Origin of the sequence: Amycolatopsis oliviviridis, from assembly GCF_014654365.1 — a bacterium.
Lineage (GTDB): Bacteria > Actinomycetota > Actinomycetes > Mycobacteriales > Pseudonocardiaceae > Amycolatopsis > Amycolatopsis oliviviridis.
In genome coordinates, this window is the sequence record NZ_BNAY01000001.1 from 968,658 (window position 1) to 1,023,730 (window position 55,073).

General features: G+C 69.6%; 57 protein-coding genes (2 of these 57 cut by a window edge). 38 read left to right on the plus strand and 19 right to left on the minus strand.

The genetic code is table 11. The features are described 5' to 3' along the window. A protein-coding gene (locus IE302_RS04075; protein WP_191251836.1) for a GlxA family transcriptional regulator crosses the window boundary here: on the minus strand, positions 1-163 show its start. The gene continues 806 nt to the left of window position 1, outside the view; 163 of the gene's 969 nt are visible here — the first part of the coding sequence; the start codon lies at positions 161-163; its stop codon lies beyond the left edge, outside the window. A gap of 120 nt (positions 164-283) precedes the next feature. Between IE302_RS04075 and IE302_RS04080 the strand changes: the two genes are divergently transcribed. The 3 genes from IE302_RS04080 to IE302_RS04090 all read left to right on the plus strand — a co-directional run bounded on the left by IE302_RS04080 (position 284) and on the right by IE302_RS04090 (position 3,928). Beyond that, on the plus strand, positions 284-874 hold the full coding sequence (locus tag IE302_RS04080; RefSeq protein ID WP_191251839.1) for an isochorismatase family protein: 591 nt from the start codon (positions 284-286) through the stop codon (positions 872-874). A gap of 81 nt (positions 875-955) precedes the next feature. Further along, positions 956-3,115: a DUF6461 domain-containing protein gene (locus IE302_RS04085; protein ID WP_191251841.1), complete on the plus strand. Its 2,160-nt coding sequence runs from the start codon at positions 956-958 to the stop codon at positions 3,113-3,115. A 63-nt stretch (positions 3,116-3,178) separates the two neighbouring features. After that, positions 3,179-3,928 carry an oxidoreductase gene (locus IE302_RS04090; RefSeq protein WP_308436837.1) on the plus strand — a complete coding sequence of 250 codons (750 nt, stop codon included), beginning with the start codon at positions 3,179-3,181 and terminating at the stop codon, positions 3,926-3,928. Between the two features lie 34 nt (positions 3,929-3,962). Here the strand turns inward: IE302_RS04090 and IE302_RS04095 are convergent, their stop codons facing one another. Together IE302_RS04095 and IE302_RS04100 are read right to left on the minus strand one after the other, a co-directional pair. Beyond that, positions 3,963-5,180 (minus strand): epoxide hydrolase family protein, encoded by a 1,218-nt coding sequence (locus IE302_RS04095; RefSeq protein ID WP_191251843.1) that lies wholly within the window; start codon positions 5,178-5,180, stop codon positions 3,963-3,965. Positions 5,181-5,198: 18 nt separating this feature from the next. After that, complete coding sequence (locus IE302_RS04100) at positions 5,199-5,657, minus strand: nuclear transport factor 2 family protein (RefSeq protein WP_191251845.1); 459 nt, start codon at positions 5,655-5,657, stop codon at positions 5,199-5,201. A gap of 159 nt (positions 5,658-5,816) precedes the next feature. On the opposite strand from IE302_RS04100, the gene IE302_RS04105 reads away from it, so the two are divergent. Next, entirely contained in the window at positions 5,817-6,410 is a 594-nt protein-coding gene (locus IE302_RS04105; RefSeq protein WP_191251847.1) for a TetR/AcrR family transcriptional regulator, read from the plus strand. Position 6,411: 1 nt separating this feature from the next. Here IE302_RS04105 and IE302_RS04110 read toward each other — a convergent pair whose 3' ends face one another. Further along, on the minus strand, positions 6,412-6,987 hold the full coding sequence (locus tag IE302_RS04110; protein ID WP_191251849.1) for a TetR/AcrR family transcriptional regulator: 576 nt from the start codon (positions 6,985-6,987) through the stop codon (positions 6,412-6,414). A 224-nt stretch (positions 6,988-7,211) separates the two neighbouring features. Here IE302_RS04110 and IE302_RS04115 point away from each other — a divergent pair, with 224 nt between their 5' ends. The 3 genes from IE302_RS04115 to IE302_RS04125 are packed head-to-tail and all read left to right on the plus strand — an operon-like array spanning position 7,212 to position 10,784. Further along, positions 7,212-7,664, plus strand: coding sequence for a (2Fe-2S)-binding protein (locus IE302_RS04115; protein WP_191251851.1), 453 nt, complete (start codon positions 7,212-7,214; stop codon positions 7,662-7,664). Beyond that, a complete protein-coding gene (locus tag IE302_RS04120; RefSeq protein ID WP_191251853.1) occupies positions 7,651-8,613 on the plus strand; it encodes an FAD binding domain-containing protein in 963 nt (320 codons plus the stop codon). The genes IE302_RS04115 and IE302_RS04120 overlap by 14 nt, the downstream gene beginning before the upstream one ends. Then, complete coding sequence (locus tag IE302_RS04125; protein WP_191251855.1) at positions 8,610-10,784, plus strand: xanthine dehydrogenase family protein molybdopterin-binding subunit; 2,175 nt, start codon at positions 8,610-8,612, stop codon at positions 10,782-10,784. The genes IE302_RS04120 and IE302_RS04125 overlap by 4 nt, the downstream gene beginning before the upstream one ends. Positions 10,785-10,869: 85 nt before the next feature. On the opposite strand, the gene IE302_RS04130 is transcribed toward IE302_RS04125, so the two are convergent. Continuing rightward, a complete protein-coding gene (locus tag IE302_RS04130) occupies positions 10,870-11,595 on the minus strand; it encodes an AfsR/SARP family transcriptional regulator (protein WP_191251857.1) in 726 nt (241 codons plus the stop codon). A gap of 114 nt (positions 11,596-11,709) precedes the next feature. Then, positions 11,710-11,916 carry a hypothetical protein gene (locus IE302_RS04135; protein WP_191251859.1) on the minus strand — a complete coding sequence of 69 codons (207 nt, stop codon included), beginning with the start codon at positions 11,914-11,916 and terminating at the stop codon, positions 11,710-11,712. A 179-nt stretch (positions 11,917-12,095) separates the two neighbouring features. Here IE302_RS04135 and IE302_RS04140 point away from each other — a divergent pair, with 179 nt between their 5' ends. Genes IE302_RS04140 through IE302_RS04240 form a run of 21 tightly spaced genes read left to right on the plus strand, consistent with a single transcriptional unit; the run spans position 12,096 to position 35,997 of the window. Next, the gene (locus tag IE302_RS04140) at positions 12,096-12,668 is read left to right on the plus strand and encodes a Pvc16 family protein (protein ID WP_191251861.1); all 573 of its coding nucleotides are present in this window, start codon (positions 12,096-12,098) and stop codon (positions 12,666-12,668) included. Beyond that, the gene (locus tag IE302_RS04145; RefSeq protein WP_191251862.1) at positions 12,665-13,393 is read left to right on the plus strand and encodes a carboxypeptidase regulatory-like domain-containing protein; all 729 of its coding nucleotides are present in this window, start codon (positions 12,665-12,667) and stop codon (positions 13,391-13,393) included. Before IE302_RS04140 ends, IE302_RS04145 begins: the two co-directional genes overlap by 4 nt. A 15-nt stretch (positions 13,394-13,408) precedes the next feature. Continuing rightward, positions 13,409-15,676: a phage tail sheath family protein gene (locus IE302_RS04150; RefSeq protein WP_191251863.1), complete on the plus strand. Its 2,268-nt coding sequence runs from the start codon at positions 13,409-13,411 to the stop codon at positions 15,674-15,676. A 16-nt stretch (positions 15,677-15,692) separates the two neighbouring features. Then, positions 15,693-16,151: a phage tail protein gene (locus IE302_RS04155; protein WP_191251864.1), complete on the plus strand. Its 459-nt coding sequence runs from the start codon at positions 15,693-15,695 to the stop codon at positions 16,149-16,151. Between the two features lie 10 nt (positions 16,152-16,161). Further along, entirely contained in the window at positions 16,162-17,634 is a 1,473-nt protein-coding gene (locus IE302_RS04160) for a phage tail sheath family protein (RefSeq protein WP_191251865.1), read from the plus strand. After that, positions 17,631-18,131 (plus strand): phage tail protein, encoded by a 501-nt coding sequence (locus IE302_RS04165; RefSeq protein ID WP_191251866.1) that lies wholly within the window; start codon positions 17,631-17,633, stop codon positions 18,129-18,131. The genes IE302_RS04160 and IE302_RS04165 overlap by 4 nt, the downstream gene beginning before the upstream one ends. Positions 18,132-18,142: 11 nt before the next feature. Next, on the plus strand, positions 18,143-18,331 hold the full coding sequence (locus IE302_RS04170; RefSeq protein ID WP_191251867.1) for a putative phage tail protein: 189 nt from the start codon (positions 18,143-18,145) through the stop codon (positions 18,329-18,331). Then, on the plus strand, positions 18,328-18,990 hold the full coding sequence (locus IE302_RS04175) for a CIS tube protein (RefSeq protein WP_191251868.1): 663 nt from the start codon (positions 18,328-18,330) through the stop codon (positions 18,988-18,990). The genes IE302_RS04170 and IE302_RS04175 overlap by 4 nt, the downstream gene beginning before the upstream one ends. Before the next feature lie 13 nt (positions 18,991-19,003). Further along, a complete protein-coding gene (locus IE302_RS04180; RefSeq protein ID WP_191251869.1) occupies positions 19,004-20,197 on the plus strand; it encodes a phage late control D family protein in 1,194 nt (397 codons plus the stop codon). After that, the gene (locus IE302_RS04185) at positions 20,194-20,826 is read left to right on the plus strand and encodes a phage baseplate assembly protein V (protein ID WP_191251871.1); all 633 of its coding nucleotides are present in this window, start codon (positions 20,194-20,196) and stop codon (positions 20,824-20,826) included. Before IE302_RS04180 ends, IE302_RS04185 begins: the two co-directional genes overlap by 4 nt. Next, a complete protein-coding gene (locus tag IE302_RS04190) occupies positions 20,823-21,227 on the plus strand; it encodes a GPW/gp25 family protein (protein ID WP_191251872.1) in 405 nt (134 codons plus the stop codon). Before IE302_RS04185 ends, IE302_RS04190 begins: the two co-directional genes overlap by 4 nt. After that, positions 21,224-23,137: a baseplate J/gp47 family protein gene (locus IE302_RS04195; protein WP_191251874.1), complete on the plus strand. Its 1,914-nt coding sequence runs from the start codon at positions 21,224-21,226 to the stop codon at positions 23,135-23,137. The genes IE302_RS04190 and IE302_RS04195 overlap by 4 nt, the downstream gene beginning before the upstream one ends. A 41-nt stretch (positions 23,138-23,178) precedes the next feature. Continuing rightward, complete coding sequence (locus tag IE302_RS04200) at positions 23,179-25,167, plus strand: putative baseplate assembly protein (protein WP_229907582.1); 1,989 nt, start codon at positions 23,179-23,181, stop codon at positions 25,165-25,167. Further along, a complete protein-coding gene (locus IE302_RS04205) occupies positions 25,164-27,089 on the plus strand; it encodes a phage tail protein (RefSeq protein ID WP_191251878.1) in 1,926 nt (641 codons plus the stop codon). Before IE302_RS04200 ends, IE302_RS04205 begins: the two co-directional genes overlap by 4 nt. A 15-nt stretch (positions 27,090-27,104) precedes the next feature. After that, entirely contained in the window at positions 27,105-28,337 is a 1,233-nt protein-coding gene (locus IE302_RS04210; protein ID WP_191251880.1) for a hypothetical protein, read from the plus strand. After that, positions 28,334-30,310, plus strand: coding sequence for a coiled-coil domain-containing protein (locus IE302_RS04215; protein ID WP_191251881.1), 1,977 nt, complete (start codon positions 28,334-28,336; stop codon positions 30,308-30,310). The genes IE302_RS04210 and IE302_RS04215 overlap by 4 nt, the downstream gene beginning before the upstream one ends. Next, on the plus strand, positions 30,307-31,434 hold the full coding sequence (locus IE302_RS04220) for a hypothetical protein (RefSeq protein ID WP_191251883.1): 1,128 nt from the start codon (positions 30,307-30,309) through the stop codon (positions 31,432-31,434). The genes IE302_RS04215 and IE302_RS04220 overlap by 4 nt, the downstream gene beginning before the upstream one ends. A 2-nt stretch (positions 31,435-31,436) precedes the next feature. Then, positions 31,437-31,961 (plus strand): hypothetical protein, encoded by a 525-nt coding sequence (locus IE302_RS04225; protein ID WP_191253180.1) that lies wholly within the window; start codon positions 31,437-31,439, stop codon positions 31,959-31,961. Continuing rightward, positions 31,958-33,628, plus strand: a complete 1,671-nt coding sequence (locus IE302_RS04230; RefSeq protein ID WP_229907583.1) for a hypothetical protein — start codon at positions 31,958-31,960, stop codon at positions 33,626-33,628. Before IE302_RS04225 ends, IE302_RS04230 begins: the two co-directional genes overlap by 4 nt. Further along, on the plus strand, positions 33,621-35,708 hold the full coding sequence (locus IE302_RS04235; protein ID WP_229907584.1) for an ATP-binding protein: 2,088 nt from the start codon (positions 33,621-33,623) through the stop codon (positions 35,706-35,708). The genes IE302_RS04230 and IE302_RS04235 overlap by 8 nt, the downstream gene beginning before the upstream one ends. Beyond that, positions 35,701-35,997: a hypothetical protein gene (locus tag IE302_RS04240; protein ID WP_191251885.1), complete on the plus strand. Its 297-nt coding sequence runs from the start codon at positions 35,701-35,703 to the stop codon at positions 35,995-35,997. The genes IE302_RS04235 and IE302_RS04240 overlap by 8 nt, the downstream gene beginning before the upstream one ends. 167 nt (positions 35,998-36,164) lie before the next feature. On the opposite strand, the gene IE302_RS04245 is transcribed toward IE302_RS04240, so the two are convergent. The 7 genes from IE302_RS04245 to IE302_RS04270 form a co-directional block, all read right to left on the minus strand. Then, on the minus strand, positions 36,165-36,599 hold the full coding sequence (locus IE302_RS04245) for a DUF6389 family protein (protein WP_191251886.1): 435 nt from the start codon (positions 36,597-36,599) through the stop codon (positions 36,165-36,167). A gap of 68 nt (positions 36,600-36,667) precedes the next feature. Beyond that, complete coding sequence (locus IE302_RS04250; protein WP_191251889.1) at positions 36,668-37,402, minus strand: phosphotransferase family protein; 735 nt, start codon at positions 37,400-37,402, stop codon at positions 36,668-36,670. A 95-nt stretch (positions 37,403-37,497) separates the two neighbouring features. Continuing rightward, on the minus strand, positions 37,498-37,950 hold the full coding sequence (locus tag IE302_RS04255) for a GreA/GreB family elongation factor (RefSeq protein ID WP_191251891.1): 453 nt from the start codon (positions 37,948-37,950) through the stop codon (positions 37,498-37,500). Positions 37,951-38,040: 90 nt separating this feature from the next. Continuing rightward, a complete protein-coding gene (locus IE302_RS43030) occupies positions 38,041-38,169 on the minus strand; it encodes a hypothetical protein (protein ID WP_268246725.1) in 129 nt (42 codons plus the stop codon). Between the two features lie 50 nt (positions 38,170-38,219). After that, positions 38,220-39,482, minus strand: a complete 1,263-nt coding sequence (locus tag IE302_RS04260; protein WP_191251893.1) for an NAD(P)/FAD-dependent oxidoreductase — start codon at positions 39,480-39,482, stop codon at positions 38,220-38,222. 109 nt (positions 39,483-39,591) lie between these two features. Further along, complete coding sequence (locus IE302_RS04265; protein ID WP_191251895.1) at positions 39,592-41,130, minus strand: PucR family transcriptional regulator; 1,539 nt, start codon at positions 41,128-41,130, stop codon at positions 39,592-39,594. A 783-nt stretch (positions 41,131-41,913) separates the two neighbouring features. Further along, on the minus strand, positions 41,914-42,843 hold the full coding sequence (locus IE302_RS04270) for an NADP-dependent oxidoreductase (protein ID WP_191251897.1): 930 nt from the start codon (positions 42,841-42,843) through the stop codon (positions 41,914-41,916). A gap of 77 nt (positions 42,844-42,920) precedes the next feature. On the opposite strand from IE302_RS04270, the gene IE302_RS04275 reads away from it, so the two are divergent. Both IE302_RS04275 and IE302_RS04280 read left to right on the plus strand, forming a co-directional pair. Beyond that, positions 42,921-43,301 (plus strand): winged helix-turn-helix transcriptional regulator, encoded by a 381-nt coding sequence (locus tag IE302_RS04275; RefSeq protein WP_191251899.1) that lies wholly within the window; start codon positions 42,921-42,923, stop codon positions 43,299-43,301. A 96-nt stretch (positions 43,302-43,397) separates the two neighbouring features. Next, the gene (locus IE302_RS04280) at positions 43,398-44,357 is read left to right on the plus strand and encodes a YncE family protein (RefSeq protein WP_191251900.1); all 960 of its coding nucleotides are present in this window, start codon (positions 43,398-43,400) and stop codon (positions 44,355-44,357) included. A gap of 82 nt (positions 44,358-44,439) precedes the next feature. Here the strand turns inward: IE302_RS04280 and IE302_RS04285 are convergent, their stop codons facing one another. Both IE302_RS04285 and IE302_RS04290 read right to left on the minus strand, forming a co-directional pair. Beyond that, complete coding sequence (locus IE302_RS04285; RefSeq protein WP_191251902.1) at positions 44,440-44,727, minus strand: hypothetical protein; 288 nt, start codon at positions 44,725-44,727, stop codon at positions 44,440-44,442. Between the two features lie 38 nt (positions 44,728-44,765). Further along, positions 44,766-45,032 (minus strand): hypothetical protein, encoded by a 267-nt coding sequence (locus tag IE302_RS04290; protein WP_191251904.1) that lies wholly within the window; start codon positions 45,030-45,032, stop codon positions 44,766-44,768. A 144-nt stretch (positions 45,033-45,176) separates the two neighbouring features. On the opposite strand from IE302_RS04290, the gene IE302_RS04295 reads away from it, so the two are divergent. From IE302_RS04295 to IE302_RS04305, 3 genes are read left to right on the plus strand one after another with little or no spacing between them, the layout of a single operon-like run. Beyond that, complete coding sequence (locus IE302_RS04295; RefSeq protein ID WP_191251906.1) at positions 45,177-45,611, plus strand: helix-turn-helix domain-containing protein; 435 nt, start codon at positions 45,177-45,179, stop codon at positions 45,609-45,611. A 2-nt stretch (positions 45,612-45,613) separates the two neighbouring features. Next, complete coding sequence (locus tag IE302_RS04300; RefSeq protein ID WP_191251915.1) at positions 45,614-46,096, plus strand: ImmA/IrrE family metallo-endopeptidase; 483 nt, start codon at positions 45,614-45,616, stop codon at positions 46,094-46,096. Next, a complete protein-coding gene (locus IE302_RS04305; protein WP_191251917.1) occupies positions 46,093-47,172 on the plus strand; it encodes an MAB_1171c family putative transporter in 1,080 nt (359 codons plus the stop codon). The genes IE302_RS04300 and IE302_RS04305 overlap by 4 nt, the downstream gene beginning before the upstream one ends. A gap of 23 nt (positions 47,173-47,195) precedes the next feature. Here IE302_RS04305 and IE302_RS04310 read toward each other — a convergent pair whose 3' ends face one another. Then, positions 47,196-49,094, minus strand: coding sequence for an enoyl-CoA hydratase (locus IE302_RS04310; RefSeq protein ID WP_191251919.1), 1,899 nt, complete (start codon positions 49,092-49,094; stop codon positions 47,196-47,198). Between the two features lie 215 nt (positions 49,095-49,309). On the opposite strand from IE302_RS04310, the gene IE302_RS04315 reads away from it, so the two are divergent. Then, entirely contained in the window at positions 49,310-49,834 is a 525-nt protein-coding gene (locus IE302_RS04315) for a YceI family protein (protein WP_191251921.1), read from the plus strand. Positions 49,835-50,020: 186 nt separating this feature from the next. Here IE302_RS04315 and IE302_RS04320 read toward each other — a convergent pair whose 3' ends face one another. Both IE302_RS04320 and IE302_RS04325 read right to left on the minus strand, forming a co-directional pair. Beyond that, positions 50,021-50,251 (minus strand): hypothetical protein, encoded by a 231-nt coding sequence (locus tag IE302_RS04320; protein WP_191251923.1) that lies wholly within the window; start codon positions 50,249-50,251, stop codon positions 50,021-50,023. Positions 50,252-50,374: 123 nt separating this feature from the next. Then, positions 50,375-52,024, minus strand: coding sequence for a helix-turn-helix domain-containing protein (locus tag IE302_RS04325; RefSeq protein WP_191251925.1), 1,650 nt, complete (start codon positions 52,022-52,024; stop codon positions 50,375-50,377). A gap of 218 nt (positions 52,025-52,242) precedes the next feature. Here IE302_RS04325 and IE302_RS04330 point away from each other — a divergent pair, with 218 nt between their 5' ends. The 3 genes from IE302_RS04330 (at position 52,243) to IE302_RS04340 (ending at position 54,177) form a co-directional block, all read left to right on the plus strand. Beyond that, the gene (locus tag IE302_RS04330; protein WP_229907585.1) at positions 52,243-52,596 is read left to right on the plus strand and encodes a hypothetical protein; all 354 of its coding nucleotides are present in this window, start codon (positions 52,243-52,245) and stop codon (positions 52,594-52,596) included. 111 nt (positions 52,597-52,707) lie between these two features. Beyond that, positions 52,708-53,529 carry a helix-turn-helix domain-containing protein gene (locus IE302_RS04335; RefSeq protein ID WP_191253092.1) on the plus strand — a complete coding sequence of 274 codons (822 nt, stop codon included), beginning with the start codon at positions 52,708-52,710 and terminating at the stop codon, positions 53,527-53,529. A 66-nt stretch (positions 53,530-53,595) separates the two neighbouring features. Next, positions 53,596-54,177, plus strand: coding sequence for a dihydrofolate reductase family protein (locus tag IE302_RS04340; RefSeq protein WP_191251927.1), 582 nt, complete (start codon positions 53,596-53,598; stop codon positions 54,175-54,177). Between the two features lie 22 nt (positions 54,178-54,199). Here the strand turns inward: IE302_RS04340 and IE302_RS04345 are convergent, their stop codons facing one another. Continuing rightward, positions 54,200-54,799 (minus strand): hypothetical protein, encoded by a 600-nt coding sequence (locus IE302_RS04345; protein WP_191251929.1) that lies wholly within the window; start codon positions 54,797-54,799, stop codon positions 54,200-54,202. 89 nt (positions 54,800-54,888) lie between these two features. On the opposite strand from IE302_RS04345, the gene IE302_RS04350 reads away from it, so the two are divergent. Then, positions 54,889-55,073: the 5' portion of a hypothetical protein gene (locus IE302_RS04350; protein ID WP_191251931.1), read on the plus strand. The gene runs 100 nt beyond the window's last position; only the first 185 of its 285 coding nucleotides appear in the window; it begins with the start codon at positions 54,889-54,891; the stop codon falls past the right edge of the window.

Genomic DNA, 55,073 nt, shown 5'->3' on the forward strand with positions numbered 1-55,073 from the left:
CGGCGCTCGTGGTCAGGCGGCCCGGCTCCAGGGCGACGACCGTGATCGGCCACGGCTCCATGTCGCCGGCCGGGGATTCCGGGCCCCATACCAGTGACGGCACGGCGAGATGGAACGGGCTGATCCCCTCGAACGCCAGGACGGCCACATGCGGAGCGCTCATCGATCTCTCTTCTCGCGGATGTCGGCCGATCTCGACCACGGCTGACCCGAATCCGTATCTCAGTATCGGATCGGGTCAGCCATCATGGTAGCCGTACCTACGGAAAGCGAAGGAAACACGATGACCAGCACCACTCTCCGCGAAATCAGCACCCTGCCGACGACTCCAGCGGCGCTCTCGGACGCGACGGTGATCCTCGTCGACTACCAGAACACCTACACCCGCGGCGTGATGGAACTCGACGGCTGGGAAGCCGCGCTCGACGAGGCCGCCACCTTGCTGGCGCGCGCACGGGCCGAGGGCGCGACGGTCATCCATGTGATGCACGACGGTGGCGAGGGCAGCCCGTACGACCTCAAGGAGGACGTCGGCCGCATCCACGAACGCGTCGCCCCCGCCCCGGGTGAAGAGGTCGTGGTGAAGACCGCGCCGAACTCGTTCGTCGGCACCCGGCTGGGCGAACTGGTCGACGCCGCCGGACACCAGGACGTCGTCGTGGCCGGATTCATGACCCACATGTGCGTCACCTTCACCGCCGAAGGCGCGTTTCTGCGCGGAAACGCGCCGACGGTGGTGGCCGGCGCCTGCGCCACACGCGCACTCCCGTCCGTAGCCGGGCCGGTGGCCGCCGCGGAGCAGCACCGTGCCGCCCTTGCCACCATCGGTGATCTCTACGCCGTCGTCGTCCCGTCCACGGCGGAACTCGGCTAGGCGCTGTCCTGTCGAAGAATCCTGAAATCTGTCGGAGGGACCCGCTAGCGTGCCCGCGTCGTCGAAACGTGGGGAGGACCGATGGAGGGACAAGGGAAGGCACCGACGGGTCTGGTGGACGCGCTCGTGCCGGTGGCCGAGGACCTGATTCCGTTGCTGCGCGGACGAATTCCGCGTGGCCCGGCGATAGCGCTCGGCAGACTGGGCGCGCCGGAAGCGAGACCGGACATGTTCGGTCTCGTCGCCGGCAAGCACTCGGTGATGGACGCTGCCGAGTCGGTGGTGTTCAGCCGGTTGCGGTCGCTCGGTGACGGCCTTTCCGAACGTCTGCTCGGCGCCCTCGAACTGACCTTGGACGGGCTGACGGTGGCCATTCCCGATGAGGTCAAGGCTGCGGTTCCGGGACCCGACGCGACGCCGGAGAGCTTCGGCTTCGCGATGGTGGGCGGGCAGAACGCCGAGACCGTCACCGCGGTGCGTCTGCTCGATCAGCTGCGGCCTGGTGTCTCCGAACTGGTCATGAGGTTGGTCGCGGACGTCGCCGAGCGGGAGACCCTGGCTCCGTTGCTGGCGGTGGCGCCGGAATCCACCGGTGAGGCGGAACTGGCTGCGGAGCACGGAGCCGCGCATCTCGCCTTGGCGGTCGCGGTCGCCGTACTGGTTCTGCGGCGAGTGGAAGCTCCGTTGCTCGCGGGTACCTCCGCGGCGGTCGTCGGTGTCGCACTGGGCGCGGTTTCGGCTCTGTTGAGCGAGATTCCGATGCCGGCCGGGTACGCGGCCGCCCTGCTGGAAAAACGCCGGGCCGAGTACGTCCTGCCGGCTTCGGCGTCGTGTTCGGTGGAGGTACGCGAGCACCGATTCACCCTGGTCGAGGGTGCCGCTCTCGGCGAGACCGACTTCAGCGGGAACGGCCTGGCCGTCGCGGTCCCGGGTGGCATCGCCGTGCGGACCGGCCTCGGCGAAGGTCAGCTGGGAGTTTCGATACTGATCCTCGAAGAGCCGCCGGACGAGGTGAACCTCGGCTGGTGGGACGAGGTCGTCGAGATCTCCTGGCGGGCCGAGCGAGGCGACGCCACTTTCGGCGAAGGCAGCCCGCACGGTTCGAGAACACCGCCGTGGCCGGGCGATTTCCGGGTCCGGGTGCATGCGATCGGCAGAGACGGCGAGGCGGGCGAGCGCTACGAACTCGTGCTGTGGCAGGCACCTCATGGCCCGGACGTCGTCCACAAACGCGGTGACAGGCTCGGTTACGCCGTCCGAGGTGAGCCGGTTCCCGACATCGAGCCGCCGCCGGAAGCCGGCTACCGGTGGATCGACGAGAGCGCGCTCGGCGATGCGGCGACGGTCACGATGGTCAGGGGAGCCAGCCCCGAGGAGGTGCTCCGCGCGTTCGGCGCGGACCCCGCCGAGCCGGAAGTCGCCGAGGAGCTCTCGCAGGATCTCGACCTCGACCCGTGGGTTTCCGTGCTGGCGGTCGAGGGCGGGGTGCTCGCCGTCGAGTTCAACGGCTTCCAGGGGTCGTGCCCTCCGGTGCTGAAGTCGTTGTCGGAGGTGGGCCGGACGGCGAGCCTGTTCTGGAGTATCGACGCGTTGACCGCGCTTTCCTTCGCCGACAACGGGAAGGTCCTCGCGTCGTTCGAACTCGGCTGCGCGGGCGAGATCGAGGACGGCGAAGTGAACGAAGCCTTGTCCGGCCTCGATTTCGACGGCTACCGCGACAGGCTGGAGAAAGGTCTCGTCGCCATCGAGCGCTACGGCGGATACCGGTTGCGAGAGGAGGACGTTCAGCGGATGAGCGAGGAGGCCGTCGGCTATCGGATTCTCCCGCACCTGCCCGAGCTGTATCCGGAGGCGCGGAACCCCGATGGTTCGCGTGCGTTCCCCGGGAACGGCCCGTTGGACGCCGACACCGATCGGCTGGCCTTCGTTCCCGGGGAAACGTTGCGGGACCTGGCCTGGCGGGCGGCGTCCGCGGTGGCCGAGAACACCGGTGTCGCCGCGGACGCCGTCGTCGCCGCCGCGCTGGCGGAGCGCCGCCTGAGCCCGGCGGCCGAGCTCCTGGCCCGGCGTTCTCAACTGCGAGCGGATCGGGAACACGCCTGGCTCTGGGAGGCGATCCGCGGCGCCACCAATCCGGACCCGCTGGCCGCCGCGATCAACGCGCTGTCGGCGGCGCGGTACGCGGCCGGGCCGGCGGGGGAGAGCCTGCTGGATCACGCCCGGCGAGTGTGCCGCGAGTAGTCGCCTGCCTTGCGACACGGATCACCGTCGCCCGATGTTTACAGTGCACACATCGCCCGATCCTTGCTGGAGCTGTACCGGCGCTGGGGCCAGGGCGGCACCGGGCTGCTGACCACGGGGAACGTCATGGTGCGCGCCGAGGCGCTGACCGGTCCCGCCGGCGTGGAGATCCACGCCGCGCACGGTTACCTGCTCTCGCAGTTCCTCTCGCCGCTGGTCAACCGGCGTGAGGACCAGTGGGGCGGCTCGCTGCCGAACCGTGCCCGGATGCTGCTGGACGTGGTGCGTGCCGTTCGCGAGACCGTCTCGCCGTCGTTCGCTGTCGCGGTGAAGCTCAACTCCGCCGACTTCCAGCGCGGTGGATTCGACACGGACGACGCCCGCGAGGTGATCGCGATGCTGGAGCCGCTCGGTGTCGACCTGGTCGAGCTTTCCGGCGGCAGCTACGAGAGCCTGGCGATGTCCGGTCGCCCCGCGGACGCGCGCACCCAGGCCCGTGAAGCCTACTTTCTCGATCTGGCCAGGGATCTGGTGAAGACGAGCCCGCTGCCGTTGATGCTGACCGGTGGCATCACCCGCCGCGACACCGCCGAACGAGTCCTCGACGGCGGCGTCGCCATGGCGGGGATGGGGACCGCGCTCGCCGTCACCCCGGATCTGCCGGACCGCTGGCGGCGTGGCGGTGAGGCCGCGCGAAACCCGCGCCTGGTGACCTGGTCGCACCCGGCTTGGTCGCTCCTCTGTGAGCGACGTCAGCAGCGGAACGCGTTGCGCGGCTACCGTGCTTGGCTGTCCACGAGGAGCGCCGCGTGAGTGCCAGGACGACGGGCGGCCGGACCGGCTTCCCTCAGCGAAGGGGGCGGAACGTGGCGCGCAGGTCGTCGATCCACGCTTCCGGGTTCTCCCACGGACCGAAGTGGCCGCCCTTCTCATGGACGTTCACCTGGCGGACGTCGGCGTAGAAGTGGCCGGCCGCTTCCTTGAAGGCGGCGACCCGCTGCTCGCGGTCGTGGGCTCCCGGAGGCGCCGCGTCGCCGAGATGGAAGGTGAAACCGGTGGGGGCCTCCACTGCCGGCGTCCGGTCGTGCGACGGTTGCCACGGGTGGCGGTTGACGTTCTTGTAGGCGCGGATCGACGAGCCGATGGCTTGGTTGACCCAGTAGATCGTCGCGTTGGTGAGGATGTGGTCCACCGGATAGGAGTCCTCGAACACCCCGTTCTGGTCGCTCCACTTCTTCCAGCGCTTCAGGACCCAGGCGAGCATCCCGATCGGGGAATCGTTGAGCCCGTGCGTGATCGTCTGGCCGTCGAGCATGTGCACCGCGACATGGGACACGTAGGTGTTCACGAAGTTGACCATGTCCGCACGCGCCCCGGCGGGCAGGTCGTCGATCGGCGCGCCGCCGGTCAGGTCCCAAGGGCGGTCGCCCTGGAAGATCGTCAGCAGCATCTCGTTGCCGAGGTGAATGCCATGGAGCGAGTCGGCGTACTTGTGGCCGAGCTGCGCCCCGACCAGTGCGCCGTAGTCGGCCGCGCCGACTCCGAAACGCCGATGGCCGAGTACGTCGGTCATCAGGGTGTGGAACCGGTCGGCCATGCTGACGAAGTTCTCCTTGCCGTTGGTCAGCGGGGTGGAGAACGCGAATCCGGGCAGCGAGGGGACGATGACGTCGAAGGCGTCCGCCGGGTCGCCGCCGTACGCGCCGGGATCGGCGAGCGGACGGATCACCTTGCTCCAGTCCCAGAAGGTCCACGGCCAGCCGTGCATGAGCAGCAACGGGATGGGCGCGGGCCCCTTGCCTGGCTCGCGGATGAAGTGCACCGGGGTCCCGTCGACGTCGACACGGTGGTGTGAGTAGCTGTTCAAGCGGGCTTCGACGGCCCGCCAGTCGAAGCCGTCGGCCCAGTACTCGACGATGGGCTTGAGGTAGGCCGTACTCAGCCCGAAGGCCTCGTCTTCGTTGTCGAGATCGGGTGCGAACCGGGTCGCCTTCAGCCGGGATCGGAGGTCGTCGAGGACGTCCTGTTCGACGTTGATGGTGAACGGTTCGAGAGTGCCTGTCATGGTCGTTTCTCCTTGGTGTCAGTAGGTCCAGTCCAGGCGGAGCCTGGTGATGCGGAGTTCCGCGATGAGCCAGCGACCGTCCAGCCGGGTGAACCGCACCCGGTAATGGCCGTACCCGTGCATACCGCCGGGTTCGCCCTCGGCGCCGGAACGCGTGCTCGCGGGCCTGGCGATGATGTCCTCCATCGCCCAGACGCCGACCGCCGAATCGTCCGACTCGATGTCGATCTCGCTGGAGTACAGGTGATGCACCAGGACGGAATCCGGATGGTTGCGTGATTTGAGCTGTGCGGCGATGTCGTCGCGACCCGTCATCCGCGCTTGAACGGATCCGTCCACTGTGGAGGCCACGAACGGGGCGTCGGCGGTGAACAGGGCCGCGAGATCGTCCCATCGATGATGATCCGCGCGGTAGACGTAGCGGGCCATCACGCGTCGCACGTCCTCGGTCGCCACCAGTCTGGCGAGGTCCTGCATCGGTTTTCCTTCGGTAGTCGGAACTTGCTCGGCTCAGCCGAGGATGCAGAGAATAAAATGTACCGGCAAGTACAATCTGCGTCCCGCTTTTCTGTACTTGCCGGTACATTTTTCCGGGCCTATCGTGACTGGACCGGCAAGGACATTCGGGAGGTCTTGGTGCTCACGAGGAAGGGTGCCGCGACGCGGCAGCGGATCATCGACGCCGCGGCGGAGGAGATCCGCGAACGCGGTGTCGGCGCGGCGACCCTCGACGACATCTGCCGCCGCAGCGGAACGGGCAAAAGCCAGCTCTTCCACTACTTCCCGGACGGCAAGGAGCAGCTGCTGATGGCCGTGGCCGAGTGGGAGGCAGGCCAGGTGATCGAGGATCAGCAGCCGTATCTCGGGCAGCTGACCTCGTGGCAGGCGTGGCACGACTGGCGTGACGTGGTGGTCGAGCGATACCGGCGACAGGGTGTGCACTGTCCACTCGGGGTGCTGATCACCGAAATCGGCAGGCACACACCGGCCGCGCAGGCGGTGACGAGGCAACTGCTGGAACAGTGGCAGCGGCAGGTCCAGGCGGGCATCGAAGAGATGCGGGCGAACGGGTCGATCGGCCCCGGCATCGACCCGGTCCGTGCCTCGGCCGCGGTGATCGCCGCGATCCAGGGCGGGGTCACGATCCTGATGTCCACCGGATCCGCGGATCATCTCGAAGCCGCGCTGGACCTGTACCTGGACTACTTGGGCGCCGGCGCGCCGGTGTGAATCAGGACCGCTCGGTGCCCATCCCGCGCCACAGCAGGTCGAGCAGGCTCGCGACGTCGCGTCGCCACTCGCCGTCCGGGTCGAGGTACAGCAGGCCGCCGAGACCGCGCAGGACGGTCGCGGGTTCCAGGTCCGCGCGGACGGTGCCGGCGTCGACGTTGGCTTTCAGCAACGTGGAGACCGCGCCCACCATTGCCTCGTAGGCTCCTGCGGGCAGTTCGCCGCGGGAGCTCGTCACGGCGCGCAGGGCGTCGGCCAGGCCGCGTTTGGTCATCATGTAGTGCGCCAGGTGGTCGGTCGTCCACGTCCGGAAAGCCTGCTCGGGCGAGTGCTTGCCGAGCAGGATCGGCACGATCTCGACGAGCTGGCGGACCTCGCGCTCGTAGACCGCCAGGATGAGGGCCTCCGGGGTCGGGAAATGCCGGTACACCGTGCCGACGCCGACTTCGGCCTGTTTCGCGATGGCGTTGAACGAGACCTCGCCCGACCTGGCCAAGAACTTCGCCGCGGTGGCGAGGATACGCTCGTGGTTGCGCCGGGTGTCCGCACGCCGGGGATTCACCGATCCCGTCTTCATCGTCCCTCCTGTCCACCGATCCCGCTCTCCGGTGAATGTAACCGAGGAACCCGCGGAACCTGGAGTGACTCTAGGGGTGGGCACCGACATTGCGGAGCGCATTGCGTTCCGCTAGCTTGAAAAATGAAGCGGATGAATATCCGGTTCAACCTCCGAACGGACTCCCACCACATCGACCCACGCCGTCGGGCCCTCGGCCCGGATGACCGGCGGAAAGAGATTCTGTGGACATCTCACTCGAAGTCAACGGCAGGACGGAACGGCTGAGTGTCGATCCCGGGGTGACACTGCTGGACACGCTGCGGGAGCGGCTCGCCGTCACCGGCCCGAAGAAGGGCTGTGACCGGGGGCAGTGCGGCGCCTGCACGGTGCACGTCGGCGGACGCCCGGTCCTCTCCTGTCTCACCTTGGCCGCCACCGTGAAACAGCCGGTGACCACCGTCGAAGCCTTATCCACAGTGGACGGACTACATCCGGTCCAACAGGCCTTCGTCGATCAGGACGCCCTTCAGTGCGGATTCTGCACTTCCGGGCAGATCATGTCGGCGGTCGCCGCCGTCGAACAGGACGTCGAGGACGTCCGTGAGTTCATGTCCGGCAACCTCTGCCGATGTGCGGCCTATCCGAACATCGTCGCGGCGGTCGAGCAGGCGAGGCGGGCCGATGCGTCCCTTTGAGCTGCTCGCACCCGAGACCGTCGAAGCCGCGGTCACCTCTCCAGGCACGTTCCTGGCGGGCGGGACCACGCTCGTCGACCTGATGAAACTCAACGTTCTCACCCCGCAGCAGGTCTTGGACATCAACGCGGTGCCGTTGCGGGGGATCGACACCGCCGACGGGCTGCGGTTCGGTGCGCTGGAGCGGATGAGCGACATCGCCGGACACCCCGGCGTGTACCCGGCGATCTCCCGGGCGCTGCTGCTCAGCGCCTCCCAGCAGATCAGGAACATGGCCAGCATCGGCGGGAACCTGATGCAGCGCACGCGCTGCTCGTACTTCCGCGACGTCGCCATGCCGTGCAACCGGCGAGTGCCCGGCAGCGGCTGCCCGGCGATTTCGGGCACCAACCGAATGCACGCCGTGCTGGGCACGAGTGATGCGTGCGTGGCGACCCACGCCAGTGACGTGGCCGTCGCGCTGGTCGCGCTCGACGCCCGGCTGCGGCTGGTCAGCGAGACCGGGTCCAGGACAGTCGAGCTGGCCTCCTTCTACCGTCAGCCCGGCGACACCCCCGACGTGGAGAACGACCTGCGCCCCGGTGAACTCATCGCCGAGGTCGTCGTTCCCCGGCTGGATTGGGCGTCGAACTCCACTTACGTCAAGGTGCGGGACAGGCAGTCCTACGAGTTCGCGCTGTGCTCCGCCGCGGTCGCGCTGCGCGTCGAGGACTCGCGCGTCGTCGACGCCCGCGTCGCGGCCGGTGGCGTCGCGACCGTGCCGTGGCGGCTGCCCGCGGTCGAGGAGGCCTTGCGCGGCGCGCCCGCGACCGTCTCCGCTTTCGAAGAGGCCGCGGCGCTGGCCACCGAGGGCGCGCGTCCGTTGTCCGCGAACGGATTCAAACCGTCGCTGCTGCGCCGGACCATCGTCCGCGCGCTGCTGGAACTGACCGAGGGGAGCCGCCGATGACCAGCCGGGTGGACGGGCCGCTGAAGGTCACCGGCCGGGCCGAGTACGGGGCGGACCACACCTTCCCCGGATTGGTCCACGGCTACGTCGTGCTCAGTACGATCGCGCACGGCGAGATCGAGGCGATGGACGTCACGGAGGCGAAAGGCGCGCCGGGTGTTCTCGGGGTGTACTCGCCGTTCGATCCGCTGGAACTGCGCACCCCGGCCACGGCGTTCCTGGGCGAGACCTGGGTTCCTCTGCAGGACAAGGAAGTCGCCTACTACGGCCAGCCGATCGGCTTCGTCGTGGCCGAGACCTACGAGCAGGCACGCGACGCGGCGATGCTGGTCGAGGTCACCTATCGGACCAGGCCCGCGCTGACGTCGTTGGAGGACGGCCTCGCCACGGCCGAAGAAGCACCGGCATCGAGGGGCGTGCCGGCGTCGCTCGCGGTGCTCGCCCCCGGCGTCGAGTCCATCGAGGACGCGCTGGCCGCGAGCCCGGTGGTCGTCGAAGCCACCTACGGCACCGCGACCCAGCACCACGCCGCGATGGAACCGCATTCCGCGGTCGCGGTGTGGGGGCCCGACGGTCTGACGATTCACAGCGGCAACCAGGGATCCGATATCCAAGCGGCGGAGCTGGCCACGGCGCTGGACGTGAAAACGTCCGAGGTGCACGCGGTGAACCCCTTCGTAGGCGGGGCGTTCGGGGGCAAGGGCCGTACTTCCGTGCCCGCGTTCCTGGCCGCGGCGGCGGCGAGGGCCCTTGACCGGCCGGTCAAGGCCGCGCTCAGCCGGGAGCAGGTCTTCACCGCCACGGCGGGCCGTGCCGCGACAGTGCAGAAGATCGCGCTGGGCGCGGAGCACGACGGCACCCTCAACGCCCTGCGCCACGATTCCTGGTGCAGCACGGCGGCGGACCGCTCGTTCGTCGAGCCGACGTCGCATGGCACCTCACGCGAGTGGTACGCGACCCGGAACCTGGCCATCAGCCAGAAGATGGTGCCGCTGAACGTGCCGCCGACGACGTTCATGCGGGCGCCGGGCGAGGCACCCGGCTCCTTCGCGCTGGAAAGCGCGATCGACGAACTCGCCGTGGCGCTGAAGATGGACCCGATCGAGCTGCGGCAGCGGAACAACTCGAACGCGCCGCCCGGCAACGATCTTCAGTGGTCGAGCAAGCACCTCGACGAATGCTTCCGCATCGGTGCGGCCCGCTTCGGCTGGGCGGACCGTTCACCGCAAGGGAAGACCGACGGGGACTGGCTCGTGGGCATCGGCACGGCCACCGCCATGTTCCCCGCGCTGCGGTTCCCGGCCACGATCGAGATCACCCTGCTGCCCGACGACACGGCCGTCGTCGGGACCAGCGGGGCCGACCCGGGAACCGGCCTGCTGACCGTCCTTTCGTTGGTGGGCGGGGAATCGCTCGACATCTCACCCGATCGCGTGGTGCCGAAGCTCGGTGACTCGACGCTTCCGCCCGGTGGCATGTCCGGTGGTTCGACGGCGACCGCGAGCGCGGGATCGGCCATCATGATCGCCGCCGCCAAGGCGATCGACGACCTGCTGAAGCTGGCATCCGCTCCAGGCGCGCCGTTCGAAGGCATGGACGTCTCCTACGCGGACGGCAAGGTGTTCGCCGAAGGCCGGACGATGACCTTCGGCGAACTGCTGCGGACGCTGAACCGCCCGTCGCTGTCGGTGGCCGGTTCGTCGGCGCCGGGCGAAGAGCTGTCGAAGCATTCGTTCAGCTCGTTCGGTGCCCAGTTCTGCGAAGTACGCGTGCACAAGTGGACCCGGGAGATCCGGGTGTCCCGCATGCTCGGGGTGTTCGACGCGGGCCGGATCATCAACCCGACGGCGGCGCGCAGCCAGATCGTCGGCGGCATGATCTGGGGTGTGTCGGCCGCCCTGCACGAGGGGCTGGAGATCGAGGGCAACGGCAGGCTCGCCAACGGTGACTTCGCGAGCTACCTGATCCCGGTGAACGCGGACATCCCCGAGGTCGACGTCCACTTCGTCGAGTACCCGGACACGCTGCACAACCCGGTCGGCGCGAAGGGCATCGGCGAGATCGGCACCGTCGGGATGGCGGCCGCCGTCGCGAACGCCGTCCACAACGCCACCGGTATCCGGGTGCGGCACATCCCCATCATGATCGAGGATCTGCTCGAAGACTCGTAGTCGTTCGCGCCCTGTCGAAGTACATGATGGCCCCCTTCCTTGCGCCTATCGCAAGGAAGGGGGCCATCATGTACTTACGGGCAGGTTAGCGCGAAGTCATGTGCGGCAGCAGGTGACGAAGCGCCTCGGACGGTTCGAGACCCAGTTCCTCCAGCAAGGTCCGCCGGCACTGCAGGTACTGGTGCTGTGCCGCCGCGCGGTTGCCGGCGGCGAGGTGCGCGTCGATGAGCGCCTGATGTGCGCTTTCCCGCAACGGCTCGGCGCGCACGGCGGCCAGCCCGGCGGCGACGGCCTCGCCGTAGCGGCCCGCGGTCGTGAGCCGTTTCGCCATGGCCTCCAAGGCGTACAGCCGCAACTGGTGGTACTGCTCCTGCTCGATGAGCACCCATTCGTTGTCCGACCATTCGGGCAACAGGTCGGCGGAAAGGTCGTCGCGCGTCTGCCGGGTCAGGATGTCGTCGCACCGGCAGGACTCGTCGAGGAGGCGGTGCGCGTGGGCGACCGCGTCGTGAATGTCGACGATGATGTTGTCCACCAACGCCATTTCGTGGACTGACGCGTCGATGACGTGGTGTCCGGTGCGCGAAGCGCGCCACAGGGAAGAACGCAGGTTCGCGTTGGCGCGCGTCGTCGGCGCTTCCGGCCACAACGTACGCGCCACAAAGGTCCGGGGCTGGGGCCGATCCTGTAAAGCGAGGAAGGCGAGTAATCGCTGCGCGCTGGAGGACAGCGTCACCCGATCATCCCCGACGATCAACGCGAAACCTTTGAGCAGGCGCAATGTCACGATCTGTTCTGCTTCTGTGCGCATCGGTTCCCCAACCTCTGCCCGGCGCCGGTCGGATCGTTCCCGCTGTTGGGACAATTCGCCCCAGGAACGCGGAACGTTACGGGGAAATTATCGGACCGCGGCGTCAACAGGGCGTTACGAGAACGTCATCGTGCCTGCTCCGAGGTCTTCCAGCCAGTTCTGCACCGCCGCGTGCACCGCTTCCGGTGAGGTGACCACCAGCGATCTGGCCTCGTCGGTGCCGATCGTGAAGATGACCCGGACCCGTAGCGCTTCGGGCTTTCCGCCTTCCAGCCACGCTCGGAGAACCATGCTGCCGGAACGTTCCTCGGGTGGCTTCACGAGAGCAGGATGCGCGCAGACACGTCACCGCCGCGTTGACGCCGTGTGTGCGGGCACGTCAACCGTCGTCTCCGCGACGCCTCGGTGACGTCGGCGCGACGTGCGGATCGCGGACCTGCCACGGCACCCCTGCGATGCTGCGCCCTGGCACGTCGCAGGTGCGCCAGGGGAGGATCGGTATGGGCGATTTCGGTGTCATCGCCGACGTTTCGACGATCATCGTGGACCGGTTGAACGACGCGCTGCGCAGCCTGGACCCGACCAATCCGCCGACAGCGATTCTGAGCGACCTCGAGAACCAGCCGACCACGGCGACACTCACGGTCTTCCTGTACGAGATCGCGGAAGACCCGACCTCGCGCAATCGCCCACCGGTCCGGTCGCTGCCACCGTCCGCGCCCACGAGCCGCAAACCGCCGATGGCACTTCTGCTGCGCTACCTGATCACCCCGTGGGGCGGCAGCCAGGAAACCCAGCATCAGATGATCGGACGAGCGCTCCAGGTCTTCTACGACGACGCGATCTGGTCCGGCGAGGAACTGTCGGGCAGCATGGCGGGCACCACGGAAGCGCTGCAGTTCACGTTGACACCGCTGACCCTCGATCAGAAGTCGTGGATCTGGTACGCGATTCAGAAGCCGTACCGGCTGTCCCTCAACTACGAGGTCCGGGTCGTCAACCTCGACTCCCTCGACGTCTCGGATCTGCGGCTCGTGCAGAGCCGGAAACTCACGGGGGCGCCGGTGCCATGACCCGCTTCCGCCCCGTCGAGACCTCCGTCCTGTACAGCCCGGCCTGGTTCGTGCCGTTCGACGAGTTCGCCCAGCGCATGCGGTCCGCCGACGTGGCCACCGAACTGGACCGCTTCGATCCGGTCGAGAACGTCTGGGTCCTCCAGGACACGCCGTCGATCCGGACCCCGAGCGCCGCGATCGCCTACCCGCAGCTGGGCCGCCGTCGGGGGCCGGGCGCCAGGCCGGAGCGGTTCCGGGTGCGGTTTTCCGCCATCGGGCTCGCGCCGCTGTATCCGGCGGACGGGGAGAACTTCGACGCCGCCGTGGTCGGGGTCGGCTTCACCGCGTACCCGTACGACGACGTCACCCCGCCCGCCGTCCAGAGCGAACCGCGGCTGGTCCGGTTGCTGCCGAGCGTCGCGTTCCCGTACGGGCCGGGCACCCGCACGGTGTACGGCGTCGTCGTCGACAAGGTCACCCGGGTGCCGGTGGCGAACGCGCTGGTGGAGGCGAGAGGCCTCACGAGCAGGGACAGGACGCCGTGGCTGGAGCGGACCCTGACCGACCCGACGGGCTCGTTCCGGCTCTCCCTGCGGTGGGAAGGCGAGCCGGTCGCGGGACCGCCTCCGGAGCAGATCTTCCACCTCAAGGCCACCGAACGGCCGGGTCGGATCGGGGTGCTGGACGTCCGGCTGCCCTCCGGACGCGACCGGCGGCACGTCATCGAGATCGTCGAGCAGTAGAGAAGGAGCCAAGCCATGCCCGAGTACCTGAGCCCCGGCGTCTACGTCGAAGAGGTCGACGCGGGGCCGCGGCCGATCGCGGGGGTGAGCACCAGCACGGCGGGCATGGTCGGGGTCACCCAGCGCGGCCCGACCACCGGGAAACCGAAGCTGGTCACGAACTTCCTCGAATTCCAGACCACTTTCGGCGGTTTCCTGCCCGAGCCGCCACCGGCGATCCGGGACGCCTGGGCCGAGAACCCGACCGAAGGGGGCCGCTGGTGGCTGTTCCCGTTGGCGGTCAAGGGCTTCTTCGACAACGGCGGTCAGCGTCTCTACGTCAAGCGGGTCTTCAGCCGCGGCGCGCAGGCCGCCTCCGGCACCCTCGGCTCGGGCCTGGTCAGCCCGATCACCCAGGACGCCGCGGCCGGGGCCACCACCCTGCAGCTGGGCCACCTGGTCGGATTCACCGGCACGGACGACATCACCGTCTTCCGCGGCAGCGACAACGTCCCCATCGGCCCGGCCAAGATCACCGCTTACGACGTCACCACCGGGCGGGTCGTACTCAACACCGGCCTGCAAGCCGAGGTGAAGACGGCGCGCGGGGACTACGTCCAGAAGGGTGCCCGGGACGCCACGCCGAGCCTGCGTTTCTCCGCGTCGAGTCCCGGTTCGTGGGGCAAGGGGGCGCAGGTCCGGATCTCGCCGGCGGTCAGCGCCTCGCTCCCGGTCCTGCCCGACCCGAACGAGGGTCCGTTGTTCGTCACCGCGCTCGCCGCCGACGCGGCCAAGGACGCCGTGTCGATCGAGGTCAACGAGGTGACCGGGCTCGACCCGGATCCGCTGCCGGACGACGTGTGGGTCCTGATCAACGAGCGGCGGTTCAAGGTCACCGTCGCGCAGCCCGCCAACGGCCGGGTGACGCTCACCTTCCCGGCCGGTACCGCGCACGCGCCGTGGAAGACCGGTCTCACCGTGCGCCGGGTCCGCCGGGCCGGCGCCGGTGCCGGCCGCGAGCTGCGGATCAGCGGCTCCAGCCGGCTCTACGCCGGTGCGGTCACCCAGCTCGACACGGGCGACAAGCTGACCCCTCTGCACGTCGTGAGCATCGGGTCCGACGACGTCGTCACCTTCGACGCGAACACGCCGGACCTGGTCTTCGAAACGGCGAGGCTCCAGCTGATCGAGTCCACTGTGGACACGCGATTCGCCGACCCCGGCGGTGGTTCGGTGACCGAGACGTTCCGCAACCTGCGCCTCACCGGCGACGGGCCCGGGACCGTGGTCGGCACCTTGGCGAGCCGGTCGCAGCTGGTTCTGGCGACCACGCTGACCGGGCTCAGCACCGATCCGGCCAAGTTCCCCACTCCCGGGAAGGGTTCCTGGCTGCCCCTCGCCGACGACGGCGACGACGCGTACGGCGGCCTCACGGTCGGGGACTTCGTCGGCACGGACGGCGGCAGCGGCAAGCGCACCGGCATCGTCGCACTGGAGGACATCGACGAGATCTCGATCTGCGCCGTGCCCGGTGTGTGGTCCGGCACCGTCGAGTCGGCGCTCGTCACGCACTGCGAGCAGCTCAAGGACCGGTTCGCCGTCCTCGATCCGAAGGACGGCCTCGACATCGAGGGCATCCAGACGTTCCGTGAGCCGTTCGACACCAAGTACGCCGCGCTGTACTACCCGTGGCTGGTCGTCAACGACCCTTCCACCAACCAGTTCGTCGAAGCGCCCCCGTCGGGGCACATGGCCGGGATCTACGCCCGCACCGACACGGAACGCGGCGTCCACAAGGCGCCGGCCAACGCGGTCATCCGCGGTATCCGGACGCCTGGCGGGATCGCGCAGGACGTCGCCAAACGGCAGCAGGACCTGTTGAACCCCAAGGGGATCAACGCCCTGCGGTTCTTCCCGAACCTGGGCCAGCGGGTGTGGGGCGCGCGCACGCTGTCGTCGGACTCCTCGTGGAAGTACATCAACGTGCGGCGGCTGTTCCTGTTCCTGGAGGAGTCGATCGACGAGGGCACGCAGTGGGTCGTGTTCGAGCCGAACGACGAGGCGCTGTGGGCGCTGGTGCGGCAGACCGTCACGAACTTCCTCACCACCGTCTGGCGGAGCGGGGCGCTCTTCGGCGCCACGGCGGACGAAGCGTTCTTCGTGCGCTGTGACCGCTCCACGATGACCGACGACGACATCGCCAACGGCAGGCTCATCTGCGTGATCGGGGTGGCGCCCGTGTTCCCGGCGGAGTTCGTGATCTTCCGGATCCAGCAGAAGACCCGCGAGCCCGAGCTCGTCTAGTTGAAAGGCAGAAGAAATGCCACCAGTGACGCGGGACGACCCGTATGCCGCGTATAACTTCCTCGTCATCGTGACCAACGTCAGCGACGACGGCGTCGCGGTGAGCGGGTCGTTCACCGAAGTCAGCGGACTGGACGTCGAGTTGCCCCCGATCGAGTACCGCACCGGCAGCGAGGACATCACGGTCCGCAAGCTCGTGGGGCTCAAGAAGTTCCCGAGCGCGCTGACGTTGAAGCGCGGGGTCACCGGCCACGTCGGCTTCTGGAACTGGGTGAAGGAGTCGCTCGACGGCAAGGTGCGGCGCACGTCCGGTTCGATCATCATGCTCGACGAGAACCGCCAGGAGGTCATGCGCTGGAACTTCGACCGGGCCTGGCCGACGAAGTACACCGGACCGTCGTTCAACGCGACCAAGAACGAGATCGCCATGGAGACGCTCGTACTGGCCGTCGAGAGCCTCCTGATCGACGCATGAGCGGGCACCGATGACCAGCGCTGCGCTTCCCGGCGTCTCCCTGACCTTCGAGCGAGCGGCCGACGACGACGAGCCGCTGCGCACGGACGTGGCCGTGTTCCTCGGCCGCACCCGGCGTGGCCCGGTCGGCGTGCCCGTCCGCGTCGGGAGCTGGAACGACGTCGTGGGCACTTTCGGACCTCCGGACGGCACGTCGGCGACGCCGTACGCGCTGCGCGGGTTCTTCGAGAACCAGGGGCGTACGGCGTGGGTGCTGCGGGTGGCGGGGCCGTCCGCGACCGCGAGTGCACTGTGGACGGACAGCTTCCGCGTGGTGGCGGCGAGTCCAGGTTCCTGGGCGAACGGCGGCCGGGTCACCGTGCTGTACCGGAAGAGCAGCGTGGCGGGCCTGCCGACGGTCACCGTGCGGGTGCTCGTGCCAGGGGAGCCCGCGGAGACCTTCGCCGGTATGGCTCCCGGTGAGGTCGCCGACCGGCTCACCGCTTCCCGGCTCATCCGGGTGGTACCGGTGGGCACGGCGGACCCGATCCCACCGGACGCGCCGATCTCGATGTCCTGGGAGCTGACGCTCACCGGTGGCACCGACAGTCCGCCGGGGCGGGCCGACTACGCGTCCGCGGTGGCGGCGCAGGCAGAGTTGCCGGAACCGGCGCTGGTGGCGCTGCCGGATCTCGGTACGGATCTGACCGGTGACGACCACCGCGTACTCGTGCTGGACCTGCTGGGCGTCGTGGCGCCGCTGCTGGACCGGCTTATACTGCTCGACGCGCCCCCGGATCTGTCCACAGTGGACGAGGTCGCCGGATGGGTGAACGCGCTGACAGGCCTGGGCGACGAGGTACTGCTCGCGGCGGCGGCGGTGTACCACCCGCCGCTGCGCGCGCCGGAACTCGCGGGCACCGGGTTGCGGACCGTCCCGGCTTCGGGGCACGTCGCGGGTTTGGTCGCGAGGCTCGACGCCGAGCGCGGCGCCGCGTACACCCCGGCGAACGCCACGTTGCTGGACGCCGTCGACCTCGACGTCGAGTACCCGGAAGCACAGCAGGTCCGGCTGTTCGAGGCGAACGTCGACCTGGTGCGCTGCCTGCGCGGTCGCGGTCTGGTGGTGTGGGGCGGGCGGACGCTGTCCGGCGATCCACGTCGCCGGTACGTCGCCCATCGCCGGTTGCTCCATCTCCTGGTCCGGGCGATCCGGCGGGCCGCCGCTCCGCTGGTGTTCGAGGTGAACTCGCCGGAGCTGCGGCTGGCGCTCGTCCGCGCGATCACGTCGGTCCTGCTGGAGGCGTTCCGGACCGGAGCGCTCGCCGGCAGCCGGCCGGAGGACGCGTTCCGGGTGGTGTGCGACGAGACCACCAACCCGCCTGAACAGGACCCCGGCCAGGTCGTGTGCGAGATCGAGGTGGCGCCGGCCGTGCCCATGGAGTTCATCGCGCTGCGGCTCGTGCTCGGTCAGGACCGCGGACTGGAGGTGATCGAACAGTGACGACTCCGGCCGACCAGCTGCTCGCGGTGAACGAGCCGCTGCCCAAGTTCCGGTTCATCGTGACCTTGTCCCCGGCGGACGTGTACCTGCCGCCGGCGCAGGCACTGCTGCTGCAGGTGGTGGCGTCGGGTGCCTTCCAGGAGGTGACCGGCCTGGGAGCGCAGCTGGAGGTCGTGACCTACCCGGAGGGCGGCCGCAACGACGCGGTGCACCGGCTCCCGCTGCGCCACTCATGGAACCCGATCACCCTCAAACGCGGCGTGGTGCGCGATCGACTGCTGTGGTCCTGGTACGAGACCGGTCTGCACGATTCCCTGGGCGCCCGCCGGGACGGCGCGCTGATCATGCTCGACGAAGCCGGGATCCCCGCGAAGTCCTGGATCTTCCACGGCGGGTTGGCCGCCAAGTGGAGCGGGCCGGATCTGCACGCGGAACAGAACGCGGTCGCCATCGAGTCCTTGGAAATCGCCCACGAACGCCTGACGGCCGTCCTCTAGGAGACACGAGCGTGCCCAAGAACCTGATCATCCACAACCTCGAAGTGCGGTTCCAGGTGGAAGGCGACGACAAAGGCGTGTTCACGAGCCTATTCAACAAGCACATCCAGGCGTGGGCACGGCTGTACGAGGACGAATGCGCGAGGGCCGAGCGCAGCGACAACGACCGCAAGCTCGGGGATTCGGGAGGCCACCGGTGAGTGTCACGCCGTTCTCGGCGGTGAGCCAGGGCGCCGAGGCACACCTGGAGATCGACCGTCCGCCCAACCGGACGCCCCAGGTGATCCCGCTGCGGTTCAACCCGACCGAGTACAAGCTGAGCAAGAGCAACACCTTCGCCGAGATCACCATCCCCGGACTGGAGACGCCCCCGATCCAGTTCATCCGCGGCGGAACCGAAACGCTCTCGCTCCAGGCCCTGGTCGACACCTCGGACACGCTGAACGACGTCCGGACGGCCTATGTGGACGCGATCCGCGACCTCATGCGGGTCGACAACACCGAGCACGCGCCGCCGATCGTCCGGTTCCACTGGAACGGGCCCGTGTTCAAGGGCGTGCTGGAGAAGCTGGACGTGAACTACGTGCTGTTCGCCAAGAACGGCGTGCCGCTGCGGGCACAGCTGGACATCACGCTGAAGGAATACCGCTTGGCGAAGGACCAGGCCGTGGACCCGCCACGTTCGTCGCCGACGGTGGAGAAGAGCTACGTGGTACGCCGGGGGGACACGTGGGACCGCATCTCCGTCGCCGTGTACCGACGGCCGGACGCGTGGCGGGAACTGGCGCGTGCCAACGGGATCTCCGATCCCCGGGACCTGCGACCGGGGCTGGTGCTGACCGTGCCCCGGCTGCCGTGAGCGGGGGTGTGCGATGACAGCGCCCGCGGGCACCCGGCCCGAGATCGCCGACCCGGACGGCTACGCCCCCGAGTTCGAAGTGGTCGTCGAGGGTCTCCAGGCCGATCCGTCGACCAAGAACGACATCCTCGACATCAAGGTGCACCGCGACATCGACGAGATGTCCGGCTTCGATCTGGAGCTGAACAACTGGGACGACGTCACGCTCAAGTTCAAGCACAGCGACTCGGACAAGCTGCGGATCGGTGCGCGGGTATCCGTCCGCCTGGGCTACGCGGACAAGCTGCTGACCGTCGGCACGGGGACGATCAGTTCGCTCGCCCCGAAGTTCCCCGACGGCGGTTCGCCGACGGTCTCCATCACCTGCGTGGACGGGATGCTCGCGCTCAAGGACCGCAAGCCCACCAAGGAAGAGGACAAGAACTTCGTCCGGAAGACCGACTGGGAGATCGCCGAACAGATCGCCCGGCGCAACCATCTGGCGGTCAAGACAACCCGCGAGGGACCGCGACACGACCTCGTGGTGCAGAAGAACCAGACCGACGCGCAGTTCCTGATGGAACGGGCGAAGCGGATCGACTTCGACTGCTACATCCTGCCGGATCCGAAAACGGGCGAGCAGACGCTCTATTTCGTCAAACCGACCGACGGCCGGGACAGCCGCCCGATCCGGCTGTTCCGCCTCGCCTACAGCCCCGGGCTTGCCACCGGCCCCAGCGGGCAGCCGCCGGGCCTGGTGCCGAACCTTCTCGACTTCACGCCGACCCTGACTGTGTCCAATCAGGTCAGCAAGCTCACCGTGCATGGCTGGGATCCGGTGAAGGCGCAACCGATCGAGTACGTCGCGACGTCGGACGACCTGCCCGGTGGCCAGAACGCGGCCGACGGGCAGAGCGGGCCGAAGGCGGCGGAAAGCGCCGCGGGCGGACGTCAAGAGGTGATCGTGGACGCTCCGGTCCTCAACCAGGAGGAGGCCAAGGAACTGGCCATCGCGCTGTTGCGGGAGCGGGCGTACGAGTTCATCACCGCGACCGGCCGGGTGGCCGGGCTGCCGGAGCTGCGGCCGGGGGACAACCTGGAGATCTTCGGGCTCGGCAAGCGGTTCTCCGGCACCTACTTCGTCAAGCGGGTCGAGCACACGCTCAACACCAGCGGCTTCTTCACCACGTTCACCGGCCGGAGGATATTTCAGGGGGCTAAGCGATGACTGCCATGCCGCGCTCGATGTCGAGCGATCAGCGCTACTACGGCGTCGCACCGGCCGAGGTCGTCCAGAACGACGGGGACGACGAGGGCCGGGTCAAGGTCAAGTACTACTGGCTGGACGGCGGCGCGTCCATCAGCCCGTGGATCCGGGTCAGCCAGCTCTACGCCGGTGGCGGCTATGGCTCGGTGTTCGTGCCCGAGGTCGGTGACGAGGTGCTGGTCGCTTTCTTCCAGGGCGACATGCGGCAGCCGTACGTGCTCGGCGGTCTCTACAACGGCAAGAAGAAGCCGCCGACCGCGCACAACGAAGGTCGCGACCAGAAGGTCATCCGTACCAAGGCCGGCCACCGGATCCTCTTCGACGACAAGGCGAAGGAGATCACGATCAACACCTCGTCGGGCGCGAAGGTGGTGCTGAAGGACAGCGGGGAGATCACGGTCGAGGCCAAGACGGTGACCGTGAAATCGAGCGGCATCGACCTCGGCGGTGGCTCGACCGAGCCCGTCGTACTCGGCAACGCGCTCTTGCAGGCGTTCATCCAGCACACCCATCCGGCTCCGGGCGGCGTCACCGGTCCCGCGTCGCCCCTGCCGCCGTCCGTGCTCGCGAAGAAGGTGAAGGCGACGTGACCGAACCCTTCCTCGGCACCGGCTGGCGGTTCCCGATCCTGCCCGACGAGGCGGGCCGTCTCGCCTACGCCGTCGGCGAGACCAGCATCGAGCACTGCCTGCGCGCGCTGCTGCTCACCGCCACGGGCGAACGCGTGATGCGGCCGGACCTCGGAACCAGGGTGAGCGAGTCGGTGTTCGCGCCTGGCAGCGCGCAGAACCTGCGCGAGCTCGAACGGTCGATCGCCGAAGCGGTGCGAACCTTCGAACCGCGTGTGGAACTGGCGAGTGTGCTGGCCGAGACCGACCCGGCCGACGAATCCCGGGTCACGGTCTCGGTCGAGTACCGGATCCGGCGCACCAACACCAAGGCCAACCTGGTCTTCCCGTTCTACCTCGGCCTGACGGGAACCACGCCATGACCGTTCCGGTGCCGAAGCTCGACGACCTGACCTGGGCCGATCTGATGTCGGCCGTCACCCGCCGCATCCCGGCCGAATCCGACGGCACGTGGACGCTGCACGCGCCCGTCGACCCCGGTATCACCCTGCTGGAGCTGTTCGCCTACCTGCTGGAGCAACGGCTCTACTGGCTCGACCAAGCCCCGGACGAACTCGTCGTCGCGATCCTGAACCTGCTGGACCTGGAACCGCCGCGGCCCGCGAAGCCGGCATCGACCGTTCTCGCGTTGACCACGGACGAGGAAACACCGATAGGGGTCCCTTCAGGGAGCGTTCTTGCCCGCGATCCGGCCGCGGCCATCAGGTTCACCCTCGACGACGACGTGATCGTCTTCCCGCTGGCGGGTGAGGCGACGGTGTTCACCGACCGCGACCGCACGGCGGATCTGGCGGCCCGTCGCGGGGTTCCGCTGCTGGGCAGCGACGGATCCGCCGCTTCGGCTCGATTCACCCTGCCGTTCACCGGCGAGTACTCCACGTCCGACCGGCTGTCCCTGTTGTTCGAGCTCGACTCGCCCGTGCCACCTTCCTGGTCGTCATCGGCCGTCGGGGACATCCATCCGCCTGCCGAGCTCACCTGGTCCTGGTTCCGGCCCGACACGGAGATTTCGGGCGCCTTCGAAGAAGTCCAGGACGGGACCGGCGGGCTGCGGCGGTCCGGGGTGGTGCGCCTGCGGCCACCGGCCGGATGGTCCACAGTGGACTGTGGGCTGATCGTGTCCACCACGGCCGCGACCTACGCGTCGCCGCCGCGGCTGCTGGGGCTGGCGGTCAACGTGTCGGCGGCCCGGCACCTCGAAAAGCGCACGGTGACCGACCTGGGAGACCAGACCCGGCACTGGCTGAAGCTGCCCGGTCAGCGACTCGTCCTGCCCGATGCCGCCGACCGGTTGCTCACCGCGGCCTTACGGCTCGCCGGTGAGGACTGGAAACCGGTGCCGGACTTCACCTTCGGCACCTCTCGGGACCGGGTCTTCCTGCTGGACCGGGACGACGGCGCGCTCGTTTTCGGCGACGGGCTCACCGGCCGGATCCCTCGTCCGACCGAGGACGTGGAGGTCACGTACACCATCGGCGGCGGTCGCGACGGCAACGGCGGACTGACCGCCAACTGGTTTCCCGCGGACATCGCGTTGCCGGTGCGCGCCGCGAACCTCGCCCAGGCCGAGGGCGGCGCGGACCCGGAGACGGTGGCGCAGGCACGGGACCGGGCCGCGGGCGCGCTCGGCGAGGTGACCAGGGCCGTCACCCCCGACGACTACGTCACCCTCGCGGTGACGACTCCCGGCGTCGCGGTCGGCCGGGCCCACGCCTCGGTCGGCGAACACCCGGGTTTCCCTTGTGCGCTCGTGCCCGGAGCCGTTTCTGTGCACGTCGTCCCGTCCGTGCCGCGCGTGGACTTCGCGGCCCCGGATTTCGTCGCGGCGCCGGTACCGGACCCGGGCATGCTGCACGCCGTCGCACGACGGCTCGGCAAGACCCGCCTGCTCACGGCCGAGGTCTTCGTACGCGCACCCGCGTATCGGGAGGTCCGGCTGCGGGTCGACCTGTCCGGCGCTCCCGCGGACCGCGTCAAGGTGTCCACTGTGGTCGGTGAGGCATTGCGCCGGTTCCTCGATCCGCTGCTCGGCGGCGACGACGGGACGGGCTGGCCGTTCGGTGAGGCGCTGCGGCCGTCGGCGTTGCTGCTGGCCGCGCAGGAGGCGCTCGGCGACCTGGCGGACGTCGCCGCCGTCGCGATCGGCATCGACGGCGCGGATCCGGCGGAGACCTGTGACGACGTACCCCTGCGAGCGGGCGAACTGCCTGTGGTGCGGGAGATCCGCACCCGCGTCGTACCCGCGCCGGAGCCGGGGGAGGGCTTGCTGTGACCGACGTCTGGTGGGCGCGCGATTCGGGAGAAGAAGCGCACATGGTCCCTGGTCCAGGGCCGTCCGGGGTCCAGCCGGAGCTCGTCGACGCGACGAGAGAGGCGGTCCGCAAGGCGGTACGCGGCCGCATCCCGGGCTATACGCCGGATTGGACCAACCCCGACCGGCAGGACGCCGGTGTCGCCTTGGTGCGCCTCTTCGGCACGCAGGCCGAACCCGTGCTCATCCGGGTCAACCGGCTGCCGGAAAAGATCCTCGCCGAGCACCTGAACACCGCGGGCGTCCGTCGTCGGCCGGCTACCGCGGCCTCCGCGCTGCTGGAGTTCACGGTGAACCCGCCCGACGGTGCGTCGGTACTCGTCCCCGCCGGTTTCCAAGCCGCCGCGACCGGCACCGACGGCGACATCGTCTACGAGACCGACCGGGATCTCTACGCGACTCCCGCCACCCTGGCCGCGATCGCGGTGCAGAGGGGCGGTGCGCTCGAACCGATACCGCTGGGGCCGAACGGACCTGGCCGACCGTTCCCGCCGTTCGGGACCGAGCCCCAGCCGGGCAACGCGCTGTGGCTGGGCTTGGACGGCATCGCGAGCCCGTACCCGTCCCTGTCGCTGGGGTTCGTGGTGGCGGCCGCACCGCCGGTTCCCGCGGCCGCCGGTGGCGTCATCCCGACGCCGGCCCAGCCGTTGCTGCGCTGGGACGTGCTGGACGGCGGCCGGTTCCGGCCCGCCGAGGTCGTCCGCGACGAGACGGCCGGGTTGCGGTCGAGCGGCACGATCGAGCTGCGGCCGCCCCGGACGTGGGCGCCCGGCCGCCCGCCGACCGCGCGGCCCGGCCCGGCGTTGCGGTGGCTGCGGCTGCAGGTCGTGCAGGGGCTTTTCGAGGTCCCACCGCCGCTCGTGTCGGGACTGCGGTCGAACATGGTCGCCGCCACCGCCGCCCGCACGATCTTCGACGAGCCCCTGGAGCCGATCCAGGACCCCGGGACGCCGAGCGAGCGGCGGCAGCTGCGGCTGAGCCAGGTCCCGATCCTCGCCGGCAGTGTCGTGATCGAGGTCGACGACGACCCCGGGATCGACCTCTTCGGAACGACCGAGGAGAGCACATCGCCGTGGCAAGAGGTGCCGAGCCTGGCCGGCTACGGCCCGGCCGACCGGGTGTTCGTCGTCGACTACGACACCGGCGTGGTCACCTTCGGCGACGGCGTGAACGGCGCGCCCGTGCCGCCGGGCTTCCGCAACGTGCGTGCCGTGCGGTACCGGGTCGGTGGTGGCGCCGCGGGTGCGGTGGCGGCCGGTGCGGTCAACGGCGTCGTCACCGCGCGGCCGTTCGTGACCGGGGTGAACAACCCGTTCCCCGCCAGTGGCGGCGCCGACGCCGAGCCGGACGAGGAAGTGACGCGGCGCGGCGTCGAGGAACTGCGCTCCCGCGGCCGGGCCGTCGCACCCGCCGACTACGGCCTGCTGGCGCTCCGCGCGCCGGGCGCCTCGATCGCCCGCGCGCACGGCGTGCCGGGTCTGCATCCGGATTTCCCCGGCACGCCCATCCCCGGTGTCGTCGGAGTCCTCGTGGTGCCGCCGATCGACGACGGCGCCACCGAATCGCCGGTGCCGTCCGCGGCCACGCTGCGCGCGGTGGCCGACTTCCTCGCCAACGAGGTCGCGCCCGCCGGGATCACCGTGGTCACCGGCCCGGTCGCGTACCGGCGGATCGGCGTCGAAGCACGGGTGGTCCTCGACCCCGGACAGGACCGGGCGACCGTCCTCGCGCGGGCGGCGGACGCGGTGACCACCTACCTGGACCCGTTGCGGGGCGGGGAGAACGGCGGGGGCTGGCCGTTCGGCGGCGCGGTGCGGCACACGCCGCTCGTGCGGCGGTTGCTGGCCGTGGACGGCGTCTTCGCCGTGTCCGGGCTCTCGCTCACCGCCGACGGAGTGCGGCTGCCACCGTGCACCGATCACGCGATCCCGCCGAACGACCTGATCTGGCCGGAGCGGCCGCTGCTGATCCCGGTGGAGGAGTCCTCATGACGTGCGCCCCCACGAACGTCACGTTCCGGCTCCTCGACGACGTCGTCGGGTGGGACGAGGCCACCGTGACCGACGTCGTCGGGTTCGCCGACCCGGCGGGCGTCCGCCTGGCCCATCCCGGCTCGTCGCCGGAAGGGCCGACACGGACCGAACTGCTGCCGTGGTTCCCCGACCCGCGCCTGGCACCCGGCTGCCGTCCGTGCGCGTGGTACCTGCTGTCCGGCGATCAGGTGCTGAGCCGGGACACCTGCGCCGGCGACTGGTCGCCGCTCTGGCCCCCGCACTGCGACCCCCGGCTGCTGCGCGCCCCGACCGCCGTGGCCTCGCGCGGGCACCGGATCGCGGTGGTCGACTCCGGCCGGGTCTTCCTCTGGCGTAACGAAGGCGACCAGCTGACGGCGGTGATCCGGCTCCGGCAAGCCGAGATCGTCGCGCTCGCCCAAGACGAGCAGGCGCTCGTCTCGCGGGCCGGTAGCGACCGGATCCGGCGGTACGGCCCGGACGGGCGGCTGTGCGAGGTCATCAGGACAGGCGTCGGCGGCGAGATCATCGGGATCCGCACCGGACCCGGGCGCACCATCTGGCTGCTGACCGAGGAAGACGGCCTGCTCCGGATCTTCCGCGGCGGGCACCGGTTCCGGGAGTCCACAGTGGACGAGCTGGCCGCGGCGCTGCCGCCGAGCAGCCTCGTCGCGGCGGACGACGACGGTTTCTGCCTGCGGGAAAAGGGGCCGGACGGCGACGTGACCTCCTGCTACGACTGGGAAGGACAGCCGCGCGAGGCTCCGGCGCCGGAGACCGGCCAGTACGTCACGCGGGGCGAGTTCGCCACGAAGCTGATCGACAGCGGCATCTCACGCTGTCGCTGGCACCGGGTGCGCGTGGACGCGGACGTACCGGCGGGCACGGCGGTCTCCGTCGCGATCGTGGTGTCCGAGGACGGCCAATTCGCCGAAAGTGACTGGCAGACCGTGGCAGCCGGTGTCACCGACTTCCTCGTGGACCAGCCACCCGGCCGCTACCTCACGGCTCGTGTGCGGCTGTCCGGGGACTCGTCTTCGACGCCGGTGCTGAACCGGATCCGGCTCGACTTCCCCCGGTCCACCAGCGCGGATCTGCTGCCCGCGGCGTTCCGGCAGGATCCGGCCGCGGACGACTTCACCGAGCGGTTCCTGACCCTGTTCGACGCCTCCACCGCCGAGATCGACCGGGTCATCGAGCGCTATCCCGCGCTGCTCGACCCGGCAGGTGTGCCGGACGGGGCACTGCCGTGGCTGGCCGGGCTGCTCGGTTTGGCGTTCGAGGCCGGCTGGGACGCGAAGACACGCCGGGAGCTCATCGCGGCGGCGCCGGGCCTTTACCGGCGGCGCGGCACGCCTTGCGCGCTCGCCGAGGCGATCACCATCGTCTTCGGCGTCGAGCCGGTGATCGACGAGCTGGCAGGCGACCGCCACTGGGCGCAGGTGCGCGCGACAGCGACGCCGTCGACAGCCCGCGGCCTCGGCTCCGTGCGGCTGTTCGGCCGGTCGTCGTCGAGGCTGAGGTTGGACACCTCGGCACTGGGCGCGGCGCCGCTGCGGGCATACGGCGATCCGGACACCGACCCCCTCACCGAGCACGCCCACCGGTTCCGGGTCCTGCTGCCCGCCGGGACGGCCGACGAGGACGCGTTGCGGCGGTTGGTGGTCCGGCAGGCGCCCGCGCACACGCGCGGGTCGGTGCGCGCCGCCGGATCCGGTTTCGTGGTCGGCTTCCGCTCGACGGTCGGGGTGGACACCGCGTTCGTCCCGCTGCCGCCGCCCGTGGTGGGCGGGGTGCGCCTGAACCACGACGGAGTACTGAGGCCCGGGCCACGAGGCGCCCGCCACGGGGTGAGCGTCGGCGTGATGTCCGCGGTCGGGGTCCACACGCGAGTGTCTTGAGAGGACAGAAGAGAGATGACCGAGGCAACGTCACAGCCGGCCCCCCAGACGTCAGAGCACGAGGGAACCGGGCAAGCGCCCTTCCGCAGGCTGCGGTACTTCACCGGCCAGCTGCTCTCCGCCCGCGACTTCCAGCGAGAGCAGGAGTACTTCCGCGAGAAGCTGAAGCTGCGGATGCGCTGCCTGCTCGGCTACGGCGTGGTGTGCGGACTGCTCGTGGAGCCCGCTCCGGTGGATGAGGGGAAGACCGAGGACGACAAGGGACACCAGGCCAAGGTCCGCATCGCCGCCGGGCTCGGCATCGACTGCGACGGCAACGAGGTGCTCGTCCCCGGCACCTGCGTCATCGACCTGGCGGACGCGCTGCACGAGGAGGAACGCACCGGCGGCAAGACGGTGTGGGTCGGCGTCGAGTACTGCGAACGCGCCGTCGAGCCGACCAGGACCGTCTTCAATTCCGCGTGCGCGGACACCTCGGACTGCGATTTCGGCTACACGGAAGAAAGTTACGTCGTCCGGGTCACCACCAAGACGCCGCCGAAGGACGACCGCTGCGAGACGTGCTGCATCCGGTGCGAGCACAAGGTCCTGTGGCTGGCCAGGATCGACGACGTCGACTTCGCCAAGCCGGTCCGGAAAGAGCAGATCCACCTGAACGTCCGCCGCTTCTTCGGCACGCGCGTGCCGACGGTGATCACCGGCGTCAACTGGCGGCACGGCCACACGTACACGGTGGACCAAGCGAAGGAACTGCTGGGCACGCAGAAGAACACGGGCGGGCTCGTCGTCGAGTTCTCCGACGACGTCCGCGTCGACAGCCTGCGCCGTGGAGTGGTGGACATCCAGGTGATCGAAGGCGGCGCCGGCCGCAACGCCGGCACCTGGCACATGGGCGGCAAGTTCGAGGAGCCGACCGGCGGCGAGTTCACCCGGCGCTTCCGGTACCGGCAGACGACCCGTGAGTCCCTGCAGGACGGAGACCAGGTGCACATCACGGTCCGCGCGGCGTTCCTGCTCGACCGCTGCTGCCGACCGGTCGACGGCACCAACGTCGGCGGCCGGGTCCCGTTCACCGGCGGCAAGCCGAAGGGCGAGACGGACACCGACCACGACCACCACCCGAAGCCCGAGCCCGACCCGACCGGCTGCCTGGTGCCGCCGTCGGGCATCGGGCCGTGGACGTCCGGCACCGGCGCGGGTGGCGACGTCTTCGAGAGCTGGTTCTTCATCACCGAGGAGCGTTCATGAGCACGTCTGATTGCGGGTGCGGCTGCGGCGGGGCGTCCGCCTTCCCCGCCGCGTTCGTCCGGCCGCGATTCTTCACGGGGCAACTGCTCACGGAGGACGACCTCACCCTGCTGACCGACTACGTGGCGGGCAAGGACAGGCTGCACAACAGGACGCTGTCCGGCCCGGGTGTCGTGTGCGGTCTGGAGGTGTTCTGCGACTCCTGCCCCGGCGGGACGGTCAGCGTGCGCCCCGGACACGCCCTCGACTGCTGCGGCAACGACATCGTGCTGTCCTGCAAGGAGAAGGTCGACGTGGCCGCGCTCGTGCGGGAACTGCGGGTGACCTCGCCCGGAGTCCACTGCGGCGATCCGTGCGACGACGACCAGCGCCATTTCGGGCTGTTCGTGCGGTACGAGGAGACCATGGCCGACCCGGTCGCGCCGTACGCCACCGAGGAGCCGTGCCCGACGCCGGGCTGCGCGCCGTCACGCGTCCAGGAGGGTTTCCGGTTCGTCGTCAAATGCGACACCGGCGACGACCACCGGTACAACCCCGCCACCAAGCTGCTGGCGCAGATCGGCGACAAGGACGCGTACGAACAGATCGTCCTGCTGAGCAGACGGCTCGCGCAGTACCTGGACCCGATGTCCGTCGCCGGCGGCTTCTCCAACCGGACGATCCAGTTCGACGAGGCCGACGCCGCCCGCTACGCCGACAATCTCCGTCTGCTGCGTGAAAGCGGCGAAGGAGTGCCGAAGCCGCCTGCGGCCCGGCAGCAGACCGAGTACGTCCGGGCGCTGGCCGGCGCGATCGCGCGGTACGACACCTATGACACGGCAGGGCAGAAGGCACTGCAGGACAAGTTCGGGCTGAAAGAGATCGACGACGCCAGAAAGGTGCTCGGCACGGCCTGCGACCGCCTGGCCGGGACGAAACCCGAGGAAGTGTGGCCGGAACCGGCGCACCGGGAGGTCGCGCTGGCCGTCGTCGCTGAGGCGAAGAGCCGGGTCGCGACACCGGATCCGAACGCTCCCATCGAGGTCCGTCTCGTCGCCCAGGGCACGCCGGTGAACAACGTGCTGGAGGCGAGGTTCCGGGCCGACCTCGTGCGGATCCGGGAATGGCTGCTGGGCAGGCTCGATCGGGTGCCCGGCGTCTCCGACTGCCGGCTGCACGACGACGTCCGGACAGTCGCCATCCCGCAGCCGCTGCCCGTCCCGGAACCGGATCCCGCCAAACACCTGTCGGTCACGGACCTGGGGTTGCTCACTACCGCCGCCGGGAAGCTGACCACGTACGTGCAGCGTTTCGTCACCGACGCGGCGTGCTCGACGCTGAACCCGCCCTGCGTCGAGTGCGCGGACAACGACGTGCTGCTCGCGCATCTGGAGCTGGACGGCTGTGACGTCGTGCGCGTCTGCTCGGCGACTCGTGAACAGGTGCTTCCGGGTGGCTCGGCGTACGGCGAATGGCTGCCGAAGCTCTACCAGTTGCGCCATCTCGCCGAGAAGGTGTGTTGTCAGCCGACTCCGGTGTACAAGCCGCCGGATGTGCCCGAGTCGGGGCCGATCCCGCGCCCGTACGTGCCCAAGCTGCTCGAGGAGTGGGGCGGCCGGAGTCCGCTGGAGCGCATGTGGAACCTCCTGGTGACACCGGCGCCGGGGGAGACCGTGCCGAAACCGGTCCGCGAGCAGGTGTACACGGTGCCCGCCGAGGTGACGGACAGCCTGCAGGAGATGAACGCGCTGCGCGCGCAGGTGAGCGACCTGATCGCGACGGTGGAGTCGTTGCGCGGGCGGCTGGACACCGCGTCGGAGCAGGTTTCGCAGGTGCGGGAGGAACTGCCGGAACGACTGTCCGATCGGTTGTCCGACCTCGAAAGCGCACCGGAACCGGAGGCCGAGGAGAAACCGCCCGCGAAACGCAGCCGGTCGACGTCGAGCCGGACGAGCGGTTCCACCCGCAAGCCGCGATCGGGTGAGTCGTCGTGACCGGTCCGCTGCGCCCGGAGTTCCACGAGGGGCAGGTGCTCGCGTCGGCGGACCTGGCGGCGACGGTCTCGTATGCCCGCGCGACCGCCCTCCGGCACGCGCGTCTCGCGCACGATTGGGGTATCGCTGACGGACTCGCCATGACGACCGAGAACCGGACCGACCCCACGACGGGAGCGCGATACGTCGAGGTCAGCGTCCAGGCCGGGCTGGCGGTCGACGGGACGGGCCGGGAGATCGTGGTGCCGTCGCCGGTCGTGTTGTCGGAGGCGGACTTCGCGGCCGTCAACGGCGCGGACCGCCCGACGACCGAGCCGTATCCGGTGTTCCTCACCGCCGTGGACCGGGCACAGCAGACGACCGGCCCGGCGTCGTGCGCCGGCTCCACCGGGCCGACTCGCGTGGAGGAGTCGTACCAGATCCTCTACCGGCGGCTGGGCGACGAGCGGCTCGTGGCCGACCAGCAGCCGCCCGCGGTGAACGCCGCCCCGGCCGCACCACCCGCGCTGTGGCTGGTCCTGCTGGGTTTCGTCCAGTGGACCGAGGGCCACTTCACGGCGGTGTTCCCGACGGCCCGGAAAGTCGGCCTGCGGTACCTCGGGGTGCGTGCGGACACCGTGTCGGCCCGATCGGGCTCGCTGTCGTTGCGGACCCAGCCGGAGCCCGGTGAGGGAAAGCCCGCGCTGGTGCTGTCCGGAACGGACGCGCCGACGTTGATCTACGGGCTGTACAAGGGAACCGGTGAGGTCGACCCGCTGCTGACGGTGGAGTCCAACGGCAACCTGACCATCGCCGGGAGCTTCTCCGGCCAGATCTCCGCGGGCAGCGTGCTGGTGACCTCCGGCAGCGCGACGGACGGGATGGTGCTGCCGTTGCCGTCCGGCGTGACGCCTGAAGAGGTCACTGACGGCAGGGTGTCCTTGCACATCTTGGTGACCCCGAGGATCCCGCCGTCCACCAAAGGGCTCACGGTTCCGGCGGAGGCCACTGTGGACGATCAGCGGCGCGTCCGGTGCCGCCTGCGGTTCTACGACCCCGCCACCGGTTCGGCGACCGTGACGGAACGGTCGGGCGCGGTCGACTTCCTGGTGCTCGCGACGGTCGCGGCGACGAGTGGAGGGTGAGGATGAGCGTCTTCGCGGTGTACGAGTCGAGCACCGGCAACGTGGTCGGCGCGGCCAAGGCGATCGGCGTCCCGGTGCCGACGGCGCAGGCGCTGGTCGGCGACGCGCTGCCGGTGCGGCTCTCGCTCGGCACGGGCGAGGTGGTGACCTTGTCCTTACTGGGCAGGGAACTCGCCGTGCACGAGGCCGACGATCAGCCGGAGGTGTTCGTCGAGCCGCTGGCCTACGGTGTCACGCGAGTACCGGGCCAGCCTGCCAAACCAGCGCTGGCGAAACTGCCGCTGCTGCCCGACGCGCCCACGTTCGACACCGCCGGGCTGCTCGTCAAGCTGCCGACGAATCCGCCTCAGAACACGGCCGTGTTCGCGCTGGTCTCCGAAGGGAAGGAGACGCTGCCGGTGACCGGGACCATCACGAAGGACACGGACCACGTGTCGTTACCGGTCACGGTGACGCCGGGAGCGCATGCCGTTCTCCTGCTGGTGGCGGGCTGGGCGGGCCGCCTGGAGGAGGTCAAGAAGCCTTGACCGCACCGACCGTCGGCGAGATCACCGTGCGCCAGTGTGTCGTGCGGGTGGTCCGGCGTGGCGGGTGGAGCTGGGGTCCCGACCCGCGGGGTCTCGTCCAGCGGGTTCTCGACGCGCTGCCGGACCTGTTGGCCACCGAGTTCGACGAGTACCTGACCGGCGACGGCCCGGACCTGGAGATCACCGAGCCGGTGCGCTTGACGGTCCGGCCCGTCCCGCTCGCGGGAAATGGGCGGGTTTCGGCAGGTCTCGTCTTCGAACGGGCGACGACGGGTGGCGGTGACCCGGTCCCCGCACCGGTTCCCCTGCCGATCGGTGCCGAGACCGACGCCTCACTGTCCACAACGGACACTGTGGGTGAGCCGTCGACCTCCGTCATCTCCGGCCCGGTGGAGAGCCCGGAGCCGTCGGCGCCCACGTTGTTCGAGGAGCTGGCCGCGCGGGACGAACTGGTCGCGTTGCTCGCTCTGCTCCCCGATGAGACCGCGTGGGCGTATCTGGCCGCGTTGGCCGGAGAGCCGGCGGTCCCGGCCACGGCGGATCCGCTCGCCGGACCGGCCGCCGAGGCGGTGTCCGCGCTGGTCCGACGGCTGTCGCTGCCGCAGCGGCCGTCGACTCGCGCGGAGCTCGCCGAGTTGGTGAGCTTCCTGCCCGCGGTACCGCCGTCGACGTCTGTCAGGGAGGAGACCTTCGAGGGCACGCTCCTGACCGCCATACCGAGATCGGCGGGGGAGACGACGGTCGGTCCCGTGCTCCCGTTCCTGCTGGCCGGGCCCCTTGCCAGAACCGGCTACCTGGACGCGATCGGCCCGGCGCTGTCGGGTGTGGGCCTGGCCGGGCACACCTCGCTGTTCGCCGCCGCCCTGGCGCACAAGGTCCTGGGGCGAACACCGGAGGCGAACACCGCGGCCGCACTGTTCGCCGGCCTGGAGACGGTACCGGACCTCACCGGCTTCGCCCGCCAGAGTCGGCTCGCGCTGCCGGTCCTGGACGGCGTGCTGGCGCTGTCCTTGTGCCGGGGCCATGACCCGGCCGACCCGCTGCTCGTCACCGGCGTGGACGACGGTCTGCTGCTGGTCGACGCCCAAGGCCTGTTCCCGATCGCATGGGCCCCCGCCGTGGAAGGCCTGATACCGCACTGGACGGCGTGCGGCAGGCCGCCGGTTCTGGTCCGCGGCAGCCCGCTCCCGCCGACCTGCCTGCGCGACCTGACCTCGGCGGGCGTCCGCTTCATCACGGATGCCCGTCCCCTGCGCGACGATCCCCTGACCCGCCTGCCCGGTCGGAGTCCACTGTGGACGACCGGGGGAGTCGAATCCCGGCTGGCCGCGGAACTTCACACTGGCCACCTGGACGAACTCGTGCGGGCGCTGTTCGTTCCCCGGCTGCCGGACCGCGAGCTGGAGCGCACGGCGGCGTTGGCCGCGTCGCTGGCCCTGGGCATGATCGCCTGGCAGCTGTGGCGGGAACGCGAGACCCCGCACCCGGTCCTCGCCCTGACGAGATTCGCCGACTTGGAGGGCACGATCCGGTTCACTCGCGACACGGTGCACGTGAAGCTCCCGTTGGGCCGCCGTCACACGGATCTGTGGCGGGGTGGAGCTCTCGCCGACGTCCCGAACGTGGTCTGGCTGGCCGGCCGGACCCTGACCTTCTCCGGTGGCTGAGGTGGGCGGGCTGGCGGTGGAGCACCTCCGGGTGCGCCTGGCGGAACTGCACCAGGCGCTACGCGGCGCCGTCGCGCGCCAGTCCGAGGCCGCGGCGCTGCTGACCCGCCCGGACCTGACCCCGTTCTGCGTGACGGACGAGCAGGTCGACGCGCTGCTGGATCGGGTCGACGCGTTCACCGAGGCGATGACCGAGCCACCGTCCGCGCCTCGCCGGGACCCGGACTCCGAGCAGCACCTCCGGCGCCTGGCCGCGTCGCGCGGCGTGACGTTGCCGCTGGACGCCCTCGCCGCCCGCTATGGCCTGTCCCGGGTCGAGCAGGACGCGATGCTCCTGGTGGCCGCGCCGGAGCTCGATCCGGGGTACGAGCGGGTTTACGCGTACGTGGTGGACAACCTGAACCGGCGTTCGCCGTGTGTCGAGCTGCTGGTCACGGTGGCCGCGGAGAGCCCGGCGGACCGCCTCGCCCTGCGACGCACGCTGGGCAGCACGGGGACGTTGCGCCGCTACGGCTTGCTGCGAGCGTACGGCGAGACACCGGCCGAACCGGCCCAGGAACTGGTCCTCGGCGACGGCGTGTTCGAGTACCTGATGGGCTGGGGCGGGGACGTCGGAACCCTCGGCCACGATCCCGGCGAGGTCACGCACCCGGACAGCCAGGTGGCGTCCCCGTACCTGCGGTCGGAGCGACTGACGAAACTCGGTCAGGCGCTGGGTGCCGGCGACCTGGACGTGGTCGGCCTCTGGGGATGCCCGCCCGACAGCCAGCTCGACGCCGCGCAAGCACTGGCGACAGCGGCCGGACGGCCGTTGCGCCGTCAAACCGAGGACCTGGCCCACGATCTGCGGACCGCTTCGGCCCTGGGCGCGGTCCTGTGGATCCAGACCGACGGTCGCCAGGCCCGGCTCGACGAGGTGCTGACGAGATCGAATGTGCCGCTGTGCCTCACCGGCACGAACCCCTCGCGCCCGCACGGTCTGCTGGCCGCTCGCACCTACGCGGAGGTGACGATCCCGAGCCCGGGCTTCCCGGAACGCCGGGCGATGTGGTCGTCGGCGTTCCCGGTGCTGCCTTCGGAGGCGCTGGAAGACTTCGCGGCCCGCTATCGCATGAGCGGTGGTGAACTCCGCGCGGTGGCGGCCGTCGCCGACGCGGACGCGCGCTTGTCCGGCAATGGCCATCCCGTCACCGAGCACGTGGAGCCCGCGATCGCCACGGTGGCCCGCGGCCGCACGAGCGGGGCGGTGCAGTCGATCCTCCCGCGGCGCACGCTGGACGACCTGGTGCTGCCGGACGCGCAGATGAGGCAGCTCACGGAGATCGCGTCGGCGTTCCGGGCATGGCCCCGGGTGGCGGAATCCTGGGGCTTCGCGCACAAGGCGACGGCAGGTGGGGTGAAGGCGCTGTTCACCGGCGAGCCGGGCACGGGCAAGACGATGTCGGCGGAGGTCGTCACCGGGATCCTGGGCCTGGAGCTGCTCAAGGTCGACCTGGCGCAGGTGGTGTCGAAATGGGTGGGGGAGACGGAGAAGAACATGGAGGAGGTGTTCCAGCAGGCGGAGGACAGCCACGCGGTACTGCTGTTCGACGAGGCGGACGCGCTCTTCGGCAAACGCGGCGAGGTCAAGCACGGGACGGACCGCTACGCCAATCTGGAGGTCGGCTATCTGTTGCAACGCCTGGAGGCCAGCGACGGACTGATCATCCTGACGAGCAACCTCAAGGAGAACATCGATCCGGCTTTCACCCGCCGGTTCCACTTCGTGGTCCATTTCCCCCGGCCGGGGATCGCCGAACGCAGGCGCCTGTGGCAGCTGGCGTTCCCTCCGGAAGCCCCGCTGGCCCCGGACGTGGACCTGGAGACGTTGTGCCGCCTGGACATGACCGGAGCGGGCATCACTTCGGCGGCCCGCACGGCGGCGTTGTCCGCCGCCGACGGCGACAGCCCCGCGATCGGCATGCGTCACGTGGTCCGGGGCGTTTCGCGGCAGTTCCACCGTGAGGCGCGCTTGTTCCGCCCGGCCGAGCTCGGCCGGTATGCTGAATTGCTGGCCGACAACGGAGAGCGCGATGCCTGAATTGATGCCCCCGCAGACGAAGCCCGCCATTCCGGTCACCGCCCAAGAGCTCCGCACCGCCGCGGCTTCGGATCGAGGCAAGAAGAAGCTGGTGCTGGTCCCGGCGGTCGTCGGGAACGCCCAAGCCGCCAAGACGGCGATGGACGGCAGCTCGAAGACGGTGCCGTCGCATGTCGCTTCGACGTTCGCCGCCGGTCAGGACCGGGTGGGGAACGCGGCCGTCGCGGGCGCCGCGATGCGCGTGGTCCCGATGACCCTGCCGAAGAAGGAAGCCTGTCCAGGCTGTTGACCGAGTTGCGGCTGCTTATGATCAGGTAAGCCCTCGCAGCGGCTTCGTATGAGCCGACCGTCACCGGGGCATCACACCCGGCCGAAGTACATGAAGGCCCCCTTCCTTGCGCCTGGCGCAAGGAAGGGGGCCTTCATGTACAGCAGGTGGGCAACGACCACCTGAGGTCAGCGCAGTTCTCGCGGGGTCGTCGTTCCGTGCCCCTCGGGAGAGGACATCTCCACGGGAACCGGCGGCGGCGTGTCGAACGCCCGCGTCCAGACCGCCTCGATCCAGTCGGCGACCGTATCGACGACGACGTCGGCCGAGAGCCCTCGCGGGAGGGACGGAACATCCGGGTCCCAGCCCGTTTCGTGGTGGACGACACCGAAGAGGTGGCGGTGCTCGTCGATCGGTTTGTTGAGGACGAAGGAATCCGGCCCTTCGAACCGGGCCCACACGTCGAAAGTGCCTTCACCGTCGTCGTCCGGGAACACCTCGATCTGCACGCTCTCGACGGTGTCGCCGATCAGCTCGACGATCTTCGTCAGCCGGGCGGCGACATCGTCGGAATGCGCGTCGAGAACGCGGCGTAGTCGGCGGCTGTACTCGCTCTGGTCCACACAGGACAATCTAGCGCGGCCTCGATACCGGCTCGGGCGATCATGCCGGATTCTTCACCTGAACGCCGTCACACGGATTTCAGCACGTCGATCTCGCCGCCCGGCATGAAGATGTCGAAGCCGTGCTCGGCCAGCCAGCGGATCGCCAGCAGGCTCCGCAAGGACCACCACGCGCGGACCAAGTCGAGGTCGACGTCCGTGCCGTAGCCGGCGATGACGTCGGTGAGGCGTTCCCGGTGTCCGAGTGTCAAGACGGCGAGGTCGAAGTGGGCATCGCCTTGGGCCGCCTCGGACCAGTCGATCACGCCGGTGACCTCGTCGCCGTCGACGAACACGTGGGCGACCTGCAAGTCGCCGTGGATGAACACCGGCGTCCACGGCCGGAGCACGGTCTCGGCGATGCGGCGATTGCGGTCGACCAGGTCCGCGGGGAGGACGCCGGTGGTGACGAGCCACTCGCATTCGGCGTCGAGACGCGATGCGAGTTCGTCGACACTCTTGCCGGGCCGCGGCGGCAAAGGCGCGTCGTGCAGCTTCCGCACCGCGGCCCCCGCCGCGGCCCATGCCGCCGGTGACGCGGTCGAAGGCTCGCCGAGGCGGCCGAGCGCCGTCCCCGGGAGGGCGGCGAGCGCGAGCACGGGCGGCTTCCGCCACAGGACCTCGGGTGTCGGGATCGGCGCCGTGGCCATCGCCTCGACCTCGACGTCGGTACGCGTCTGATCGGCGTCGATCTTCAGGAAAACGTCACCGACGCGCAGGGTCGCGCAATCGTGATGGGCGACGACGACCTTGACCTCTTCCATGGCGGCCATTGTCACGAGCAAGACCGTCGATGTCGCCGGGATTTATCGCGCGAGGGCGAGGGCGGGGGTCGCGCCGAACAAGAGCCTTCGGGGCATCATCGGCGACGGTGCCGTCCGTAAGGCTTCGCCCCGACCAGGGTGACGCGGACCGCGTCGCCGCTCGGCACGTGATACTCCCGCCGGTCACCCGGTTTCGCGCCGTGCAGCGCGCGGCCGATCGGGGAGTCGGGGGAGTAGACCTCGAGATCGCCCTGGCCCGCCTCGTCGCGGGTGCCGAGCAGGAAGGTCTCGATGTCGCCGTCGTCGTACTCGACGGTGAGCACCATGCCGGGCTCGGCGATCCCGTCGTCCAAGGGATCCTGGCCGACGACCGCGCCGCGCAGCACGTCCTCGATCTGCCGGATCCGTGCCTGCCGGTGGGCGTGGAGCGCGATTTCGTCGTCGCCGTCGCGGTCGCCGGTGGAGGCGCGCCGCAGCGCCGCGAGCTCTCGCACCAACCGTGCATGCGTTTCCTTTGTCAGCCAAGGGTTTGACGAGACGATGGGCATCGTGATGATCGCCTTTCGATGGATACGTCCGTGAGGGCCGGGCGCGGAAAGGACCCGGCCCCCACGGACCTTCGGGGAGTCCCGCGTCGGTCAGCGGGTCTCTGGCTCGCGGTGCTGCCGCCGGAAGGCGCCCGCGTCGGTGGCGAACCCGATCGCGGCCTTCAGCAGAAGGTCTTTCTCGGTGCGCAGCAAGGCGTTCTCGGCGCGGAGTCGGTCCACTTCGGACTGTTCATCCTCTGCGGTCTCTTCGTGGGGCATTCTCATCCGAATCAGCGGAGGGGATCGAAGGGGCGCAGGGCCTCCGGCTGTTTGCCGGTGGTGATGTGCTCGGCCAGGAGCCGTCCGGTGATCGGTCCGTGGGTCAGGCCCCACATCCCATGCCCGCCCGCGACGTAGAGCCCGGGGGTGCCCGTCGCGCCGATGACGTGCCGCCCGTCGGTGGTGACCGGACGGGAGCCGACCCATTCGTCGGTGCGCCGATCCCAGTCCAAGCCGGTGAGGAACGGTCGTGCCGAGGCGATGATCGCGGCGATCCGGGCCGGATCCAGTGGTGCGTCCGGTTTCCGGAACTCCATCGTCCCGGCCACGCGGAGGCCGCCCCGGTACGGCGTGCATGCCACGCGGATGTCCGGCAGGTAGAGCGGCCCGGGAACCGGGTCGTCGGTCGGCACGGTGAAGGAGTAGCCGCGCCCGGCGCGCACGGGGACCTTGACGCCCCATCGTCGTCCCAGGTCTCCCAGCCAGGCTCCGGTCGCGAGCACGACCGCGTTGGCGTTGACCGTCTGACCTGACGTCGAGCGCACGCTGAGCGCGTGGCGGTGCGCGCGCAGGGACGCGACCTCGAAGCGGTGACGGATCGTCCCGCCCCGGCTGACCACCGCGCGTGCCAGCGACTCGACGAACCGGCCCGGGTCCACGTAGCGCTGCCCGTCGATCCGGACACCGGCGCCGAGCCTCGCGGTCGCCTGGGGGAACCGCTCCGCGAGTTCGGCGCCGGTGAGCCGGGTGTACGAGATGTCCTGTCCGGTCTCACCGATACGCCGCAGTTCCGTGATCAGGCCGTCGGCGTGCCCGACGGTCTCGAACGCCGCCGTGATCGGCGCTTCGATGGTCGGGGCGTCGACGCCGTTCGCGGTGAGGACGTCGAAGGCCTCCAGGCATTCTTCGTTCAGCGGCGTGTTCGCCTCGACGGCGCGAGTCCACGATCGACCGGTGCAGTTCGCCGCGAACCGGGCAAGGAACGACCACAGCCGCGGGTCGGGGGACGGCGGGACGTGCAACGGGGCCTGCCGGTCCAGCAGTGTCCGCAGTCCGTAGCGCAGGACGCCGGGTTCGTTGAGCGGGATCGCGAGCCCGGGGGAGAGCCAGCCCGCGTTGCCCCACGACGCGCCCGCCGCGATGCCCTCGCGGTCCACCACCGTGACACCGACCCCGCGTTCCTGCAGGAACCACGCGGTCGACAGGCCGACGACACCGGCGCCGATCACGATCGCCGATCGTGGGACGCCGTCGATCCGGTCGAGATCGCCCATGAATTCCTCCGCTGCGCGAGTGGTGCTGTCGCGCTCAGGATGGCTCGGAATCGGAGGACGGCGATTGTCCGGATCCGACAATCAGGGCGGGTGGTTTTGGCGGAAACGGTCAAGGGGAGGGGTCGGAGACGGCGAGTTCGATGATCATCGCCAGCCGTTTCGCGGGCTGGTCGAGCCTGAGTTCGGTCACTTCGGCCATCTTCCGCAGCCGGTAGCGGATCGTGTTGGGGTGCACGTCCAGCCGCTCGGCGGCCTCGGTGAGATCCCCTTGTGCTTCCAGCCAGGCGCGCAGCGTCGCGACGTAGCTGGTGCCGTTCGCGTCGTCGTGCCGCCGCAATTCGGTGATCGGTCCCCGGGCAGGGGCCCTGCCGGACGCGGCGGCGGCCCGCAGCCGTTGCACCAGGATGTCGTCCCAGGCCTCGTCGTAGGCGATCGCCGAGTTCGAGGTGGGCCGTACGTCGTGCAGTGCGAGACATTCGTCGGCTTCCCGCCTGCTGGCAGGCAGCTCCGCCGATACCGCGCCCGCCCCGATCCCGGCCAGCATCGTCACCTGACGGGGCAGCGCCTCACGGATCGAACCGACCCACGCCCTGGCCGCCACGACGTCGTCGCCGGGCAGGACGGTGTAGACGGTGTTGCTGAACAGCGTGCTGCGGCCCGGACGTGACCAGCCGAAACCGGTGGTCGCCCGCTCGAACGCGAGCAGGAGCGCGGCGTGACGCTCGTCGCCGATATGGGCCTGCACCGCGATCACCCGGAACCGGCCGGGAGGCAGACCGAGCCTGCTGAGCACGGCGGCCGCGTCCGGGGTGCCCTCCAGGAGCCGGATCACCAGATCGGATTCGACCTGCCGTTCCAGATCCGCGCTCGCCCGGGAACGCAGCAGATGCAGGCCGACCGTGCGCGAACTGTCCCGCAGCACCGCACGCCGGACGCCGGACAACGGCTGATCGCATTCCACCCAGATCGATCCCAAGGCTTCCCGGCCCGCGCGGACCGCGACCACCATGCGCCCGGTCAGCCCGTGTTCGGGGTCGGCTTCGACGAACAACGGCTCGTCCGACTCGGCGAGGTGCCCGAACACGCCCCGCCGCTCGAACAGTTCGCGGACCGGCTCCGGAACACGCCTGCCCAGGATCGTCTCCAGTCGCGCCCGGTCCGCCTGGTGCTGACGGCTGGAATACGCCAGGACCCGGGAGAGCCGATCTTCGATGGTCACCGCGCTGCCGAGCGCGTCCGCCAGGCTGTCGGCCAGCGCGAACAGGTCGGTCGGCCCGCGGCCGGACTCGGTCTCCCGGCCTTCCAGCACGAGACCGTAGACGACTCCGGCGAGCTGGCCCCAGGACACGTCCGGCTCCACCAGCAGGACCGCGACGCCGCCGGCCTCCGCACGCTCGGTCGCCTCCTGGTCCGGCGGAACCGCTCCGCGGACCAGGACGACCGACGCGTGCGCCGCCGCGGCCAGGTCGACGGCCGTGGCGATCGACTCCGTCCCGACGGCGAGGAAGACGTCGCCACGCAGCTCGCGAGGATCGGCGGCGTCGTGCATCACGACATCGCGCAACGCCACCTCGCGCGAGACCGGGCAGCAGCACAGCCGCGCCCCGTAGCCACCGAGGACGTTCACGAGCCGATCCAGCGTCACCATGGGCTCGTTCTTACTCCATCCGCGTGGCGGAGGTCGTCGTCCCGGGTTCATGTCCGAAGTAGACGGTCGAGTTCCGCGAGGTCCAGAGGGATTGGCGAGGGCACTGAACAGGCAGACGGACGCCTGCTCGGCGCCCGTCTGCCCGGCTCTGTCGGTCACTGCCCGGGTCAGACCACGGCCTGCTGCCAGCCCTCGGTCTCGTCGACGACCTGACCGTCACTGATCTGCTCGACCTTGTAGTTGATGGTCGTTCCCTCGGGGAAGTTGTAGTCGCACGACTCCGTCCGTTCTCGGAACCGTTGTAGTCCGTGCAGATTCCCTTGTACTTCCCCGCGCTGTTCGCGGCCGAGCTGGTCCAGCGCAGGCGGGTGCCGTTGCCGTCCCAGGTCTGGTCGCTGACCTTCATCTTGTCTCCGTAGCTGACCACGCAGCCCCAGTCGTCGTTGAGGTAGATCTTCGTGGAGCCACAGGTACCCCGGTCGTCGTTCCGCGTCCCGTTCGCAGCGCTCGCGGTGGAGATCCCGAAAGTCGCCACGGAGCCCAGCACCACTGCCGCCACAGTGGCGACCCGTTTCATCGTGTGCACTTTTGTTTCCCCCTCTGATTTTCTTTTCCGCCCCTTGGATCGCGATTCGAACCGCGACGGACACCAGCGTCATCGGCCCCGCGGCCGTCGGCAAGGCAATCGGCCGAGGTTGAGACGCTGGGACGGAACAACGGTTCTCACCAGCGGAAACGTGTCGTCCTGAGACGGTGGTCGTCCTCTGTGGAACGCCGAGGGGATCAGACGGTGAGGGCGAGCTTGCCTTGGAGGTGGCCGGCGTCGAGCAACCGGTGCGCGTCGGCGACGCGTTCGAATGGGAACGTCTCCTGCACGTGCACCCGGAGCCTGCCCTGGTCGACGAGGTCGGCGAGACCTCGAAGGGCGACCGGATCGGGGTCGACCGCGATGCCGCTGAAGCGCATGCCCGCCGCTTCGTACTCGGCGACGAGCGCGGTGTCCTCCTCGGCCACCGCCGTCACCAGGTGCCCGCCTGGGCGGAGCACCCCGAGCGACCGCTTGACGGTGTCACCACCGATCGTGTCGAGTACGAGGTCGACGTCGCGCACCACCTCGGTGAACTCGGTCGTCGTGTAGTCGATCACCTCGTCGGCGCCGAACCCCTCGACGAACGCCCGCTTGCTCCCACTGGCCGTCGTGATCACGTGCGCGCCGAATGCTTTCGCGATCTGGATGGCGACGTGACCGACCCCGCCGCCACCGCCATGGACGAGGACACGGTCACCCGCGGTGATACCACCGAGGTCGACGAGGCCTTGCCACGCCGTCAGCCCGACGATCGGCAGCGCCGAGGCCTCGACGTGCGAGAGCGACGGCGGCTTGCGCGTCAGGTGCAAGGCCGGTGCCGATACGAATTCGGCGTAGGCGTTGGCCGCCCGCGGGAACAGCGGCATGCCGAACACTTCGTCGCCGGGCCGCAGCCGCCAGGTCCCCGGCGACTTTTCGACCACGCCGCTGATGTCCCAGCCGAGGACGAACGGTGGCTCGCCGATCAGGGGGAACTCACCGGCGCGCAGGCGTGCTTCCAGTGGGTTCAGCCCGATCGCCTTGACCCGGACGAGGACTTCGGTCGGGAGTGGCCGCGGCTCGGGCGCGTCAACGATGGTGAGTACTTCGGGGCCGCCGAGTTTCTGCTGGGTGATGACTCGCATGACTCTCCTGGGTAGGGAACAAGAGGAGAAATCCCAGGCTAGGTTTCCGATGGGAACCACTAGGTACCTTTGGTGCCATGAGCCGTTTCGGTCCCGGTGACCCGTTTCTCGCCGACTGCCCGGCGCGTCTGACGGTCGAGCTGATCGCCGACAAGTGGACGGCGGTGGTGCTCTACGGCCTCAGCAAGGGGCCGGTTCGCCACGGCGAACTGATCGGCTTGATCGGTGGCATCTCACGCAAGGTGCTCACCCAGACACTCCGGCGGCTGGAGGCACACGGCCTGGTCCGCCGCCACGCCTACGCCGAGGTGCCGCCCCGCGTCGAGTACGAGCTCACCCCGCTCGGGGCGACGCTGATCGATCCGATCCACATGCTGACCGAGTGGGCGAGGACGAACGGCGACGCGGTCCTCGATGCTCTCGACGCCGGCTCCGAGACGGTCGACCCGACTGGCTGAGACCTCCTGGTGGACTGTCCACTCCGTCCGATAGGTTCGGTTCGTCAACTGGGGTGGCGCGGCTTCACCGTGCCTGGAAAAGGAGTTCTTCCGACCATGTCTCGTACTTTGACGCGGCGTGCCGTCGTCGTCGGTGTCACCGCCGTGCTGCTCGGCGCGTCCACCGGTGTCGCGAACGCGGCCGATCCGACCGTTCTCGTGGCGACCGGCAAGTATCCGGAGGCCGTCGCGATCAGCCCGGACGGCAAGAAGGCTTACGTCACCAGCCCGCCGGACGCGACCGTGACCGTCGTCGACACCGTGACCCACAAGGTCACGAACACCATCGCGGTCCAACGGGGCCCGTTCGAGGTGGCGTTCACACCGGACGGATCCAAGGCCTACGTCGCGAACGCCTATTCGAACGCGGTCTCGGTGATCGACACGGCGTCGGAGACCATGGTCGCCTCCGCGTTCGGCGGCGACTATCCGACGTCGCTCACGATTTCGCGTGACGGCAGCCGTGTCTACGTCGCCGGGCGGGAAGCCGTCCACGTCCTCGACACCGCCACGGACACCGAGGTCGCCGCGGTCGCGCTCGAAACCACGGCCCACGCCCTCGCCACCTCCCCGGACGGCACGAAGATCTGGGCGGCCACGGAGTCGGGCGAGCTCACCGCGATCGACACCGCCACGAACACCGTGGTCGACGCGGTCAAGACCGGTGGGGGCGACGTAGTGCTGTCCCCGGACGGAACGCGCGCCTATCAGAACGGCGGCAGTTCGCTGGTCGTGGTCGACCTGATCGCCCACGAGGTCGTCACGCGAGTCCCGGGCCTGCAGAACGGCCACCGGCTCGCGATCAGCCCGGACGGAAGCCGGGTCTACGCGGGCAGCCGGGCGAGCGACACGACGCAGGGCACGCTCGCCGAATTCGACACGAGCACGAACACGCTGACCCGCAAGCTGCCTGCGGGCGCCTACCCGTACGGCGTCGCGGTCACCCAGGACGGCACGCACGCCTACGTGGTGCTCGCCGGGCAGGCGGCCGTCGCCTACCTCGATCTGCGGAGCTGAGTTCCGGGGTCTTCGATGCGGCCTGGGGGCGGCGACCGGGTGACCGGTCGCCGCCCCCAGGCTTGTCGATCGCGTTCGCGGTCTACTTCGTACAGTGGATTCCGGCCTCACCCCGGTACATCACGAAGCTGATCTTCACCGAGTAGAGGTGGATGGTCACGCACTGGTCGGGCGTGTACCCATAGGCGGCCGCCCAGTCGTAGGCCTGTTGCAAAGCCGTCCGCTTCGCCGACGCCGAGGTCTTCTCGACGGTGGTCCCGGTGAACGCGCGGCTCTCCTGGACGCTCGCCGCACTCGCCACTGTCGGCGCGAGTGTCATGAGTCCCGCGAGGACCGCGGCCCCCGCGCCACGGGCGATCGTTCTGTTCATGCTTTTCCCCTCCTGGTTTCCGGTGGACGAAACGACGGTCAGCGTTGGCACCAAAGCCAGACGGTCGCGCTGTAGTAGCCCATCTCCGACCGGGGCTGGGCGGCGCGGACGTAGCACTGCGAGTCCAGCCAGCCGGTGTTGCGCGCGTAGGTGCGGGCGACCTTTTCCGCCGACGCGATGGCCTGCGACGGGCCCGGGCCGATGCCGGTGGCATAGAAATCCCCGGTCTCCACGGCGAAGGCAGGCTGTGCGGACATGGTCACCGCGGCCGCCGCCAGGGCGGCCGCGGCCAGCAACTTCTTCATGGGAACTCCCCCTTCAGGTCGTCAGCCAGAATCGACCAACTCCCCATAGTCATTCATCTCAGCTAACGTGGAAACCGTAGGGGACAGCCGCCGCGGCTGTCAATCCCAGATGAACGGGCGGTCGCGGCTCATTCATTCCAGCTAATGGAGGTGTTGGTGACCGAACCGCGGGAGACCACGCTCACCAGCCGGATCGACCGCCTCTTCCAGGTGGTCCGGCGGCCCAACGGTGAGCAGCACAGTCACGAGGAGGTGGCGCGGGCCTGCCGGGAAAGCACCGGCGAGTCGTTCTCCGCCGCCTACCTCTGGCAGCTGAGGACGGGCCGCAGGGACAACCCGACCAAGCGGCATCTCGAAGCGCTCGCGGCGTTCTTCCAGGTGCCGCCCGCCTACTTCTTCGACGACGAACAGGGGAGGGCTCTTGCCGAAGAGATCGAATTGCTGGGAGCGTTGCGGAACAACGCGGTGCGCAACCTGGCTTTGCGCGCCGTGACGCTGTCCGAGGAGGGGCTCGGGACCGTGACCGACATCGTCGAGGCGATCAGGCGGCGCGAGTCCATGCGGGACCAGGGGGAGTAGCCATGCTGGGCAGGAAGAGCGCGCTCTGGCGCAGATGCGAGCGGATCGCGTCCGCCGTGCGACTACCGGATCCGTTCGATGTCACCGAGTTGTTCGGCGAGGTCGCGGCGACGCGGGGGCGGCCCATCGAGCTGGTGGCGCTGGACGCGCGGCCGGGAGCGCCGTGCGGTGTGCTCGCGGCGACCGATCGAGCGGACTACGTCTTCTACACGCGGGACACGTCTCCACTGCACCAGCGGCACATCCTGCTGCACGAGCTCGGTCATCTGCTGTGCGGGCACGTCGAAGGCGAGATGCTGCCGGAGACGGTGGCCGCGGTGGTCACGCCCACCCTGTCGGTGGATCTGGTCCGGCGCGTCCTGGGCCGCACGACTTACGCGGAGGAGCAGGAGAGGGAGGCCGAGCTCGTCGCGTCGTTGCTCATGCGCCGCGCCGCGGATCCCGGGCGCGGATCGGATCGGCTGCGCCACGCCCTCGGTTCATGATCAGCTACCTGTCCGCCGGGCTGCTGGCGCTGATCGGCCTCGCCCGGCTGATGGCGGTCCGCGCCGGGCCGAAGCACCTGGTCACGTTCTTCCTCAGCATGGCGGCCGGCCTCGCGATCTCCGCCGAGGGCACGGTCCGCCTGCTCGGCGACGACCTCCTCCCGCGGCTGGTCACCAACGCGCTGCAGCTGCTCGCGATGCGCGCGCTGGTGCAAGTGGTCCGCAGTACCCGGTCCCCGCAGAAGCCGACGGCGTTCTGGCCGATCGTGGTGTGCTGGACCCTGATGGTGCTGTGCTACCTGGACTTCGCCCCGCATCGGTTCGAGGTGGGTACCGCCGGATTCCAGTGGCGCTGGAGCATCGTGGCCTATCAGGTGATCCTCACGGCGTACGCGGTGACGTGCCTGGTGACGTTCATTCGCACTCTGGCGCGCAGTGCCAACGACCGTCCACAAGGGACGTTCAGAACAGGTCTGCGGATCCTCGTCTGCGCAGCCTTCGCGACCATCGGATGGGTGCTCTTCTCCGGGCTCCCCTCGCTATGGCTGCAGATCACCGACCTGGCGGACCTGGACTTCCTGCCCCGCGCCCGCCTTGTCGGACTCTGCGCGATGGTTTTGTGGGTCCTCGGTGGACTGTTCACCACCTGGGACGGCGCACTCCGGCTGATACGTGCGTGGCGCGGGATCCGGGCGGTGACGCCACTGTGGAAGGAACTCGTCGCCGCCCACCCGCAGATCGCCCTGCCCGTGCGCCACGACATCGAGTTCAAGCTGTACCGCAGGGTGATCGAGATCCGCGACGGTCTCCTGGCCTTGCGCGCGCACGTCCCGCCGCATCTCGGCGACTGGCTGCGCACCCCGGTCGACGAACCCACGCGTGCCGCCGCCGAATTGGCGGCGGCGCTGGTGATGCGCGAGGCGGGCCGCAGCTGGCCGCGCCACCCGGCAGGGCAGGACGACGCGCACCCGGGCATGCGGGAAGAAAGCGCGTGGCTGAGCGCGGTGTCTTCCGCTTTCAAGCACTCCCGCGTGGTGCGGGAGGTACGGGAACGCGCGGTCGCGGAAGTCGCCTGAGCCCGGCTCTGCTTCGAGGTTCCTCAGCGACCTGTCCAGTCCGGTTTCTCCCTGGCCAGGAACGAGCGCACACCGAGGGCGAAGTCCTCGCTGCCGAACACCGCGGAGACCACGTCCTCGTCCGGCACCAGCAGGCGTCGCCTCATCCTGCGAGCGATCTCCTTGGCGGCCCACTGGGTCAGCGGCGCGCCTCGCCGGAGATCGGTGAGCACCCGGTCGACGGCCTGGTCCAGTTCGTCCGGTGGCACCAGTTCGGTGAGCAGGCCCGCGCGTTCGGCGTCGGCGGCGTCCAGCAGGCGTCCGCGTAGCAGCAGGTCCAGCGTCGGTCCGGGGCCCGCGTGCCCCATCAACAGGGAGATCGTGTTGGCGGAGAGGCAGTTCCCGAGTGTCCTGGCGATCGGTACGCCGAAGCGGGCACTGGTGTCGGCGACCCGCAGGTCACAGGCCGCCGCGAGTGCCAGGCCGCCGCCGGTGCAAGCGCCGTGGACCACGGCCACCGTCGGCTTCCGGACGGCTTCCAGCCGGTCGACCACCCGCGCGATCGACGCCTCGTAGTCGACTCCGTCCTGCCCTGTGCGGAAGTCGGCGAACTGCCGGATGTCGGTGCCCGCGACGAACGCCTTGTCTCCGCTGCCCCGGAGCACGAGCGCCCGGACGGCCGGGTCGGCGTCGGCCTGTTCGCACGCCGCGTACAGCCGTTCGTACATGGCGAAGGTGAGCGCGTTGCGGGAGCCGGGCCGGTTGAAGGTCACGGTCAGCACGTCGTCGTCGAGTTCGACGAGCAGGTCGTCGCCGGGATCGGCGGCGTGCTTCGGCGCGAATTCGGCGAGCACCTTGCCGGTGTGCTCACCGAAATCCGGGCCGGCGGTGTCCCGGCGAGTGGGGGTGCGCGAGAACCGCATGGGTGAGCCGAGCTGGCGCACCTGCCCGGCGGCCGGATGCTCGGTGTCCCAGAAGAATCCGCGCTCGGTCAGGTGTTCGTCGGTGAACACCTCGGTGTGGTCCGAGATCGGCGCGCACGGCACTCCGGCGGCGACCAGCGTCGTGACGAGATCGGCGGTGGTGTGCCGCCGGGTGGTGCGTTCGATGTCCGGAATCAGTTCGCCGCGCAGTTCGAGCCGCGAGGTGCTGCTTTCGTAGCGTGGATCGTGGTAGAGATCTTCCCGGCCGAGCGCTTTGGTGAACGCGGCCCAGGTGTTCGGCGTGATCGCGCCGACGGTGATCCAGCCGTCGGCCGTCCGGACCGCCTGGTACGGCGCCTGCGACTGATGCGCGGTGCCGTGTCGTTCCCCCGGTTCGCCGGTGGCGAAGTACTGCCCTGCCTCCCAGATCGCCAGTGAAACCCCCGATTCCAGCAGGGAAACGTCCACGTGCTGGCCCTCGCCGGTGCGGTCGCGGTGCCGCAGCGCCGCGGTCACCGCCAATGCCACGTACAGCCCGCAGGTCAGATCGCAGATCGGCACGCCCACCTTCGCCGGTCCGGCCCCGGGATCGCCGGTCACGGACATCAGCCCGGACCGGGCCTGCGCCATGATGTCCAGCCCCCAGCCGGAGGCCGACGCGTAGACCAGTCCGGGATTCCGGGCCAGCAGCTCGTCCGGGCCGAGGCCCAGGCGCCGCATCGCACCGGGGCGCAGGTTCTCCACCACCACGTCCGCGGCCGCGGCCAGCCTGAGGAACCCCTCCCGGCCGGCGTCGGACTTCAGATCCAGCTCGACGGCCTCCTTGTTCCGGTTGAGGCGCAGGAAAGTACTGCTCACCCCACCGACGAACGGCCCGGTGGCGCGGACGGGGTCGCGCGCCTCGCTCGACTCGACCTTGATCACCCTGGCACCGAGATCGGCCAGCTGCGCCGTGGCGAACGGCGCCGCCAGGAAAACTCCGACCTCGATGACCGTGATGCCGTCGAGCGAGCCCGTCATCGTGCCTCCCAGCAGGGTCCGACCGGATGCCGACAATTATCCGCATCGCGGAATACGGATATCGCTATACGAATTGTAGTCGGATCTTTCGGCAGTGGCAGCCGGGAGAACCAGCTCAGTCGAGGGCGCCTCCGCGCCTCACATCCGGCGGGCCGACGTCGTCGTAGTGGCGAGACCGAAAACCCCACCCCGCTAGGAGTTCCAGCATGACGGCCATGAGCACTTTCACCGAATTGACCGGTGATTACCAGCTGGACAACGCCCGGACGACGCTCGGGTTCATCGCCCGGCACACCATGTCCAGCCGGGTGACCGGGCACTTCGACGAGTTCGAGGGCAGGGTCCACCTCGACGGCGCGGAACCGTCGAAGTCCAGTGTCCGGTTCACCGTGCGGGCCGCGAGCATCGACACCGGGAACCTGCGGCGCGATGAGCAACTGCGCGGTGCGTTCCTCGACGTGGAGAGCCATCCGGCCATCACCTTCGCCTCGACCGGGATCCGGCAGCTCGGCGGCACCCGGTTCGAGGTCGCCGGAGACCTGACCATCCGAGGCGTCACCAACGCCGTTCGCGGAATCGTCGTCGAACTGGTCGACACCGCTGCCTCGCGGGTGGCTTTCGCGGGCAGCGTCACGATCGATCGCCATCAGTGGGGAGTGAACCAGAACTTCGCGACCAGGCTCATGGTCAGCTCGAAGGTGATCCTGCGGTTCGCCGTCGAAGCGGCGGCCGGCCGGTGACAGCAGGGCCAACGCCTCGGCGGACCGGCCGCCGTCGGGTGCGCCGCCGTCCCGCAAGCGCCGCGAGCTCCGGTGAACCAGCCGCTACTCCCGCGGCCGAAACGGCCGCGGGAGTAGCGTTCGACCTGGTCAGGCGGGCGCGGGAAAGCTCAGGTGGCCCGTGAGATCCCCCGCGCCCATCGCGGGCTACAGCTTGATGTAGAGGTCCCACGACCAGTGCGAGGCGGAGCAGAAGTAGTCCGACCAGCGGCCATTCTGCTGGCCGGAGTAGCCGTTGATCTGGCAGTCGCCCTCTTCCGGCCAGCTGGACTCGTAGTGGTAGCTCGGGTCGATGCCCGCGCTGGCAGGCTGAGCGAACGCGACTGTCGACGCCAGCGCGCCCATGACGGCGGCGGCGACCGCGATTTTCTTCTTCACTTGTCTGTCCCCAGTTCTCGCTGAAACACTTACGCGCACAAATAATCATGAAACGGCCTCGTTTGTCTGCCGAACAGGTGGATTCGACAAGTTCTTGACGGCTTCGACGCGCAGTGGGAACGTTCACCAGCACGGTGCCGAGGGCTGTCTCCGCTCCCTCGCGGCCACTGCGGCCGAGACCGCGGCGAGCCCGCTCACGATCACCATCGCGGCCATCAGCCGCCGGAACCACCGCGCGGACGAATGCGCATGGTGGGCCTCTCTTTCGCGAGCCTGGAGGCTGGCGTTCAGGAAGCTGTGTTCCCGGTGGGTCAACATCACCCGTCCGGCCAATGCGGTCGTCTCGTCGAGCTGGCTCCCGCGGTAGAGCGGTGCAGGGTCGTGATTCGCGCGTTCCCACAACTCCGCGGTTTCGGTCAGCCGCCGGTGCAGACGCAGGCTGTCGCGGTCGGTGGAGAGCCATCGGCGCAACCGCGGCCAATCTCTGATGAGCGCGTCGTGCGCGAGTTCCAGGCCGTCGGCGTCGGCGGTCACGAGGCGGGCGTCGATCAGCCGGGCGACCACCGCCCCGGCGGCCGGGTCGAGTTCACGAGCGGGGAGACGTCGCCGGGTGTCGTACCCGACAGGGTCCAGGGTGGTCAGGCGGATGAACACGTCCCGAGCCTGCCGTCGCCGGAGTTCGTCGAGCTCACTGAAGACCTTCTCGGCGGTGTCCACCACAGCACGCGAGATGCCACCGGACGCCCGGTACATGGCGAGGGTGAGCGTGGCACCGTGACCTCGTTGCCAGGTGCGGCGCATCGCCTGGGCGACCAGTGGGAGAGCGCCGCGCTGACCGGCCGCCTCCGCCATGATCGTGGCGACCAGCGCGCCTTCCAGCTGGCGTTCGGCGGTGATCGCCGGGCGCAGGATCGCCGAACGCAACTGTTCCGCGGTCATCGGCCCGGTGTCGACCCGGTGTCCGGCGCTCAAGGCCGTGGCGATTCCCGGATACCTGCCGCAGCGACCGGCGAAATCCGAACGCACGCCGAGCACGAGCCGGATCCGGCTGTCCGGTTCCCGCACGGCGTGCAGCAGGACCGCCACGAAGGCCTCTCGCTCGTTTTCGTCGTGGCAGTGGGTGAAGATCTCTTCGAACCGGTCGACCACGATCAGGAGTTCCGCTTCCGTGCCCCGTCCGGCCAGGAACTGACGGACGCGCAGGTGCAGCCCCGCCGGATCCGCCGTCAGCTCCTGGTGCAACCGGAGCGCCGAACCGCCGTTCACCGCGGCCAGCTGGATCGCGCATTCACGGAGTGGGTGCGGGCCGGGGCTGAGGCGCAGGACGATCCGGCCCCGCCCGGGGTCCCCGATCAGCCCGGCTTCCAGCAATGACGACTTGCCCGACCCCGAGGGACCGGACACCGCGACGAGCCGTCGTTCGGCGAGCCCGCGCGACAATTGTTCGACAAGGTCCTCACGGCCGAAGAAATAGCGGGCTTGCCGCGCGCTGAATGCTTCGGGCCCCGGATACGGGATCTCCTCGTCGACCTCTTCCGGTGACGGGACACTGTTCATCGCGACCGTTTGATACCAGCGCTCCTGCCAGCCCGCGACGTCGCCGTCGCACGCTCGGACATACGCCAGCGTCACGGCCAGAGTCGGCAGTCTGCGGCCGCCCGCCGCGTCGGACAGCGTGCTCGCCGAATAGTTGGCCCGTTTGCTCAATTCCCGGTACGGCGGACTTCCGGCCCTCTCGCGGAGCCGCCGGAGATCCCCCGCGAACTGTGACAATGAATCTTCGTCCGTATCAAAAGGACGCTCACGCCGTGGCATAAGCCACCCCCCCAGGTGTCGGCTTGACTTCATTGTCCGGCAGTTTGTCGTTCGTTGTCCACTTCCCGGCACAGAACAACCCCGACGCACTAGACAGGGAGCAGCGGAACGCCGCACGTCAACGGACTAGGGCGTGGCCTCCGCTACGGAAACAGAAATGAACACTGGAGGGGAAAGTGAACAAACTGGGGATCAGGAGAATGGTCGCCGCGGCCGGGGTCGCCGCGCTGACCGGGGGCATCCTGCTGGCCGGCGTGGGCACCGCGGCCGCCGACACGAAGGTGACGCACCACCCGGTCAACGGCGGGGAGGTCGGGACCAACCACGTCGCGAGGTTCACCACGACCTACAACGACGGCGTCGCGTGGAACGCCACCGTGTTCGTCGACTACGGCCGTAGCGGCGCGTGGACCGAGTGCTCGGACGGCAGCCACCACCACGGGCCGTTGGTGGGGCCGGGCACCTGGCTGTGGGGCGGCGATTGCTACGGCAACGGCCGCATCGTCAACTACGGCTGGTACGACGGCTGATGACCGGCTGAGCGGCGGCTCGCTCCCACCTTCCCGGGAGCGGGCCGCCGTGCCGGTTTCGCCGTCCATCGGGGTGTCGGCGATGCTGTGCGGGTGGAGTACGTGTCCAGAGTGCCGCGACCGCCGCTGGACGGGCTGATCGACGACCTCTACTACCTGGAAGGTACGCCGCCGTACGCCCGGCTGACGCTGCCGCCGGCGCCGTCGGCGTTGCTCATCGTCAACCTCGGTGCGCCGTTCCGCATCCGCGCCGGCACCGACATCGAGACGGCCGAATACGCCGACGGCTGCGTGGTCACCATGCGCACCCGCGCGCTGGACTTCGGCTACCCGCTCCGGAGCCGGTCCGTCGGCGTGCACTTCAAGCCGTGGGGGCCGGCGCCGTTCCTGCCGATGCCCGCCGCCGAGCTGTGTGACCGGCCGGTGACGGTGGAGCAGGTGTGGGGACGGCGCGCCGTTGCCGAGTTGCGAGATCGGCTGGCAACGGCGGACGAGCCGCACGAGATGCTGACGCTGCTGGAGGAGGAGCTGATGCGGCGGCTGGGCGAGACCGCCGGCCTGGGGCTGGTCCGCCATACGAGCAGCGTCCTCGCGGCGACAAGCGGGGCGGTGGCGATCGGGGACCTGGGCGCGGCGGCCGGGGTGAGCAGCACCCACCTGGCGCAGCGGTTCAAGCAGCTCATCGGCATCACGCCGAAGCGGCTGGCCCGCACCTACCGACTCACCGCCACCGTGTTCGCGATCAACCCCGCCGGACCGACCGACTGGGGCGATCTCGCCGGTAGAGCCGGCTACTACGACCAGGCCCACTTCGGCCACGAGTTCCGGGAGTTCACCGGGCTCACGCCGACCCGGTACGTCGAAGTCCGGCAGCGGTTCCTGCGCGAACATCCCGGTCACGTGCTGGACGGTTGGCCGCTGCCCGCCGATTGATTTCTTACAAGAGCGACAGCTCACGAACCGCTAGTTTCGGGGCATCCCGAAGCAGAGGAGAGTTCCGTGGGCAAGGTGGTCATGTACAGCTCGGTGTCGGTGGACGGCTTCATCGCGGACGAGAACGACCAGCCCGGACCGCTGTTCGACTGGTTGACCTGCGGTGACGTCCCCTTGGACGAGAGCGGAGCGCTGAAGGTATCGCAGACGTCCTACGACTACATCCGGCCGTACTGGGACGCGATCGGGGTGACGATCGCCGGCCGCCACGTCTTCGACATGACGGACGGCTGGAACGGGAAGCCTCCGAGCGGGATCGACCACGTGGTCGTCGTGACCCATCGGCCGGCGCCCGAGGGCTGGGACCCCGAGGCGCCGTTCCACTTCGTCGAAGGCATCGAAGCAGCGGTGGCCAAGGCGCAGGAGCTCGCGGGTGACCGCCTGGTCGAGGTCGCCGCCGGTGACGTCGGTGGCCAGGCGCTCGCCGCGGGCCTTGTCGACGAGGTGCGTATGGACGTCGTACCCGTGGTCTTCGGGTCCGGCAAGCGCTACTTCGGGTCGGTCCACGCGCAGCACCTGTTGGAGGATCCCGACGTGGTGATCCAGGCCGACCGGGTGCTTCACCTGCGCTATCAGGTGCGCCGTTGACCGAAATGGACCGCGGGGTCGATCACAGCCGTTCGCCCAGGAGCTTCGCCACCTGGCCGTAGACGGCGGTGTCCCGCAAATGGGGGAGATGGAGATTCAGCATCCTGGTTTCTCCGTGGACGCGCTTGGCGACGGCGAGAGTCGTCCAATAGTCGTCCAGATCGCAGTACATCGCGGCCTCTCCGGCCCCGGGAACCGGCGTGTTCGGACCAGGGCAGTTCTCGGCCGTGGTGAACACCGGTTTGTCGGGGCGGGCCGCGGCAAAGGCGAAGTAGTACAACTTCGGCGCGTCCTCGGGTGATTGATCGCCGGTGACGTAGGCGCAGGTGTATTCGGGTGCCGTCTCAGTCTTTTCAGGCGGTTCTTCCCGGGCGGCGATATTCGAGCTGCCGGTGAATCGGGCGAACTCGTCCGCTCCGAGGAACGGGCAGGCGGCAGTCACCTTCGCGGGGGAAGCCGCTGGGGTGAAGGTGGGTGACGTGCTGCTGGTGGTCGGTGTGCTCGGTGACGGTTTGCTCGATGACGACGGCGGTGCCGGGGCGGGACTTTCATCCGGACCGGTGCAGGCCGAGGCCGCGACCAGCAGGCCGGCGGCGGCGAGAATCCCCCAGGATCTGTCCATCTCCGGAATCTAGCCGAGTCGGGCTCTCGTAGCGCCGGGTTGCCCGGAAACCGCCGTCCGGGAAGGCTGCGGCTGTTAGGGTCCGGCCCATGCGGGTGTGGTGCTGTGGTCTGGTCCTGGGCGCGGGTGTGCTGGTCGGCGCGTGCGCCGGGGGCGGATCGGGGACCGGCCAGGTGGTGCCCGCGACGACCACGAAGGCCCCGGAGACGGTGGCGACCGGCTCCCGGGCGACATCGACGCCGACACCGCCGGAGACCTCGGTGACCACCACGAC

What these genes read in the sequence shown, in the direction of transcription:
- IE302_RS04255 (WP_191251891.1), bottom strand. Translation starts at nt 37,950, where the DNA reads ATGCCCATCGTCTCGTCAAACCCTTGGCTGACAAAGGAAACGCATGCA.
- IE302_RS04080 (WP_191251839.1), top strand. Translation starts at nt 284, where the DNA reads ATGACCAGCACCACTCTCCGCGAAATCAGCACCCTGCCGACGACTCCA.
- IE302_RS04225 (WP_191253180.1), top strand. Translation starts at nt 31,437, where the DNA reads ATGAGCGTCTTCGCGGTGTACGAGTCGAGCACCGGCAACGTGGTCGGC.
- IE302_RS04140 (WP_191251861.1), top strand. Translation starts at nt 12,096, where the DNA reads ATGGGCGATTTCGGTGTCATCGCCGACGTTTCGACGATCATCGTGGAC.
- IE302_RS04185 (WP_191251871.1), top strand. Translation starts at nt 20,194, where the DNA reads ATGACTGCCATGCCGCGCTCGATGTCGAGCGATCAGCGCTACTACGGC.
- IE302_RS04275 (WP_191251899.1), top strand. Translation starts at nt 42,921, where the DNA reads ATGAGCCGTTTCGGTCCCGGTGACCCGTTTCTCGCCGACTGCCCGGCG.
- IE302_RS04270 (WP_191251897.1), bottom strand. Translation starts at nt 42,843, where the DNA reads ATGCGAGTCATCACCCAGCAGAAACTCGGCGGCCCCGAAGTACTCACC.
- IE302_RS04200 (WP_229907582.1), top strand. Translation starts at nt 23,179, where the DNA reads ATGGTCCCTGGTCCAGGGCCGTCCGGGGTCCAGCCGGAGCTCGTCGAC.
- IE302_RS04195 (WP_191251874.1), top strand. Translation starts at nt 21,224, where the DNA reads ATGACCGTTCCGGTGCCGAAGCTCGACGACCTGACCTGGGCCGATCTG.
- IE302_RS04110 (WP_191251849.1), bottom strand. Translation starts at nt 6,987, where the DNA reads ATGAAGACGGGATCGGTGAATCCCCGGCGTGCGGACACCCGGCGCAAC.
- IE302_RS04290 (WP_191251904.1), bottom strand. Translation starts at nt 45,032, where the DNA reads ATGAAGAAGTTGCTGGCCGCGGCCGCCCTGGCGGCGGCCGCGGTGACC.
- IE302_RS04315 (WP_191251921.1), top strand. Translation starts at nt 49,310, where the DNA reads ATGAGCACTTTCACCGAATTGACCGGTGATTACCAGCTGGACAACGCC.
- IE302_RS04280 (WP_191251900.1), top strand. Translation starts at nt 43,398, where the DNA reads ATGTCTCGTACTTTGACGCGGCGTGCCGTCGTCGTCGGTGTCACCGCC.
- IE302_RS04180 (WP_191251869.1), top strand. Translation starts at nt 19,004, where the DNA reads ATGACAGCGCCCGCGGGCACCCGGCCCGAGATCGCCGACCCGGACGGC.
- IE302_RS04310 (WP_191251919.1), bottom strand. Translation starts at nt 49,094, where the DNA reads ATGACGGGCTCGCTCGACGGCATCACGGTCATCGAGGTCGGAGTTTTC.
- IE302_RS04145 (WP_191251862.1), top strand. Translation starts at nt 12,665, where the DNA reads ATGACCCGCTTCCGCCCCGTCGAGACCTCCGTCCTGTACAGCCCGGCC.
- IE302_RS04205 (WP_191251878.1), top strand. Translation starts at nt 25,164, where the DNA reads ATGACGTGCGCCCCCACGAACGTCACGTTCCGGCTCCTCGACGACGTC.
- IE302_RS04265 (WP_191251895.1), bottom strand. Translation starts at nt 41,130, where the DNA reads ATGGTGACGCTGGATCGGCTCGTGAACGTCCTCGGTGGCTACGGGGCG.
- IE302_RS04130 (WP_191251857.1), bottom strand. Translation starts at nt 11,595, where the DNA reads ATGCGCACAGAAGCAGAACAGATCGTGACATTGCGCCTGCTCAAAGGT.
- IE302_RS04260 (WP_191251893.1), bottom strand. Translation starts at nt 39,482, where the DNA reads ATGGGCGATCTCGACCGGATCGACGGCGTCCCACGATCGGCGATCGTG.
- IE302_RS04285 (WP_191251902.1), bottom strand. Translation starts at nt 44,727, where the DNA reads ATGAACAGAACGATCGCCCGTGGCGCGGGGGCCGCGGTCCTCGCGGGA.
- IE302_RS04085 (WP_191251841.1), top strand. Translation starts at nt 956, where the DNA reads ATGGAGGGACAAGGGAAGGCACCGACGGGTCTGGTGGACGCGCTCGTG.
- IE302_RS04240 (WP_191251885.1), top strand. Translation starts at nt 35,701, where the DNA reads ATGCCTGAATTGATGCCCCCGCAGACGAAGCCCGCCATTCCGGTCACC.
- IE302_RS04120 (WP_191251853.1), top strand. Translation starts at nt 7,651, where the DNA reads ATGCGTCCCTTTGAGCTGCTCGCACCCGAGACCGTCGAAGCCGCGGTC.
- IE302_RS04215 (WP_191251881.1), top strand. Translation starts at nt 28,334, where the DNA reads ATGAGCACGTCTGATTGCGGGTGCGGCTGCGGCGGGGCGTCCGCCTTC.
- IE302_RS04160 (WP_191251865.1), top strand. Translation starts at nt 16,162, where the DNA reads ATGACCAGCGCTGCGCTTCCCGGCGTCTCCCTGACCTTCGAGCGAGCG.
- IE302_RS04125 (WP_191251855.1), top strand. Translation starts at nt 8,610, where the DNA reads ATGACCAGCCGGGTGGACGGGCCGCTGAAGGTCACCGGCCGGGCCGAG.
- IE302_RS04295 (WP_191251906.1), top strand. Translation starts at nt 45,177, where the DNA reads ATGGAGGTGTTGGTGACCGAACCGCGGGAGACCACGCTCACCAGCCGG.
- IE302_RS04250 (WP_191251889.1), bottom strand. Translation starts at nt 37,402, where the DNA reads ATGGAAGAGGTCAAGGTCGTCGTCGCCCATCACGATTGCGCGACCCTG.
- IE302_RS04155 (WP_191251864.1), top strand. Translation starts at nt 15,693, where the DNA reads ATGCCACCAGTGACGCGGGACGACCCGTATGCCGCGTATAACTTCCTC.
- IE302_RS04345 (WP_191251929.1), bottom strand. Translation starts at nt 54,799, where the DNA reads ATGGACAGATCCTGGGGGATTCTCGCCGCCGCCGGCCTGCTGGTCGCG.
- IE302_RS04305 (WP_191251917.1), top strand. Translation starts at nt 46,093, where the DNA reads ATGATCAGCTACCTGTCCGCCGGGCTGCTGGCGCTGATCGGCCTCGCC.
- IE302_RS04210 (WP_191251880.1), top strand. Translation starts at nt 27,105, where the DNA reads ATGACCGAGGCAACGTCACAGCCGGCCCCCCAGACGTCAGAGCACGAG.
- IE302_RS04300 (WP_191251915.1), top strand. Translation starts at nt 45,614, where the DNA reads ATGCTGGGCAGGAAGAGCGCGCTCTGGCGCAGATGCGAGCGGATCGCG.
- IE302_RS04100 (WP_191251845.1), bottom strand. Translation starts at nt 5,657, where the DNA reads ATGCAGGACCTCGCCAGACTGGTGGCGACCGAGGACGTGCGACGCGTG.
- IE302_RS04150 (WP_191251863.1), top strand. Translation starts at nt 13,409, where the DNA reads ATGCCCGAGTACCTGAGCCCCGGCGTCTACGTCGAAGAGGTCGACGCG.
- IE302_RS04095 (WP_191251843.1), bottom strand. Translation starts at nt 5,180, where the DNA reads ATGACAGGCACTCTCGAACCGTTCACCATCAACGTCGAACAGGACGTC.